This window comes from Persicitalea jodogahamensis (assembly GCF_014651615.1).
GTDB classification, from domain to species: domain Bacteria; phylum Bacteroidota; class Bacteroidia; order Cytophagales; family Spirosomataceae; genus Persicitalea; species Persicitalea jodogahamensis.
Genome location: NZ_BMXF01000003.1, coordinates 692,059 through 749,729, shown reverse-complemented (window position 1 = coordinate 749,729; position 57,671 = coordinate 692,059). Strand labels below are relative to the sequence as shown.

51 protein-coding genes, 3 tRNA genes and 1 other RNA gene are annotated in these 57,671 nt (G+C 50.3%); 33 read left to right on the top strand and 22 right to left on the bottom strand.

Annotated features, from left to right (window positions below; all coding sequences use genetic code 11):
• Positions 1-46: 46 nt before the first annotated feature.
• The 3 genes from IE117_RS18430 to IE117_RS18420 all read right to left on the bottom strand — a co-directional run bounded on the left by IE117_RS18430 (position 47) and on the right by IE117_RS18420 (position 465).
• A tRNA-Arg gene (locus IE117_RS18430) sits at positions 47-120 on the bottom strand.
• A gap of 137 nt (positions 121-257) precedes the next feature.
• Positions 258-331, bottom strand: a tRNA-Pro gene (locus tag IE117_RS18425).
• 46 nt (positions 332-377) lie between these two features.
• Positions 378-465 (bottom strand) — tRNA-Ser (locus IE117_RS18420).
• A gap of 124 nt (positions 466-589) precedes the next feature.
• On the opposite strand from IE117_RS18420, the gene IE117_RS18415 reads away from it, so the two are divergent.
• From IE117_RS18415 to IE117_RS18375, 9 genes are all read left to right on the top strand, one after another.
• Positions 590-1,552 (top strand): VWA domain-containing protein, encoded by a 963-nt coding sequence (locus IE117_RS18415; RefSeq protein ID WP_189565934.1) that lies wholly within the window; start codon positions 590-592, stop codon positions 1,550-1,552.
• A 69-nt stretch (positions 1,553-1,621) separates the two neighbouring features.
• Positions 1,622-2,293 carry a hypothetical protein gene (locus IE117_RS18410; RefSeq protein WP_229581114.1) on the top strand — a complete coding sequence of 224 codons (672 nt, stop codon included), beginning with the start codon at positions 1,622-1,624 and terminating at the stop codon, positions 2,291-2,293.
• Between the two features lie 39 nt (positions 2,294-2,332).
• Positions 2,333-3,271 carry a phosphoribosylaminoimidazolesuccinocarboxamide synthase gene (locus IE117_RS18405; protein ID WP_189565932.1) on the top strand — a complete coding sequence of 313 codons (939 nt, stop codon included), beginning with the start codon at positions 2,333-2,335 and terminating at the stop codon, positions 3,269-3,271.
• Between the two features lie 76 nt (positions 3,272-3,347).
• Positions 3,348-3,776: an STAS domain-containing protein gene (locus IE117_RS18400; RefSeq protein WP_189565931.1), complete on the top strand. Its 429-nt coding sequence runs from the start codon at positions 3,348-3,350 to the stop codon at positions 3,774-3,776.
• Positions 3,777-3,790: 14 nt separating this feature from the next.
• Entirely contained in the window at positions 3,791-3,994 is a 204-nt protein-coding gene (locus IE117_RS18395) for a hypothetical protein (protein ID WP_189565930.1), read from the top strand.
• A gap of 239 nt (positions 3,995-4,233) precedes the next feature.
• Positions 4,234-4,602, top strand: a transfer-messenger RNA (tmRNA) gene (gene ssrA, locus IE117_RS18390).
• A 143-nt stretch (positions 4,603-4,745) separates the two neighbouring features.
• Positions 4,746-5,123 carry a nuclear transport factor 2 family protein gene (locus IE117_RS18385; protein WP_189565929.1) on the top strand — a complete coding sequence of 126 codons (378 nt, stop codon included), beginning with the start codon at positions 4,746-4,748 and terminating at the stop codon, positions 5,121-5,123.
• A 6-nt stretch (positions 5,124-5,129) separates the two neighbouring features.
• Entirely contained in the window at positions 5,130-5,672 is a 543-nt protein-coding gene (locus IE117_RS18380; protein WP_189565928.1) for a GNAT family N-acetyltransferase, read from the top strand.
• Positions 5,673-5,721: 49 nt separating this feature from the next.
• On the top strand, positions 5,722-6,915 hold the full coding sequence (locus tag IE117_RS18375; protein ID WP_189565927.1) for a CehA/McbA family metallohydrolase domain-containing protein: 1,194 nt from the start codon (positions 5,722-5,724) through the stop codon (positions 6,913-6,915).
• Between the two features lie 138 nt (positions 6,916-7,053).
• Here IE117_RS18375 and IE117_RS18370 read toward each other — a convergent pair whose 3' ends face one another.
• The 4 genes from IE117_RS18370 to IE117_RS18355 form a co-directional block, all read right to left on the bottom strand.
• Positions 7,054-10,188: an efflux RND transporter permease subunit gene (locus tag IE117_RS18370; RefSeq protein WP_189565926.1), complete on the bottom strand. Its 3,135-nt coding sequence runs from the start codon at positions 10,186-10,188 to the stop codon at positions 7,054-7,056.
• A 178-nt stretch (positions 10,189-10,366) separates the two neighbouring features.
• Positions 10,367-11,461: an efflux RND transporter periplasmic adaptor subunit gene (locus IE117_RS18365; protein ID WP_189565925.1), complete on the bottom strand. Its 1,095-nt coding sequence runs from the start codon at positions 11,459-11,461 to the stop codon at positions 10,367-10,369.
• 36 nt (positions 11,462-11,497) lie between these two features.
• Positions 11,498-12,853, bottom strand: coding sequence for a TolC family protein (locus IE117_RS18360; RefSeq protein WP_189565924.1), 1,356 nt, complete (start codon positions 12,851-12,853; stop codon positions 11,498-11,500).
• Between the two features lie 63 nt (positions 12,854-12,916).
• Complete coding sequence (locus tag IE117_RS18355) at positions 12,917-13,393, bottom strand: GbsR/MarR family transcriptional regulator (RefSeq protein WP_189565923.1); 477 nt, start codon at positions 13,391-13,393, stop codon at positions 12,917-12,919.
• A 186-nt stretch (positions 13,394-13,579) separates the two neighbouring features.
• Between IE117_RS18355 and IE117_RS18350 the strand changes: the two genes are divergently transcribed.
• The gene (locus IE117_RS18350; RefSeq protein ID WP_189565922.1) at positions 13,580-15,286 is read left to right on the top strand and encodes a GH39 family glycosyl hydrolase; all 1,707 of its coding nucleotides are present in this window, start codon (positions 13,580-13,582) and stop codon (positions 15,284-15,286) included.
• Between the two features lie 31 nt (positions 15,287-15,317).
• Here IE117_RS18350 and IE117_RS18345 read toward each other — a convergent pair whose 3' ends face one another.
• Positions 15,318-16,544: a DUF6786 family protein gene (locus IE117_RS18345; RefSeq protein ID WP_189565921.1), complete on the bottom strand. Its 1,227-nt coding sequence runs from the start codon at positions 16,542-16,544 to the stop codon at positions 15,318-15,320.
• Between the two features lie 22 nt (positions 16,545-16,566).
• On the bottom strand, positions 16,567-18,351 hold the full coding sequence (locus IE117_RS18340) for a DUF885 family protein (protein ID WP_189565920.1): 1,785 nt from the start codon (positions 18,349-18,351) through the stop codon (positions 16,567-16,569).
• A gap of 112 nt (positions 18,352-18,463) precedes the next feature.
• Here IE117_RS18340 and IE117_RS18335 point away from each other — a divergent pair, with 112 nt between their 5' ends.
• Positions 18,464-19,210, top strand: a complete 747-nt coding sequence (locus IE117_RS18335) for a hypothetical protein (RefSeq protein ID WP_189565919.1) — start codon at positions 18,464-18,466, stop codon at positions 19,208-19,210.
• A gap of 3 nt (positions 19,211-19,213) precedes the next feature.
• Here the strand turns inward: IE117_RS18335 and IE117_RS18330 are convergent, their stop codons facing one another.
• Together IE117_RS18330 and IE117_RS18325 are read right to left on the bottom strand one after the other, a co-directional pair.
• The gene (locus IE117_RS18330; RefSeq protein WP_189565918.1) at positions 19,214-20,455 is read right to left on the bottom strand and encodes a M20/M25/M40 family metallo-hydrolase; all 1,242 of its coding nucleotides are present in this window, start codon (positions 20,453-20,455) and stop codon (positions 19,214-19,216) included.
• A complete protein-coding gene (locus IE117_RS18325; RefSeq protein ID WP_229581112.1) occupies positions 20,452-20,796 on the bottom strand; it encodes a MerR family transcriptional regulator in 345 nt (114 codons plus the stop codon). The genes IE117_RS18330 and IE117_RS18325 overlap by 4 nt, the downstream gene beginning before the upstream one ends.
• A gap of 217 nt (positions 20,797-21,013) precedes the next feature.
• Between IE117_RS18325 and alaS the strand changes: the two genes are divergently transcribed.
• The 10 genes from alaS (at position 21,014) to IE117_RS18275 (ending at position 34,119) form a co-directional block, all read left to right on the top strand.
• Complete coding sequence (gene alaS, locus IE117_RS18320; RefSeq protein ID WP_189565917.1) at positions 21,014-23,674, top strand: alanine--tRNA ligase; 2,661 nt, start codon at positions 21,014-21,016, stop codon at positions 23,672-23,674.
• A gap of 10 nt (positions 23,675-23,684) precedes the next feature.
• Complete coding sequence (locus IE117_RS18315) at positions 23,685-24,911, top strand: glycosyltransferase (RefSeq protein WP_189565916.1); 1,227 nt, start codon at positions 23,685-23,687, stop codon at positions 24,909-24,911.
• A 75-nt stretch (positions 24,912-24,986) separates the two neighbouring features.
• Complete coding sequence (locus IE117_RS18310) at positions 24,987-26,594, top strand: glycoside hydrolase family 140 protein (protein ID WP_189565915.1); 1,608 nt, start codon at positions 24,987-24,989, stop codon at positions 26,592-26,594.
• Between the two features lie 225 nt (positions 26,595-26,819).
• Complete coding sequence (locus tag IE117_RS18305; protein WP_229581110.1) at positions 26,820-27,431, top strand: hypothetical protein; 612 nt, start codon at positions 26,820-26,822, stop codon at positions 27,429-27,431.
• A 140-nt stretch (positions 27,432-27,571) separates the two neighbouring features.
• Positions 27,572-29,305, top strand: coding sequence for a cellulase family glycosylhydrolase (locus IE117_RS18300; RefSeq protein ID WP_189565913.1), 1,734 nt, complete (start codon positions 27,572-27,574; stop codon positions 29,303-29,305).
• Between the two features lie 81 nt (positions 29,306-29,386).
• Positions 29,387-30,664, top strand: coding sequence for an exo-beta-N-acetylmuramidase NamZ family protein (locus IE117_RS18295; protein ID WP_229581108.1), 1,278 nt, complete (start codon positions 29,387-29,389; stop codon positions 30,662-30,664).
• A gap of 141 nt (positions 30,665-30,805) precedes the next feature.
• Positions 30,806-31,081: a hypothetical protein gene (locus IE117_RS18290; protein WP_189565912.1), complete on the top strand. Its 276-nt coding sequence runs from the start codon at positions 30,806-30,808 to the stop codon at positions 31,079-31,081.
• A gap of 112 nt (positions 31,082-31,193) precedes the next feature.
• Positions 31,194-32,666 (top strand): META domain-containing protein, encoded by a 1,473-nt coding sequence (locus IE117_RS18285; protein ID WP_189565911.1) that lies wholly within the window; start codon positions 31,194-31,196, stop codon positions 32,664-32,666.
• Positions 32,667-32,670: 4 nt separating this feature from the next.
• Entirely contained in the window at positions 32,671-33,132 is a 462-nt protein-coding gene (locus IE117_RS18280) for a hypothetical protein (RefSeq protein WP_189565910.1), read from the top strand.
• A gap of 87 nt (positions 33,133-33,219) precedes the next feature.
• Positions 33,220-34,119 carry a sugar phosphate isomerase/epimerase family protein gene (locus IE117_RS18275; RefSeq protein WP_189565909.1) on the top strand — a complete coding sequence of 300 codons (900 nt, stop codon included), beginning with the start codon at positions 33,220-33,222 and terminating at the stop codon, positions 34,117-34,119.
• 12 nt (positions 34,120-34,131) lie between these two features.
• On the opposite strand, the gene kynU is transcribed toward IE117_RS18275, so the two are convergent.
• Positions 34,132-35,403 carry a kynureninase gene (gene kynU, locus IE117_RS18270; protein ID WP_189565908.1) on the bottom strand — a complete coding sequence of 424 codons (1,272 nt, stop codon included), beginning with the start codon at positions 35,401-35,403 and terminating at the stop codon, positions 34,132-34,134.
• Between the two features lie 50 nt (positions 35,404-35,453).
• On the opposite strand from kynU, the gene IE117_RS18265 reads away from it, so the two are divergent.
• The 5 genes from IE117_RS18265 (at position 35,454) to IE117_RS18245 (ending at position 39,490) form a co-directional block, all read left to right on the top strand.
• A complete protein-coding gene (locus tag IE117_RS18265) occupies positions 35,454-35,717 on the top strand; it encodes a hypothetical protein (RefSeq protein ID WP_189565993.1) in 264 nt (87 codons plus the stop codon).
• Positions 35,707-36,036: a type II toxin-antitoxin system RelE/ParE family toxin gene (locus tag IE117_RS18260; protein ID WP_189565907.1), complete on the top strand. Its 330-nt coding sequence runs from the start codon at positions 35,707-35,709 to the stop codon at positions 36,034-36,036. The genes IE117_RS18265 and IE117_RS18260 overlap by 11 nt, the downstream gene beginning before the upstream one ends.
• 77 nt (positions 36,037-36,113) lie before the next feature.
• Positions 36,114-36,866: a glycerophosphodiester phosphodiesterase gene (locus IE117_RS18255; protein WP_229581106.1), complete on the top strand. Its 753-nt coding sequence runs from the start codon at positions 36,114-36,116 to the stop codon at positions 36,864-36,866.
• Between the two features lie 63 nt (positions 36,867-36,929).
• The gene (locus tag IE117_RS18250; protein ID WP_374757974.1) at positions 36,930-38,513 is read left to right on the top strand and encodes a sulfatase family protein; all 1,584 of its coding nucleotides are present in this window, start codon (positions 36,930-36,932) and stop codon (positions 38,511-38,513) included.
• A complete protein-coding gene (locus IE117_RS18245; protein WP_189565904.1) occupies positions 38,513-39,490 on the top strand; it encodes a nucleoside hydrolase in 978 nt (325 codons plus the stop codon). The genes IE117_RS18250 and IE117_RS18245 overlap by 1 nt, the downstream gene beginning before the upstream one ends.
• 8 nt (positions 39,491-39,498) lie before the next feature.
• Here the strand turns inward: IE117_RS18245 and IE117_RS18240 are convergent, their stop codons facing one another.
• From IE117_RS18240 to IE117_RS18215, 6 genes are all read right to left on the bottom strand, one after another.
• A complete protein-coding gene (locus IE117_RS18240; protein WP_189565903.1) occupies positions 39,499-40,440 on the bottom strand; it encodes an NAD(P)-dependent alcohol dehydrogenase in 942 nt (313 codons plus the stop codon).
• Positions 40,441-40,561: 121 nt separating this feature from the next.
• On the bottom strand, positions 40,562-40,909 hold the full coding sequence (locus IE117_RS18235) for a heavy-metal-associated domain-containing protein (protein ID WP_189565902.1): 348 nt from the start codon (positions 40,907-40,909) through the stop codon (positions 40,562-40,564).
• 125 nt (positions 40,910-41,034) lie between these two features.
• Entirely contained in the window at positions 41,035-41,601 is a 567-nt protein-coding gene (locus tag IE117_RS18230; RefSeq protein ID WP_189565901.1) for a helix-turn-helix domain-containing protein, read from the bottom strand.
• 6 nt (positions 41,602-41,607) lie between these two features.
• Positions 41,608-43,860, bottom strand: coding sequence for a TonB-dependent receptor (locus IE117_RS18225; RefSeq protein ID WP_189565900.1), 2,253 nt, complete (start codon positions 43,858-43,860; stop codon positions 41,608-41,610).
• A gap of 77 nt (positions 43,861-43,937) precedes the next feature.
• Positions 43,938-44,399, bottom strand: a complete 462-nt coding sequence (locus IE117_RS18220) for an HYC_CC_PP family protein (protein ID WP_189565899.1) — start codon at positions 44,397-44,399, stop codon at positions 43,938-43,940.
• A gap of 51 nt (positions 44,400-44,450) precedes the next feature.
• Positions 44,451-44,657, bottom strand: coding sequence for a heavy-metal-associated domain-containing protein (locus tag IE117_RS18215; RefSeq protein WP_189565898.1), 207 nt, complete (start codon positions 44,655-44,657; stop codon positions 44,451-44,453).
• Positions 44,658-44,925: 268 nt separating this feature from the next.
• On the opposite strand from IE117_RS18215, the gene IE117_RS18210 reads away from it, so the two are divergent.
• Together IE117_RS18210 and IE117_RS18205 are read left to right on the top strand one after the other, a co-directional pair.
• Complete coding sequence (locus IE117_RS18210; RefSeq protein WP_189565897.1) at positions 44,926-45,786, top strand: TIGR02587 family membrane protein; 861 nt, start codon at positions 44,926-44,928, stop codon at positions 45,784-45,786.
• 57 nt (positions 45,787-45,843) lie between these two features.
• Positions 45,844-46,254: a hypothetical protein gene (locus IE117_RS18205; RefSeq protein WP_189565896.1), complete on the top strand. Its 411-nt coding sequence runs from the start codon at positions 45,844-45,846 to the stop codon at positions 46,252-46,254.
• Between the two features lie 10 nt (positions 46,255-46,264).
• On the opposite strand, the gene IE117_RS18200 is transcribed toward IE117_RS18205, so the two are convergent.
• A complete protein-coding gene (locus IE117_RS18200; protein WP_189565895.1) occupies positions 46,265-48,481 on the bottom strand; it encodes a heavy metal translocating P-type ATPase in 2,217 nt (738 codons plus the stop codon).
• Positions 48,482-48,726: 245 nt separating this feature from the next.
• Between IE117_RS18200 and IE117_RS18195 the strand changes: the two genes are divergently transcribed.
• The 3 genes from IE117_RS18195 to IE117_RS18185 all read left to right on the top strand — a co-directional run bounded on the left by IE117_RS18195 (position 48,727) and on the right by IE117_RS18185 (position 52,271).
• Positions 48,727-49,821 (top strand): lactonase family protein, encoded by a 1,095-nt coding sequence (locus IE117_RS18195; RefSeq protein ID WP_229581104.1) that lies wholly within the window; start codon positions 48,727-48,729, stop codon positions 49,819-49,821.
• 101 nt (positions 49,822-49,922) lie between these two features.
• Positions 49,923-51,224, top strand: coding sequence for an aminotransferase class V-fold PLP-dependent enzyme (locus IE117_RS18190; protein ID WP_189565894.1), 1,302 nt, complete (start codon positions 49,923-49,925; stop codon positions 51,222-51,224).
• A gap of 168 nt (positions 51,225-51,392) precedes the next feature.
• Positions 51,393-52,271 carry a sensor histidine kinase gene (locus IE117_RS18185; RefSeq protein ID WP_189565893.1) on the top strand — a complete coding sequence of 293 codons (879 nt, stop codon included), beginning with the start codon at positions 51,393-51,395 and terminating at the stop codon, positions 52,269-52,271.
• Here IE117_RS18185 and radA read toward each other — a convergent pair.
• Complete coding sequence (gene radA, locus IE117_RS18180; protein WP_189565892.1) at positions 52,263-53,630, bottom strand: DNA repair protein RadA; 1,368 nt, start codon at positions 53,628-53,630, stop codon at positions 52,263-52,265. The two genes, IE117_RS18185 and radA, sit on opposite strands and share 9 nt — an antisense overlap.
• A gap of 262 nt (positions 53,631-53,892) precedes the next feature.
• Here radA and IE117_RS18175 point away from each other — a divergent pair, with 262 nt between their 5' ends.
• Positions 53,893-54,621 carry a porin family protein gene (locus tag IE117_RS18175; RefSeq protein WP_189565891.1) on the top strand — a complete coding sequence of 243 codons (729 nt, stop codon included), beginning with the start codon at positions 53,893-53,895 and terminating at the stop codon, positions 54,619-54,621.
• 192 nt (positions 54,622-54,813) lie between these two features.
• Here IE117_RS18175 and IE117_RS18170 read toward each other — a convergent pair whose 3' ends face one another.
• Positions 54,814-55,215: a LytR/AlgR family response regulator transcription factor gene (locus tag IE117_RS18170; RefSeq protein WP_189565890.1), complete on the bottom strand. Its 402-nt coding sequence runs from the start codon at positions 55,213-55,215 to the stop codon at positions 54,814-54,816.
• A gap of 371 nt (positions 55,216-55,586) precedes the next feature.
• Here IE117_RS18170 and pheS point away from each other — a divergent pair, with 371 nt between their 5' ends.
• Positions 55,587-56,627, top strand: coding sequence for a phenylalanine--tRNA ligase subunit alpha (gene pheS / locus IE117_RS18165; RefSeq protein ID WP_189565889.1), 1,041 nt, complete (start codon positions 55,587-55,589; stop codon positions 56,625-56,627).
• 81 nt (positions 56,628-56,708) lie between these two features.
• Here pheS and IE117_RS18160 read toward each other — a convergent pair whose 3' ends face one another.
• The gene (locus IE117_RS18160) at positions 56,709-57,440 is read right to left on the bottom strand and encodes an esterase family protein (RefSeq protein ID WP_189565888.1); all 732 of its coding nucleotides are present in this window, start codon (positions 57,438-57,440) and stop codon (positions 56,709-56,711) included.
• Positions 57,441-57,671: the final 231 nt, after the last annotated feature.

Genomic DNA, 57,671 nt, shown 5'->3' with positions numbered 1-57,671 from the left:
AGGCAGATGCTCTATCCAGCTGGCAACTGGCTTAGGAGCCAAAATGTGATCCCGACAGGATTCGAACCTGTGACCGTCTGCTTAGAAGGCAGATGCTCTATCCAGCTGAGCTACGAGACCAGAAAAAAAAAGACAGCTTTCTATAGCTGTCTGATTCATTGTCGGGGAGACAGGATTCGAACGGCAGCGGCCGACCGTCTGCGACCCTCTGGCCCCAAACCAGATGCGCTACCTATTTTCCTTTTTCTTAATTCTTGTCGGGGAGACAGGATTCGAACCTGCGACCCTCTGGTCCCAAACCAGATGCGCTACCGGGCTGCGCCACTCCCCGAATTCTATTCTATTTTTGAAACAATTCTATTTTTGAAACAATAATGCGGAGAGAGCGGGATTCGAACCCGCGGTACCCTTTAGAGGTACGGCAGTTTAGCAAACTACTGGTTTCAGCCACTCACCCATCTCTCCGGCTATTGAGCCACAAAGATAGCTGGATCGAATTGACTAAAACAAACAATCCTAAAAAAAAACTTTGTCTGAAAGCCGGATTGCCTAATTTTGGCCACTGAACAGCGCCTGTGACCTCCCTGCCATGAACTGGAATTACCCTTTCGGATTGACCGAATTTCTTTTTGTGATCTTTTTCGTAGTGGCATATGCGGCGTTCTTTGTGCGCACCATCCGGGTGGCTCGCCGACTTAACACCACCTCCCGGTCCCTGATTATTAAGTTCTTCCTGCGCAGTATTGCTTTCATATTGCTTCTCATATCGCTTTTAGGTCCCTCTTTCGGCGAGTCTGAACGCGAACTCGAAGCAAGAGGCAAAGACATTTACCTACTGGTCGACCTTTCCAAGTCGATGGATGCAGCCGATGTTTCCCCTACCCGCCTGGAAAAAATAAAATTTGAGATCAATCGTCTCCTGGATGCTCTTCCTTCGAGCCGGATGGGACTAATTGTATTTTCAAACGAAGCATTCACGCAGTCGCCACTTACCTACGACCACGCCGCGCTCAATCTCTACGTGCAATCATTGCAAACGGACCTGCTTCCAGGCAGCGGCAGCAACCCCTGCGCCTCTCTTGAACTGGCTTATACGAAGCTATCGCAGGACGCCGCTGCCTCGGACAAAGCCAAAATAATGCTGCTGTTTACCGATGGTGAAAGGCGGGCGGACTGCGCATCGTCGCTTTTCAATAATATCCGTCGCTTTGGTTTCAGGCTCTTCGTTGTGGCAGTGGGTACGGTTACGGGAAGCGCTCTGGTAACCAACAATGAAATTCTGAAGGATGAGGACGGCGAAACCGTTATAAGCAAAGTCGACGAGTCGGCCGTTCGCGACCTGGTGGAAGCCACGAATGGTAGTTACTACCGGGTAACGAACGAAACCAACCAGCTTCCCAAAGTTCTCGAAGACATGAATGCCATTCAAGGGCAGCTTGTGGACAGCCGGCAGGTTGCTGTTGTTTCCAATAAGTACTATTACTTCCTGGCCGCTGCCCTCGGCCTTTTATTGTTGGATGTTCTGATAACCGTGAGGACTTTCCGACTCTGAGGATATATTCGTATCATTGCTTTTTTGCTAATTGTAGGCTGGAAGATGACTTCGCTACTGCTTTATTTAATGCTTTGGATTTGGGACAACCGTTCGTTCAATACGGTCGATCAATCCAACCGTGATAAGATGGAAGCAGAGAGGGCTTACGAGGCGAAAAACTACCCGGAAGCGGCATCGCTTTACAGGAAAATCACCTACGGGTCTATTTTTTCTGAGCCCGCCAGCCGTCTGTATCTTGCACACACCTATTTCCATCTCGACAGCCTGGATCTGGCTGAGCGAGAGTACAAACTACTGACGCATGTTTCCAATGCATCCATTGCATCTGTGGCTGAAACCCAGCTAGGCTTACTGGCCTGTCGGGCCGGGGATTCGGTTTCTGCGCTCAATCACTTAAAAACCGCCCTTCGGCTAGACCCGCTCAATCAAACGGCAAGGTATGATTACCAGATTCTGAAGACAGTCTTTTCCGGGAAAGTACCGGACGCCCCCACAGCTCCTCCACCAGCTGTGCCGTCCCCGAGCCCTCCCCCCTCAACAACCATTGAGCAGCAGACCGTTGAACTCGCTGAAAAAAGGGAAGAACTTCTCGAGCGGCTGAGGCGGCTGAATATGTCCGAGGAACAGGCCCGCTCAATTCTCGATGCTATGAAATCAAACGAAGCCCAGTACATCTACCAACTTCGCAGAAGACAATACTACGACCAATCCGAGCGCAGTAAGGTTGTCGAATGGTAGCTGTAGAATTATACAATAGGTTATTATTTATTCAAAAAGATGAACGCAATTCAGGAAACCAATTTCCAATTTCCCGGCCAAAAAAGTTTTTACCGGGGCAAGGTGCGTGACGTGTATGCCTTTGACGACAAGCTTGTGATGGTGGCCACCGATCGCATCTCGGCCTTCGATGTCGTACTCACCCGCGCCATTCCTTTCAAAGGCCAGGTGCTTAACCAAATCGCCGCGCATTTCCTGAAGGCCACCTCCGATCTGGTTCCCAACTGGCTGCTGGCCGTTCCCGATCCGAATGTAAGCGTTGGCCTTCGCTGCGAACCTTATCCCGTAGAAATGGTCGTGCGCGGCTACCTAGCAGGCCATGCCTGGCGTGAATACCGTTCCGGAAAGCGCTTGGTTTGTGGAGTACCGTTACCCGACGGTCTGCGGGAGAACGATAAGCTGCCACAGCCTGTCATCACACCAACTACCAAAGCCCATGAAGGACACGATGAGGACATATCCCGCGAAGAAATTCTGCGGCAGGGGATCGTGACTTCCGGTGAATATGAACAGTTGGAAAACTATTCCCTTGCGCTTTTCGAGCGAGGAACTCAGATGGCCGCCGAACAGGGGCTGATTCTGGTTGACACTAAATACGAGTTCGGGAAGCTGGACGACACTATTTATCTGATCGACGAAATCCACACGCCTGATTCATCCCGGTATTTTTACCGGGAAGGTTACGAATCAAATCAAGCACAAGGGCTTCCTCAGAAGCAGTTATCCAAGGAGTTTGTGCGGGAATGGCTGATAGAGAACGGCTTTCAGGGAAAAGAGGGGCAGAAAGTCCCGGAGATGAGTGATGCGTGGGTAATCCAGATCAGTAACCGATACATCGAGCTTTACGAAAAGGTTACTGGAATGGTTTTTGAGAAAAGCGATGAACCAAATATCCTTAAACGGCTCGAATTAAACATTGGGCGTTCATTAGACTCCTGAATTATTTTCAGTCAGTAAATTTATACTTTCAAAAAAAACTCACTTAAACCACTCAGTCACCTATTTCCTAAACAAGATGGATCATAAGATAGACCGGAAAGAAAAATACGCGGTAATTACCCTGATGGAAGCTCAGTTCGATGAAGAGATTTCGGCTGAGTTTGAAGAAACGGCTCGCGGGCTGCTTCGGGAAGATTATAATAATCTGATCGTGGTCATGGACCAGACCCAAAGTATAGACAACAGCGGAATAATGACCCTGCGTAAGTTGGTAAGGCTTTGTACCACTAAACTGGGTATCCTGGTAGCGGCTACGGAGAATGACGACTTTGCCGAACTTCTCGAAGATTCCAGCATTGCCGATTTGCTGGTCCTACCTACATTGGAAGAGGCTGTCGATGCGGTCTTCATGCATGATCTGGAAAATGAATTCGGTGCCGGCGATGACGACGACGATTACGATGATGATGATTATCAAGGTATTAGCGAATTCAAAGAACCATAATTTTTCATTGATTCATGGCCGAACAGAATAAGAATCGCCGGATATTCATTGTGGTATTTATCGTCTTTACGCTCATCGTGGCTATTCTGGCACTCGATATGGCCAGCCGAACAACTGGTCCCTGGAATCGGCCCAAACAGCTAAACCGCGTTCTGCCGCTTGGCGACTCACTTCTGGTTGATTCTCTGTTGCTGGATACAACCCGGCTTGATAACTGATTAACCTTCTACTTATAATTCGTAGCTGAAGTACATTGAGGAGTCATGACTGAAGAGTGTGTGCAAATTGGTTGATTAGAGTATTGGACATTGTGGGAAATTTTCAGACACGGCATTCCGCCTATAATTGTATATGAAAATAAATCGGTACTGGAATTGAACTAAATTTTGTTAAAGTTTGTAAGATTACTCCGGAAGCGACTGTTTTTAAAACTGCCGCTTTTCGTTCCAAACAACCTGGGGGCGACTGGTATTGACAGCGGGTTGAAGGTCTGTGTAAGCATGTCGGGAGTTGGGGGTATCTTCCGTAACAAATGCCTTCCAAATAATACACGGCGAGTCTAACTACGCCATGGCTGCCTAATCTAGGATTACGCAAATGCCATCATCCCTCCTCCCCACGTGCTGCCGGGAGGATCAAGGGGTGTCGAAACGCAGCGCTGGTTGGAATAGTGATACGGAAAACCAACGAGACACCAGTATCTAAGGTCGCGGTGAAGGTCTGATTTGAACCTTGCCCGGCACGAAAACCGAATCAAAGCTAAACATGTAGAAGGCGCAGGGTTTCCCTGTTCTGGACGAGGGTTCGAATCCCTCCGTCTCCACAAACATCCCGAAAGTTTCTAACTTTCGGGATGTTTTTTTTTGAAAAAGTAGTATCATGATGCTATGATTTGCACTAACTTACAGATAATACATTTCCGTGTTTGTTAAAAGTTAACTATTTGATTTCAGCTGAAATCGCCTCCCTATGAGCCTCTCCCAAAACAAACAAAACGCCATTGCCTTCTATAAAACTGCGTATGATGGTAAGCCACGGCAAGCCGTCGAGCAATATGTAGGGTCTGAATATATTCAGCACAACCCTATGGTCGAAAATGGAGTAGAAGGGTTCATTGACTATTTTGAACGGATGGTGAAGGAGTATCCTGACAAAAGCATTGAGTTTGTCAGGGCCGTGGCCGAGGGCGATTTAGTAGCTTTGCACACTCACCAAGTATGGCCGGGAAACGACCAATACGTTACCATGGATTTTTTCAGATTCGATGAAAACGGTAAAATCGTCGAACATTGGGACTCCATCCAACAAATTCCTCAGGAATCCGCAAGCGGGAATACCATGTACTGATGCGTCATGAACAGATCAAGTTACTACGCTGACAACCATGAAACGGAACGCCTTCGCACCCGCTTCCTCACTAGTGACGATGCTGAAGTATGGAAGGAATTTTTCATGGATCAAGAGGCCGTTAAGTTTTTCCCGATGGCCATTTTCGATTCGCACGAGGAGAGTTCCCGCCATTGGATCGAACGGCAATTGACGCGCTATGCCAAACAGCAGTATGGGATGCAAGCGCTGATCGACAAGCAGAGTAATGCATTCGTTGGCATGTGTGGTTTAATGACCCAAACCGTAGATGACATTGTGGAGCTGGAAGTTGGCTACCACATTCTCAAGAAATACTGGGGCAAAGGCTACGCGCCGGAAGCCGCCCGGCTTTTCATCGGTTATGCTTTTGCGCACAACCTGTCTGGTTCGGTAGTTTCAATTATCGACATTGAAAATAGTAATTCCCAACGGGTGGCCGAAAAAAACGGCCTTACACGCGAAAAGCAGACTCAATATATGGGACTCGATGTTTACCTATACCGAATTTTCGATAAAGCATTTAACTAATCGATTCTTACTGGATTTACTGTACCCCTCCATCTATTTACAAAATAAAATGCGCAACATTCTCTTCCTGATTTTAATCGGATCTATCTCGGTCCAGGCTCAGTCAACCACCCGCTGGTACAAAGGCAACACCCACACGCATACCTTATGGAGCGATGGCGACGACTTTCCCGAGTTGGTGGTGGACTGGTACAAAAGCCGGGATTATGATTTTTTAGCTCTTTCCGATCATAATACTCTGGCGGATAAAGAATTTTGGAAAGAAGTACCTGAGCACCCTTTTCGGCAGCAACGCTTTCGGGACTACCTGAAAAAGTACGGGGAGGATTGGGTGGACTATAAAACTGACTCTGCCGGGAAGATCAGCGTAAGGCTAAAAACGCTAAAGGAATTTCGTCCGCTCTTTGAGGAAAAAGAAAAATTCCTGCTTATTCAGGCCGAGGAAGTATCGGACAAATTTGGCGACAAGCCTATTCACATGAATGCGGTCAATGTGAAGGAATTGCTCCATCCGATGGGTGGCAACAGCGTGATGGAGGTAATGCAGAATAATCTGGATGCCATGTACGAACAACGGCAGCGGACCGGGCAACCGATGTTCACTCACGTCAACCACCCCAACTTCATATGGGCCATCAAGGCCGACGATATGCGCGGACTTCGCGGTGAACGCTTTTTCGAAGTGTATAACGGTCACCCGCTGGTGCATAACTACGGCGATAGCACGACTTTCGGCATGGATGAACTATGGGATGATTTGCTCGTGAGCTACCTCACTGATAACAAACCACCATTGTATGGCCTGGCTACTGATGACTCGCACAACTACCTGGAAAGCAAAGTCGGACTGAGTAACCCGGGACGCGGCTGGATCATGGTCAAAGCTGCGGAGCTAACGCCCGAAGCTTTGATCGGCGCTATGGAAAGCGGGGATTTTTACGCCACGACTGGGGTTCTGCTGAGCGATGTAAAAACTAGCCAGGAGACTCTTTCGGTGGTAATTGATACCAAACCGGAGACCAACTACACCATCCAGTTTTGGGGCGGCCGAGTTAAGGGGAAAGAAAATCAGGAGAGGGTTCGGGTACTTTTGAAAGAGGTGAAAGGCACGAGTGCCAGCTATAAACTGAATCCTGACGACCTGTATGTTCGGGCCAAGATCCTATCCGACACACCGCAAAAAAACCCTTATCAGGAGGGCGACGTTGAAACCGCCTGGACGCAGCCATTGGTCAGAAAATAAACTAATCTTTCAAGGCCATTTTTGGGCTGAACCAGTTGGAAACTACCAGTTAAATCAAAAGCAGCCGACGGCGTACATGCCGCTGGCTGCTTTTGTTTAGGGTTCTCTTTTCCTTGCCCGATAGTGGAATGGGGGTTGTCAGGCAATCACCTCTTCCAATTCGAGCTTTTCCCCTTTTCTGGTTTTGCGGGCCGCCAACCGGTCCTTGATCGTGTCCACGGCCAGATATCCGACCGGAACGATGATCAGCGTCAGGAGCATGGAACTTGTCAAGCCACCGATCAGCACCCAGGCCAAACCGTTCTTCCATTCGGAACCCGCGCCGGAAGCGATGGCGATGGGAATCATGGCGATGACCATCGCGATGGTGGTCATCAGGATCGGGCGAAAGCGGGCCATGGTACCTTCGATCAATGCGTCGTAGGAGCTTTTTCCTTCGGTTTTGAGATGGTTTACAAAATCCACAATCAAAATGGCATTCTTGATCACCAGACCCACCAGCATAATCAATCCGAGCATCCCGAAAATACTCAGGTTGGTCATTGTCAAGGCCAGCGCCAGGAAGGCTCCCGTCATCGCCACCGGTACCGACAGCATCACCACCAGCGGGTAGATGTAGTTGTCGTACAGCGCCACCATGATCAGGTACACCAGCACAATCGAAGCCAGCAGGGCGGTCAACAAACTACCGAACGCTTCCGCCTGGTTTTTGATGTCGCCAGCGGCGGAAATATATACCCCCCTCGGTAGGGACATGGCATCAATCTGGGCCTGAATCTCCTGACCCACCGTACCCACCGGACGCCCTACCACCTGCGACTGCACCGTTACGGTAGGCACCTTGTCTTTCCGTTCCAGTTTGGAAGGGCCCGATGAGGATACCACGTTGGCAAACTGATTGAGTTTGATCAATTCACCCCGCGTATTCTGAAAGGTGAGGTTACGGATGTCGTTGATATTCTGACGGTCGAATTCGTCAAGTTGTACCTTGATTGGATATTCATCGTCACCCTGTAACAACTTGCTCTGGTCGTTGCCCGTGAAAGCGTTTTGCATGGTACTTCCCACCACATCCAGTGAGAGTCCCAGTTCGGCCAGTTTCTGCCGGTCAATCTGTACGGCAATCTCCGGATTACCTCCTTCTACGGAAGCTTTGACTTCCGACGTACCGGGGATGGATTTAACCACCTCTTTGAGCTGCTCACTAATGGCCAGAATCGTATCGAGGTCGGCCCCCTGAATCTGAAACTGGATGGGAGCCGCTCCGGCACCACTCACCATGCTCACGGGAGCTGCCGTAAACTTAGCACCCGGTAGCGTTTCCTGCAGATCACGCTTTACTTTGGCTGCGTACTCGTTGCTGGTCATGCCACGCTGCTCGGCCGGTACCAGTTTGACGTTCAGCGTTGAGAGGTACGGGTTGCCGCCTGTGGCGATATTGCCACCATCGGAAGCGCCTACCGTGGTGAAGACATTCGTGACCATCGGGTCGCTCAGCAGTTTTTGTTCTACCTGCTGGGTCAGAAAATTGGTTTGCTCCAGTGGAGTTTCTTTGGGTAGTTCTGCCTTGATTTGAAACTCGCCGTTATCGCCGCCCGACACGAACTCAAACCCGATAAAACCGCCACCAATCAGGCCAAAGGAAGCGATTACCAGCGCCATGATGGCTGTGAAGGTAATGCGCTTGTGATGCAATGACCAGTTCAGAATACCCCGGTAAAAATCCTGAAAGCCCTGAATCATGTTCTCAAACCAGATTAGCGGACGATCCAGTACGTTCTTTTCACTCAAATGGGAAAGTTTGGTAAAACGGCTCGACAACCAGGGCGTCAGTGTGAACGATACCAGCCAGCTGATCAGCGTGGCCGCCACCACCGTGATGGAAAATTGAAAAAGCAGGTCGGATACTACGCCGGTGACGAAAGTAATCGGCAGGAACACCGCCACGATTACCAGCGTGATGGACGTCACCGAGATTCCGATTTCTTTCCAGGTATCGATAGCAGCCTGCCGGGCGGTTTTGCCCTGCTCCATGTACATATGGATGTTTTCAAGTACCACGATGCTGTCATCCACCAGAATCCCAACCACCAGCGACAGCGCCAGCAAAGTCATCAGGTTCAGCGAGAAACCCAGCAGCGCCATCACCGCAAAAGTCGCGACGATGGAAACCGGAATGGCGACCATGACAATGACAGCGTTGCGGATGTTGTGCAAAAAGAATAACATGATGAATGCTACCAAAACAATGGCGATCATAAGGTCATGGATCACCGAGTTGGCCGCTTCCAGGGTAAAGTCCGCGCTGTCGTTCGCGATGGTAAAATTCAGATTTTCGGCCTCGTAGCGCTTTTCCAGATCAACCATGGTCTTTTTCACTTCTTCGCTGATTCCTACGGTGTTGCCATCGCTGGTTTTGGTAATCAGGACTCCAAGTGATGTTTTACCATTGATGCGGGTCAGGCTACTGGCCTCTTCTTTGGAATCAAATAGTTCGGCGACATCTTTGAGGTACACCTGGCTGCCGTCGGGGTTCGTCGTTACGACCAGATTCGACAGTTCTTCGATGCTGCTGAATTTTCCGCTTAACCTCACGAGTACATCCTGCTGGGTACTTTTAAGGCTACCCGTTGGGAAGTTCAGGTTGGCCCGGGCTATGGCATTCGAAATCTGCAGTATCGAGATATTGTAATAGCGGAGCTTGTCATTGTTGACGTTGATCTTTATCTCCCGGTTTTCTCCACCCACCACATTCACCTGGCCCACGCCTTCGATCCGGGCGAGTTCGGGCTGAATGGTTTTTTCAAACAGATTGGTAAACTGGGTTTCGTCCATGTCGGATGAGGCCCCGATCCGCATGATGGGTAGTTCGTCGATGGAGAATTTTCCCAGGCTGGGGTCTTTCACATCGTCGGGCAGGGTGGACTTGATGCTATTCACCTTCCGTTGGGCGTCCTGCAAGGCCATATCCACGTCCGTACCATAGACCAGGGTGGCGATGACGATGGAAACGCCTTCCTGCGAGATCGCCTGGGTACTTTCCAGATTTTCGAGGGTGGAGATGGCATTTTCCACTTTCTTCGACACGGCAGTTTCTACTTCGGAAGGAGCCGCGCCGGGATACACTGTGGTGATTGTAAGTACCGGTGAACTTATTTTTGGTAATAATTCGTAAGTCAGCAGGCTGTACCCCAGCATACCCAGCAGTACCAGGGCACTGAAAAGCACGACAACTAGGGTGGGCCTATTGACAGAGACTTTGGTGATACTCATGATTATTCAGTTGGTAGTGGCGAGTTGAAAGTGGGTAGTTTATTTACTACCACACTCACAACCGGCAATTGATGATTATTGAAAATGAATTTGGATCAGAATATGTAGGCTGAGTCATGATAATGAAAACTTCATCCCGCTGCGTACGAGCTATTAATTTCAATGATCAACCCTCAACTCAGTCTACTACCCGCACTGTCTGGCCTTCCTGTAAGTTGATTTGTCCTGTCGTGATTACTTTCTCATTGGGCGTCAGGCCATTCAGCACGATCACATTTTCACCGGAAGCATTCTGTACTTCCACCTTACGGAGTGCCACCTGATTGTTTGCGCCCAGCACAAATACCTGCGCATCCTTAATGCTGCCCACAATGGCTTTCCGCGGAATGAACAATTTTTCGCCCTGATCGCCCGTCTGAGCATCCAAAGCAGCGGTGCCAAACATCCCCGCTTTCAGGGAAAAGGCACTGGTGTTTTTTACCTCTACCTCTACATCGTACTTTCGACCGGCATCGGCCTGCACACTGATGAGCGTCACTTTTCCCTGAAAAGTATGGTCGGGATACACATCGGTCTGGATGCTGACGGGCTGGCCTTTCTTCAATTTGATCACATCTTCCTCCGGTACTTTCAGCACCATTTTCAGGCTCGAAATATCAACTACAGTGCCCAGCTGCATGCCCATGGTGGCAAAACTACCCTGCTCCACTTTCACTTCGCCGATGATACCCGACATGGGCGAGTGCACCACGGTGTATTTCATTTGCTGCTGAATGCTGGTCAGACTGGCCCGGGCATTTTCCACGTTTAGGGCAACGTCTTCGTACTGCTTCTGGCTGATGGCACCGGCTTCCACCAGTCTTTCGTAGCGTTCTTTATTTTTTACGGCATTGTTGTAGGAGGCCGTGGCCGTGGCCAGGTTGGATTGGACAGCCGTAGGATCGATGCGGGCTACCACCAGACCGCGGCTCACGGATTGCCCTTCCCTAATATTCAATTGGGTAATGGACCCCTGCGCCTCCGCGATGAGGGGCAGGGTTTTGCGGGCCTCGAACGATCCGGTAAAACGCAGACTCTTGTCAAGGGTCCTCAGTTCGGCGCTGGCTACTTTTACGGGCATGGCCGTGATACCCTTCGGCACTGCCTCCGACCGCTCGTTGATTTCTTTTTTGTTGGCGTACAGCCGGAAGGCAATGAAGCTTACCAGCAGCACGAGCGTACCAATAACTACCAGGTTCCGGGTTTGTGATTTTTTCTGTGATGGATTTTTCATGTCAATGCTTGTTTTTGATAAGGTACTTGATTGAATTTAGTTTTGGAAGGGAAGGGCCTGTTTGATAATCTGAGTGAGTTGTCCGCTGCTCTGCATCAGATCCAGTTCGGCCAGATTGATCTGCAGCATAGCGGTCAGGTACTGGTTTTGGGCTTCTTTCAACCCGTTCTCGGCGTTGATCAACTCCGATAGGGGCGATATACCTTCGGTATAGGACAGCTTGGCTACGTTGTAGAGTTGTTCGGCCAGTTTCATATTCTCCTGCTGGGCCAGAAGTACCCTCTGGTTCTGCTGTACATTGTTACGGGCGTTCACAAACTGGTTCTCAACGTTCCGCATCAGGTACTTCCGGTTGAGTTCCAGCTGGTGTACTTTGTATTGGCTTTGGGTGATTTTGCTTTTCTTAGCAAACCCGTCGAAAATCGGTATACTCAGCCGCAGGCCGTACAAGCCGGAAGCGAAACCCTGAGTGGCCGTTTTGTCCAGCAATTGGTTGGTCTGAGCCTGGTAGCCAAAGTTGGCAATCAGCGAAAGCGAGGGCAGGTACCCTGCCCGGATGCTGGCCGTGTTCAGGTCCTGCAATTTGCGCTGGTAATCTACCAGAGCCAAGTCGATGTTGGCATCCAGATTCAGCTCCTGCGAAACCGGAATGGGGTCGGTCCCCACATCCGTAATGGCAATGGCCTGCTCGCTGTCCACGTTCATCAGCGTTTTCAGATTATTGAGCAACTGCACGCGGCTGTTGGCTACATTGGATAGCTGAGTGGTCAGGTTGGTATAGCTTACCCTCAGTTGATCCACGTCCACTTTCTTGACAATTCCTTCCTTAAACTGCGCACCGGTAATATCGATCAGGCGCTGGGTGCGGTCCAGATTGCTTTCCACCAATTCGGTTTGTTTTTCGACCATCTGCAGTTGCATGTACAGGTTGATCACATTGTAGATCAAATCCTCCTTGCTTTTGAAGGTCTGCAATTCGTAAAGCCCCTGACTGGCCTTGGCGGCTTTCAAACCAATATTGAGGGCAGGATTATAAAGCGTTTGGGATATCTGAGCATTGGCCCCCATCTGATAGCGGGTACCAAACTTGACGGCAATCGACTCACCCGGCCTGCCAAATACCTCACCGGGCAGAATCTGCGAAGCCCGCAAAAAGTTATCTGTGTAGGAAGCATCGGCATTCACCTGAGGCAGCGCCGAAGCTTTCACTTTCTTCACTTTGGCCAGGTTGATTTCTTCGTCCAGCTGCACACTTTGCAATTGAGGATTCTGCCGGATTGCCAGGTTTACCGCTTCCACGAGCGATAGCCGAAGGGTGTCAGTTGTTTGCGCGAAGGCGGCGCTCGTAAGGAGCAGCAACACACCCACCATGCCTGTTTTTAGAATTTTCATATTCATTTTGTTTTTAAATAATTGGTTAGTTCTATTTTTAAAGAACCAAATAGGGCAAAAATTTTATCGGTACTTCTTCTCAAACTTTTTGTGCAGATCGGGCATTTCTTCGATCATGAAATTGAGAAAGGCAATAATTTTTTCCAGATTCGCATTGAACTCCACCGTTTCGGCCGGCCGCTGATCTCTGATCTGTTGTAGAATATCCACGGCAATTTTCAGGCCCTGATTTTGCTCCTCCATATCCTCCTGCCAGCTCTTGATCCGGCTTCTGAAATACCGCTTCCGGTCCCCGAGTCTGGTTATGTACTCAATTTTCTTTGAGCTGAGAAGTTGGTTAATTGCCACGCTGGCGGCACTCTTGCTGATTTCCAGTGTTTCCCGGATTTCATCGAATGAAAGTTCGGGGTTGTCGCTCACCAGCAATAAAGCCAGAATTTTCGCAACTGCTGGCTGCATGTTCCCTTTCTCAAACAGGACGGCCGCTTTCTCCAGCAATTCGACCTGACTTTTCCGGAGATCTATTTTGTTTTCGCTCATGATTCTTCTGCTTTGGTGGGACAAAGGTAGTTTAGTTCTTTTAGTTCTGCAAATAAAGAACTGAAAATTTTATTGAAATTCGTCCCGGGTACTTTGCTCATACCTTTTCCTAGTAAATCCACACCACTACTGCGCTTTACTACCTGACGGCCACGGCTCAGCCTTACATCCCAGACCATCCATCCTATGAAATCAGCACTGCGTCTTTCCCTTCTGGTTTGCATTATCCTAATTTCTTATCGTCCTACTTTCGGACAAAGTAGCCCAAAGGCAGCCTCCCCTGTACACATCGAAGTGGATCTTGCCAGAGAGAAAGGCGTGGCCAAGCCCATCTGGGCGTGGTTTGGCTATGACGAACCCAACTACACCTACATGAAGGACGGGAAGAAGTTGTTGACCGAAATCGCGCAGGCCAACCGGGTTCCGGTGTACGTGCGGGCGCACAGTCTGCTCGTTACGGGCGACGGGGAAGCTGCCTTAAAATGGGGTTCGACCAATGCCTACACCGAAGATGCAAACGGAAATCCGGTTTATGATTGGACAATCATTGATAAAATTTTCGATACATACATCGAACGAGGCATGAAGCCAATGGCACAAATCGGCTTCATGCCGGAGGTACTTTCCACTAAGCCAGAACCCTACCGACATTACTGGAAACCGGACAACAGCTACGGTGATATTTTTACGGGTTGGGCCTATCCGCCGAATGACTATAACAAGTTTGCGGAACTGGTATTTCAGTGGGTCAAGCACTCGGTAGCGCGCTACGGCAAAAAGGAAGTGGAAAGCTGGTATTGGGAACTATGGAATGAACCCGACATTCCCTATTGGAAGGGCACGACGGAGGAATATATCAAATTGTACGATTATACCGCCGACGCCGTCAAGCGCGCGCTACCCACCGCCCGCATGGGTGGCCCCGAGGTGACGGGTCCCAGCTCGGAAAACGCCGCCAGGTTTTTCCGAGCCTTTATGGACCACGTGGTAAACGGAAAGAACTACGTGACGGGCAAAAAAGGCTCACCCATCGACTTCATTACTTTCCACGCCAAAGGCGCGCCGAAGGTAGTAGACGGTCATGTGCAGATGAACATGGGAGCACAGCTGCGAAATATCGACAAAGGTTTTGAAATCGTGGCCTCCTACCCTACCCTGAAAAACCTGCCGATCGTCATCGGCGAGTCCGATCCGGAGGGTTGTGCCGCCTGTTCGGAGGATTTTCACCCTTCCAATGCCTATCGCAACGGCACGATGTACAGCAGCTACACGGCGGCGTCCTACGCCCGCAAGCAGGACATGGCCGAAGCGCGGGGCGTCAATCTGCTCGGAGCCGTGACCTGGGCCTTTGAGTTTGAGGATCAGCCCTGGTTCCGGGGATTCCGCGACCTGGCAACCAATGGTGTGGACAAACCCGTGCTAAACACCTTCCGGATGTTTGGCATGATGCCCGAGCGGCGGGTGGAAGTGAGTCAACAGAATCTGGCTTATTCGTTTCAGAAAGTCACGAAAGAAAGCGTCCGCGGCGAAGCCGATATCAACGGCTTCGCTACCAAGGGTTCACGCGAAGCGGCCGTAATGGTCTGGAACTACCACGATGACAACGTCCCGGGCCCCGATGCCCCGGTTTCCGTCCAGATAAAAGGCCTGACCGCGTCGCGCGTTTTGGTGCAGCACTACCGCATTGACCAGCAGCACAGCAATTCGTACGAGGCCTGGAAAAGGATGGGGTCACCCCAGAAGCCCACGCCGGAGCAAATTGACGCACTCGAAGCCGCCGGACAACTACAAATGCTTACTTCTCCGGAATGGATGAACGTAGAGAAAAGTACCCTTAAACTACCCTTTGATTTGCCCAGGCAGGGCGTTTCATTGATAAAGGTATCGTGGTAGGTGCTCAGGAATGAACACGTACTCATGCCCCTTATTCACCAAATGCGTTTTGAATTTCCTCCAAAGATACGCCTAGTGTCCGGCGGGCTATCCGGTCGAGCTCCGACGTACTTCCTGTGAGGTGGATCACGGTGTGATGATGCGTCAGCTTCTCTCCTGGTCTCAGGAACGCAGCGGGCGACACGCTCTCCAACTCGTAGAAAGGCCCCATCTGGCTGCCATCGTCCAAAGGACCGTCATTGTAAGCGTTCACGGCATCGCCTATCAACGGTTCGTCTACCAGTTTCCACTCCTGATTGAGGTAAGTACCTTCCCGATCGACGTTGAATACCGTCAGCGTCAAAACCTTATTTGCAGCATCGTAACTTCCGGCGATTTCTCTGGCACGCTGCGGCGGAATCCCCAGTTTACCCCGGCTTTTGCCATCAGCTTTGAAGTATAGTGTTCCTTCCTTGTAGGTAACGCGGTCGGGAGGAATTTGCCCAAAGTAATCGGTCGTCGCTACTTTGCCTTTGGCATCTTTCTCGTAAGGGATCACAATGGTAGTTTGCGAAGACGGGGCAAACATATCCAGCAACCATAAACAGGGCGCTCCCGTTTGCTCATTCCAGGCTTCTGGTCCGGTATTGATCAGAGTGTTCTCCGTGCTATACGCAACCGAATTCGATTGCTGTAAGTCAGCACCCAGCAGTTCATTGATTTGGTCTTTATTCATTAGCCGGACCGCCCGCTCCACTTTGAGATTCAGGTTGGTTCCGGCATAGTTGATCAGGTTCATGGCTTTCTCCATGACCACTTCATTCCTGTTTTTCGAGACGATATTCCAGGCTTCGCTATCGAAGGCGGCGGGAGTATGCCAGTTTTCGAACTCCATGGAGGCCCCCGGTTTGAAAAAGAGCGAAAACTGTGCGCCCTCCGGCCCCAACCAAAGCCGGTTCTCACCGCCATAACCGTTCATGTGCTCATCCTTTTCGGCGCTGAATGCTTTGTAATTGACCCAGCCGAAGCTACGGCCGCTGAGCCCGTCGGCCGTAGACGTAAAAACCTTTCCCTGATATTTGGCTGAAACGATTATCTGCGCGGTGCGGTCGAGATTGGCCAGTACGACCAGGTTGCTATCTTGTTTTTGTAAAAATCCCAGGTCGTAGCCAAAAGTACCCTGAGGGTGTTCCTCCACGCTTGTTTCAGTTGCTTTGTCGTCGGTCGAGCAGGCCATTAATACGAGTAAGTTTATAAGTACCAGGATTATTTTTTTCATATGATGACAAGGTAGTTTGCCTTTACTTAAAATCGTAAAACTTCCATTTTGTCTGATAATCAGGCGTCATCGGTTGGTCGGTAAGTGTGGCGCGTACCATCTCGATGGGCATGCTGTTTTCGTGCATCACGGCTTCATGAAACTGCTTGAAGGTCATTTTCCCGCTATCCACCAATTCCTTTTTCAGACTGAAAATCTGCAAGCCGCCGATCAGGTAAGCCACCTGATAAAGCGGGCTGTATCCGCCCTCAAATGACCGACGGACTTCCCCCTCGGCGTTAGCGCGCTCATGACCCACGCGATCCACCAGAAAATCGATGCACTCCTGAGGTGTCCATTTTCCCAGATGGTAGTTGAGTGAGAAGATAATGCGGGCGCAGCGGTGCATCCGCCAGAACAGCATCCCGATCCGCTCCTCGGGGGTTTGGGCAAATCCTTTGTCGTAGAGCAGCAATTCCCAGTATAGCGCCCAGCCTTCGGTCCAGAAAGGCGTGCGGAATTCGTTGCGGTAGGGTTTGTACCGGCTGCTGACGTAGTACTGCAGGTGATGACCCGGCACGAGTTCGTGCTGCACCGTGGGGCGTGAGAAGTAGGGATTGTTTCCGCGCATACTCATCAACTTATCCTCGTGCTCCATGATGTTGGTCGGGTAAGAAATGATGATGTCGCGCCCTCCCAGAAAAAACGGATTGACCAGCTGCCGCTCGGGGGTCATCATCTGCATACCCCAGGTTTCGTCGGCGATTTCGGGATAGTCGATCAGGTCGTTTTTTTGAATAAATTCTTTGGCATCATTATAAAGCTTCATGATAAGCTCAGGCTGGGTTCCCGCCGGCACGTAGCTGTTCTTGACTTTTTCCTGCGCTTTTTTCCATTCATCTCCGAAGCCCATTTCCTGCGAAGCCTTCAACAATTCCTTATCACACCAGGCAAACTCTTTATTGGCCAAGGCGATCAATTCTTCGGGCGTGTAGGGAATCATTTCGACCCGCAGCTGGCGAATCAACTCCTGCCGACCGATGGGTACGCCCCGAATCCCGCTCTTGTCTTCCTTCTGGGTAGTGACCAGCTTGCCCTTGCTTTTCATCGATTTGGCATAAGCCAGCAAAGTACTATCGAGCGTTTGGAAAGGCCGGGGCACCCACCAGCTGAATAGCGGATCGTAGCCAACGTAAAAATCGTAGGTACTTCGCAACCGCGCGCGGAGGCCAAGCAGGGCTTGTTCACCCTGATCGGCCAGGGTTTTATCCATTGATCCTATTTTTTTGAGCGATTCGGTGGCAGCAACTACCTCTTTATTTAAACTATTCAACGTGGCTGCAACCTGCTGCCCGTTGACCGTGGCACCCCGGCGGCGCTCTTTTTCAAGTTGGTAAATTGGCGCAGCAAAAGGAAGGTACTTTGTTATCTGTTCATACTCCCGATCTTCCTGAAAAAGCCCGAGCTTATGATCCTCAATATTTCTTTTCAACAAAATATAATCCACTTGACCATGCTTGCTCATGGCCTTAAAATCCAGGGCAGCTAGCTTTTGGAGGTAGTTTTCGTCCACATCGAGGAGCCGCCGCCGTTGCTCCGGCGAATTCAGCACGTTGGCGGCTTCGCCGTAATAGCGGTTTTTTACGGTGGGAGAATAAAAATAACGAATGGCCCGAATGTCCTGCGAATACTGAAGAATCAGCCCGGCGATTTCGCTGGTTTGGGCGTAGAGATCGAAGGGTGGTGGAGTAGTTTGAGCCTGAGAGGAATTTCCTGATAAGAATAAAAGGCAAACACAGCCAACCAAAACCGGGTTAAGTCTTTTCATTGAAAATGATTTAGGGATAAGGAAGTACGTAACGGCCCTGCAAAACTCCGCTTTCCGGAAGGGAAGCGATGAATGTACAATTTTATACTTTTACAAAAAACTACCCCCACCTATGAAAACCCTCTTCCGAGTACTTGGCGTGCTCGTCGCCATTCTTATCCTGCTCTTCGTCGGCGCTTACCTGATTTATAACAAACCTCTACCAGAAGGAAACAGCGGTCCCGAAGCGGACCGATTGGCCAATAAAATGATGAGCGCCGTCGGTGCCGAAAACATGGATCAAACGAACATCCTGACCTGGACATTCAACGGTACTCACCACTACCTGTGGGACAAAAAACGAAACCTGGTTGAGGTGAAATGGCGTGACAATCAGGTGCTGCTCAATCTGGATGAATGGGAGAAAGGAAAAGCTTACGAGGAGGGAAATGAAGTCACAGGAAATGAACTAGATAAAAAGCGCGGCAAGGCCTGGGAGATATTCTGCAATGACTCGTTCTGGTTTATTGCCCCGACCAAAGTTTTCGACGAAGGCGTTGAGCGGTCGGTCGTGAAGGATGAAGACGGTAACGACGCCCTGCTGGTGACTTACACCAGCGGTGGTGTCACGCCGGGCGATTCGTATTTGTGGATACTGGACGACTCGGGCTTGCCCAAAGCCTTCCGGCTGTGGGTATCGATCATCCCCATTGGCGGTATTAAGGCTACCTGGGAAGAATGGGAGTCGCTAAGTACCGGACTGAAAGTTGCGACCAATCACCGGCTGGGGCCCGTGAAGCTGCCGATTACTGGTACCAAAGCGGGGGGTACTTTTGCCGAATTAAGTATTCCGAATGATCCTTTTGCAGTGATTCTGTAAAGGTCAGAATTTCACGCGAAGGGTTTTGTTTTCCTGTTTCCTGCGCACTTCGACCTCCACGCTTTGGCCCATTTCAAACTGCCCCAGCGAATCCATGTAGTCGTAGATGTCCTTGATCACAAAATCGCCCATCTTGACAATGATATCGCCATTTTCCATTCCGGCTTCGGCCGCCGGACGGTTCTTGGAAACGGCATCGACCCGCAAGCCGCGCCCGTTGAAGGAATAGTCGGGAATTATTCCCAGCGTGACTTTGAACCCTGTGGGGTTGTTCGATGAGTGCGGACTTCCTGCTTCTGTGAAGACAATCGCCTGCTGCGAATTTCCCAAGGCGTCCACCAGGTCGACAATGAGTTGCAGGATTTTCCGTTCTCCGGCAGCATTGATTCGGTCCGAATCGTCGCTGGGTTTGTGGTAGTCGGAATGTACCCCAGTAAAGAAGAAAAGTACTGGCTTTTCCTTCAAATAGAACGACGTATGATCTGACGGACCTACACCGGAAGAATCCACGTTGTAATTCAGCCCGTTTTTTTGAGATAAACCAGGAAGGATTTTTCCCCACTCAGGGCTGGTACCCCAGCCGCCGATGGTCACGCCCTTGCTGTCGTCCAGCCGCCCCACCATGTCCATATTCACCATCATAGCCACCGATTCCATAGGGATGGTCGGGTGATCCACGAAAAACTTTGATCCCAGTAGACCAAGTTCCTCCCCGGAGAAAGCGATGAATAAGAGATTGTACTTTTCCTTAACCGTATTGCCCGCGAAATGTCGGGCTAATTCGATCAGACCCGCCACGCCGGAGGCATTATCGTCGGCACCGTTATGGATTAGATTCTGGCTATCGGGCGTCAGAGAACCCGACTGATATCCCTTGCCAAGGTGATCGTAATGGGCCCCGATAACGATGGTTTGCTCGGCCTCATTATCCAGATACCCCACCACATTTCGGGCCGTTACCTGATGCGGCACCCCCTCGAAATGAATGACTACGCCGAAAGGCTCAAAAAAACTATCGTTCCCTCCTTTGGGTGCCAAACCAGCTCGCTTGAACCAATCGGCGATGTAGTTGGCAGCCTTAATTTCGCCCAAAGTACCCGTGCCCCGCCCTTCCAGCGAATCCGCAGCCAACACCGATATATGGGCGGCAATGTCTGTGGGAGCAAGATTTTGCGACCAAACACTACCGGCCAGTAGCAGGAGCGCACCACATGTCACAGCGGCTCTTTTATTGAAATATCTCATTGTTCGGAGTTCTTTTTTTCATTCCCGTCCAGGGCGCCCTTGATCTCTTCCAGAAAAGAGCGCACCCTTTTTAAGCGATGAATGAGATTTTCTGCCGTTTCGCGGTGATTAAGCTGGTGCCTTGCCCCCTCGACCGTTCGCATCTGGTCCCGTCGCTGGTAAATAATTTTCTTGATTACTTCGATGTCTTCCTGCGTGTATCGCCGGCGATTGCGGGAGTCGCGCTTAGGCTGCAGGTGCGGAAATTTCTTTTCCCAAAAACGCAATGCAGAGGCCTGCACTCCCAGCATATCGGCCACCTCATTTGTGTCGTAGTAGCGTCTTTCCCTTTCTTCCATCATTCTTTATTTCTTTATCCAAAAGTACAACCCATTTCCCACGCATTCCAAACATAGGGCATTATCGTTAACTTTGTGGCACGAAATAGCAAAGGCCCAACAGTGACGGAGGGGCATTGCAACAAAGGAACTTTGTATCTCGATGGAAAACACAACTTAAAACTTTGTCGCTCGGTCGCCCAAAATTTATCATTCATCACTCATAATTCATCACTCCAAAGTGACTTCCCAGCAAATACGTCAATCGTTTCTAGATTTTTTCAAAGGCAAACAACACCTAATCGTCCCCTCTGCCCCGTTGGTGGCCAAAAGCGACCCTACCCTGATGTTCAACAACTCGGGCATGGCGCAGTTTAAGGATTATTTTCTGGGCAACGGCACGCCTCCATCGCGCCGGATCGCCGATACCCAGAAGTGCTTGCGCGTCAGCGGCAAACACAACGACCTTGAAGATGTGGGCTTCGACACCTACCACCACACCATGTTTGAGATGTTGGGAAACTGGTCGTTTGGGGATTACTTCAAGAAAGAGGCCATTCAGTGGGCCTGGGAATTGCTCACCGATGTCTATAAACTACCCAAGGACCGGCTGTATGTCTCGGTCTTCGAGGGAGATCAAAAGGACGGTGTTCCCTTCGACCAGGAAGCCTGGGATTTGTGGAAACCCATCGTAGGTGAGGATCGCATTATTTTGGGCAATAAAAAGGATAATTTCTGGGAAATGGGGGATACGGGTCCCTGTGGACCGTGTTCGGAAATCCACATCGACCTGCGTTCCGCCGACGAAGTATCCGCAGTCTCCGGCAAATCGCTCGTTAACGCCGATCATCCGCAGGTAGTTGAGATTTGGAACCTGGTATTCATGCAGTTTGAGCGCAAAGCCGATGGCTCGCTGCTGCCTCTGCCCGCCACCCATGTCGACACGGGCATGGGCTTTGAGCGGCTGTGCATGGCTATTCAGGGTAAAACCTCCAACTACGACACGGACGTTTTTCAGCCGACGATTCAGGTCCTGGAAAAATTATCCGGCATAAAGTACGGCGCCGAGTCCGAAGACCGCATGTCCGACATCGCCATGCGGGTCATTGCGGACCACCTGCGGGCTGTGGCTTTCGCTATTTCCGATGGGCAGTTGCCATCCAACGTGCGGGCCGGCTACGTTATTCGGCGCATTTTGCGCCGCGCCATTCGGTATGGCTATTCGTATCTCAATTTGACCGAACCGTTTATCAATAAGCTGGTCGCTGGTCTTTCTGACCAGTTCGCTGACGTTTTTCCCGAATTGAAATCGCAGGAAGATTTTGTCACGAAGGTGATTTTGGAAGAAGAACGCTCCTTCCTCCGAACGCTGGAATCAGGCTTGAAGCGCCTTGATTTGATTACGGGCCAGTTACAGGAAAAGAATGAAAATACGATTTCCGGCGAGGCCGTATTTGAGCTTAGCGACACCTTTGGCTTTCCCATGGACCTCACCGCGCTGATCGCCCGCGAAAAAGGTCTGCAGATTGACGAAGAAGGTTTTCAGGCGGCCCTGGCCGAGCAGAAAAACCGCTCCCGCTCCGACGCCGCCAAAGAAGCAACCGACTGGGTGGACGTACAGGACAACGAAGGCCAGCCCGTAGAATTCCTGGGTTACGATTTTCACGAAACCCACAGCCACATCGTCAAGTACCGTAAAGTTAAGACCAAGGGCGGCGAGCAATACCACATCGTGCTGGACCGTACGCCTTTCTACGCCGAAATGGGCGGACAGGTGGGCGATACGGGGTCGCTTGAATTGCGCGTAGATGGCAAGCCCTTTATGGTTACCATTGCTGATACGAAGAAGGAAAACGACCTTTTCGTGCATATTTCGCATGATAAAAACCTGGATGAAGTCCTGCAAAATACCGATACCGTGACGGCCCGCATCGATACCGACCGCCGCCACAAAATCATGGCCAACCATACCGCCACGCACCTGATGCTGTCAGCCATGCGCCGCGTGCTGGGCGACCACGTGAGCCAGAAAGGCTCTTATCTGGACGACAGTTTCCTTCGCTTCGACTTTGCCCACTTCTCCAAGGTGACCGATGAAGAACTGCACCAAATCGAGGAAATGGTCAATGAGAAAATCCGAGGTAACGTCGCCCTCGATGTACAGACCAATGTACCCATTCAGGAGGCGCTGGCGATGGGCGTTACAGCGACTTTTGGCGAAAAATACGGCGATTTTGTGCGTGTAGTGGCTTTCGACCCGACTTATTCGCTGGAACTCTGTGGCGGCACCCACATTCCCGCCACGGGCGAAATCGGCCTGTTCAAGTTTACCTCCGAAGGTTCCGTTTCGGCGGGCGTCCGCCGGGTAGAGGCCATCACGGGCCAGGCCGCACTGGCACGGATGCGCGAACAGGAGGACACGCTGGATCAAATCAAGGAGCTGCTGAAAGGACCGAAGGACCTGGTGAAAGCCCTGGAAGGCCTGCTTGAAGAGCGCAGTACTTTGCAAAAGAAAGTGGAGACTCTTGAAAATGAAAAAGTGCAGCAATTAAAGGCTGATTTGCTGGAAAAAGTACGGGTGCTGGATGGTTCTAATTTGCTCATCGAGCGTGTGGAAGTACCCAACGCCGAAGCCCTCAAACAATTGGCCTACGAACTTCGCGATCAGGTAGAAAACCTGATCGCCGTTTTGGCCACTGAACTCAACGGCAAACCACAATTGGCCGTGTACATCGCCGAAAACCTTGTGAAGGAGAAAAGTCTGAACGCCGGACAAATCGTGAAAGAACTCGCGAAAGAAATTCGCGGCGGCGGCGGTGGGCAGCCCCACTTCGCTACCGCCGGCGGTTCGGATAGCAGTGGTTTGGATAAAGCGCTGTCAAAGGCGGAGGAGATGTTTTAAGTAGAAAACCATGAAAATCGCCATCCTCACTCTTGGCACTCGAGGCGACGTGCAGCCCTACGCAGTCCTTGGTCAGGCTTTGCAGCGGCGCGGCCACGAGGTTACCCTGTCAACGGGGAAGAATTTTGAGGGTTTGGTAAAATCGTATGGCATTGGTTTTGCGCCGGTGCAGGCTGACTATCAGGCGGTCCTGGACTCCGACGAGGGCAAGAAAATCATGAAGGCCAATCCCTTCGCCATCCGTCGTAATCTTGATACCTGGGTCTATCCGCTGGTGGAGCAGTCTTTAACAGAATTTTTCCGCCTGGCGCAAGAAAGTGACCGGGTAGTGTATCACGTCAAGACCCTGGCAGATTGTTTCGTCGATCAGTTTCCCGAAAAAATGGCTTGCGCCATGGTAGTTCCGGCCGTTCAACCCACGGTGGAATTTCCCAATCCTGCTTTCAGCGGAGTTCCGATCCCTGCTTTTTTGAATAAGCTTAGTCATAGGTTGACTAGCCTGGGCATGAAAATGATGGCGAAACCCATCGCCGTGTTTCGAAATAAGCTTGGGTTATCCAAGCATTATCCAAGTCCCGATACGCCGTTTTTGTACGGGATCAGCCCTTTCCTGCTCAAAAAACCAGATGACTACCCCGACAACGCTACGTTTACCGGATTTTGGTTTGGTGCCTCTTCGGAAGAACTACCCGCCGATCTGCTTGAATTCATCCAGTCGGGTACTCCACCCCTGCTCCTGACCTTCGGGAGTATGCCTTTCAATACCCGGTTCGATTTACAGGAAGCGATCTTGAAATTGACCCGAACATATCAGGTCAGAGTCATCGTAATGAAAGGCTGGGGGCTGAAGGAGACAGAAAAATTGGCGCAAAACTCCGCTGTCATGGTACTTGAGTCGGCGCCCTTCGATAAACTTTTTCCACTGGTCCGGGCGGTCATCCACCACGGTGGTGCGGGAACTACCTCCGAGTGCCTTCGGGCCGGAAAACCCATGTTCATTTGTCCGATCCTATACCCTGTGGGCGATCAGATGTTCTGGGGAAAAAGCGTCTTTGAGAAAGGTGTGGCAGTCTCCCCCATTGCTCTAAAGAAGTTGACAGAAAGGCAGTTTTTGGATAGCGTCAAGGAATTGCTGGAAACGGAACACTTGTACGCAAATGCACGGATTTTGAGCCAGCAGATCAAGCAGGAAGATGGCGTTGGGAAGGCGGCAGAACTCATCGAACGATTGTCGTAGGTCATGTAGAAGCCTTCATAAGAGTAAGCAGGAAAGCTGAAACCCTTTTTACAAGAAACCAGCTCCCCGAAAACCATGCGACTAGTTCCTGCCTTTGTCTTGATTTTGTTCATGACGCTCACGTCCCTTGCCCAAACGGGCCGGTGGATGAAGTACGAACAGACTTTCCAGAGTCAGAAGACCTACGAAAATCCTCTTTACAATTTAAAATCATTTACCGTAAAATTCACCTCTCCGGCGGGCAAGGTTCATCCTATTGCCGGTTTCTGGGACGGGGGCACTACCTGGCGCGTCCGCTTCGCCCCGGATGAAGCCGGCACCTGGACCTACGTCACGGAATGTTCGGATAAACAAAATACGGGGTTAGATAATCAGAAAGGTACTTTCCAGGTAATTGATAAGGCCAGTCCGCACGATATATATACCAAAGGCGCCATCATTCGGCCCAAAGCTTCGTATTACCTCAGCCACGCCGACGGAACACCATTCTTTTACACAGCCTGCACAGCCTGGAATGGAGCTTTGAAATCCACTGATGCTGAGTGGGACACTTACCTCAAAGATCGCGTGGCTAACCATTACAATGTGATCCAGCTTGTAACCACGCAGTGGCGTGGCGGCTCCAAAAACAGCAAGGGGCAGGTAGCCTTTACCGGAAGCGGTCGCATTTCAATCAACCCTGACTTCTTCCAGCATCTTGACAAAAAAATAGATGAAGTCAACGCTCAGGGGCTGGTGGCCGCCCCCGTGCTGCTTTGGGCGCTGCAAAGCGGCAGCGGGCGCGAACTCAGCCCCGGCTATCATCTGCCTGACCAGGAAGCTATTATGTTGGCCAGGTACATGGTGGCGCGGTATGGTGGCAATCACGTAATCTGGTTCCTGGGGGGTGACGGGAAGTACATCGACGAGTATGAGCAGCGCTGGAAAAATATCGGACGGGGCGTATTCGGGGACGATCATCCGGGTATCGTGGCGATGCACCCGCAGGGCCGGAGCTGGATAGGCAAGCAGTACGCCCATGAGGACTGGATTGATATTCTGGGCTTTCAAACGGGACACAACGCCCGTCCCGACACCCAGAAGTGGATTACGGATGGCCCCGTAGCGAACGAATGGTCCTATCTTCCTCCCAAGGCTTTTATCAACCTCGAACCCGTGTACGAGGATATTGATAAAAACGCCAAGGCAGCTGATATCCGTAATGCCAGCTATTGGAGCGTCTTCACGACACCTGTGGCCGGAATCACCTACGGAGCCAACGGGATCTGGCCGTGGATACGGGCCGGTGAAGAAATCGAAAACCATAGCAAACCGCACATCCTGCGCACCTGGGACGAAAGCATAAAGCAGCCGGGTAGTTTGCAGATCGGTTATCTGGCGGAATTTATGCGAAAATACGACTGGTGGCTGCTCAAACCTGCCCCTGAATTGCTGGTCGAGAATAAGGAAGCCGGCGAGTTTGTCTCCGTAGTACGATCCGACGATCGAAACACGATAATGGCCTACGTCCCCCGGCCTTCTACGGTTAAGCTTTATAATCCATCCGGCATTCAGTATGAGGGACAGTGGTTCAATCCTGTCAGCAATAAATTTTCGGCGGCCAGGCTTCAAACAAAGTCGGGTATCCTGGAAGCGACTTCGCCGGGATCGGAGGATAATGTGTTGGTTTTGATTAAAAAGTAATAAAAATCGAAGCACTGTCATCCATTTACAATGCGCCTACCCCAGGAAGCTGCCGGAAAGCATTGCCCCTAAGAATCAATACCCATTCCAGCGTATTCGTCAGGCACAGTCTTTTTCATCATTCACTGATCCTATTGTGGTATCAATATGCATGATCGGTAGGCCGTCTAAGGTCAATTTGATGCAGCATTGTTTTGTAGGTACAGACTTTAACCTGGACAAATGATGGAGAGCAATAACCTTACGGGCATTATTCCTGAAAACTACACGGGCCGAATTATTGACACCGATCACACAATTGAGTTCGAGACAATCGAGGAAGCCACGTCCTTTTTCGAGGTGGTCAAGACGCGTCTTCTGAATGTCAATTCGTGGAGTAAGATAGCGGGAGTGCTGACAGCCGAATTTCAGGTAGTCGACAATGCAGGAAATGAGGTAAACAGATCAGTCAGGAAAGGCGATTTCTTCAAAATCGATGTACCTGGTCCTGGATCGATTGATGGTGAAGGGTATGATTGGGTGAGAGTGGAAGAAATAAAATCCGTTTCCGAGGCCGGTATGGAAAGTTTGGGCATCCGGGTGAGGCCCAGCACCAATCCGCTAAATAATGACGAGCATATATCTCACTTTTACTCCGAGCAATCCACCAGCAACTTCGTGGTGACCCGCGACAAGAGAAAAATTACGGCAGGGGTTTATGACCGGAATACCAAACCCAACCTGGATGCCGATACCCCGCTAAACAAGGCGCGCCACTGGATTGTAGGGCTTTCAGCCGTAGTCTGGTTTTCGAAATATCAGTGGCATCGGTTGGTGGAAGGGTTGCTCAGCCGGTAGCATTCTGCGGGTTGAGCTCAGGGGTAGTTTGCCATCCCGGAGCGCCCCAAAAATCATCTTCGATGGTGAAAAGTACCCTTTCCCGCGGAGTACAAACCGGCCTCCCCACCCTTTATGGATAAAACGAGGCACAATCTAAAATGAAACTACCCTTTATCGTAGTTCTGGCGGTAATCAGCCTGGGCTGGCAGGCCAAAGGTCAGGATACTTCGGGCATATTTGCTCTGAACTCCCAACTGGGACGGGGCATCAACATGGGCAACATGTTCGAGGCACCCACCGAAACCGAATGGGGCAATCCCTACCGCGACGATTATTTCCGGCGCATCGCTTCCCTGGGATTTCAGCACGTCCGGATTCCCATACGGTGGGATACGCCACAACGTGCGCAGCAGGTGCCCCCCTATACCCTCGACCCTACTTTTCTGAATCGTATGAAGCAGGTGGTGGACGAGGCGCATCGGCAGGGCTTGTACGTGATCATCAACATGCACCACCATGAGTCGTTGTTTACCAATCCTGAGCAAGCCAAATCTCGCTTCCTGGCGCAGTGGCAGCAGATTGCCACTTTTTTTAAAGATTACGATGACAAGCTGCTTTTCGAGGTACTTAACGAACCAAACGGCCAGCTAACGCCCGACCTGTGGAATACCTACTTTGCCGAAGCGTTGGGAAAAATCAGGCAAACCAATCCCACCCGGGCCGTGGTCATGGGTATGGCGCTATACGGTGGTTTGGCCGGCGTTCCCTACCTCAAGCTGCCGGACGATCCCCGGCTGATCGTTTCGGTGCACTACTACAATCCTTTCCGGTTCACGCACCAGGGTGCCGAATGGGTAGGCGGCGACGCAGCGGCGTGGCTGGGTACGAAGTGGCAGGATCTCGAATACGAGCGCGACGAAGTGAAGCAGGAGTTTGACGTGCTCATCCAGTTTGGCAAAAAAAACAACGTGCCTCTCAACGTTGGGGAGTTTGGGGCGTACAGCAAAGCCGATTTGGCCAGTCGGCGGCGGTGGACGACATTTCTGGCGCGCTGGTTCGAAGAACAGGGGTTCAGCTGGGCCTACTGGGAATTCAGCGCGGGCTTTGGCATTTTTAATCCTACTACCAACCAGTATCTCCAACCTTTGGTGGATGCGCTGCTGCACGATTCCCTGCCCCCGCCCGCTCCCGTTGCCAGCGTTAGTCTGTACGAAAGTACCTTTGAAAGTACCCTGTCCGGCTGGAATCTTTACACACAAGCCGGCGCGCAGGCCCAAATGCAACAGAACAATGGCGCCCTCCGCGTCGAAGTTCAAAAAATCGCTGCTCAGGACTGGCAGGTCCAGCTCGTGCGAAATAACTTTTCCCTGGTCAAAGGCCAACTTTACCGGGTAGTTATGCGCGGGTCAGCATCGGCCTCGCTGCCCTTTTCCTGTAGCATGGGAAAAGCAAGCGACCCGTACACAGGCTATTCGGATTACAAGAGCCTAAGCTTCAACGAGCAAGAGAAAGAGTTGTCTTTCGTTTTTCGCATGAGTGCCCCATCTGATCCGGCGGCCCGGCTGGTCCTCAATCTGGGAACGGGTGTAGGTACTTTTTCACTGCGCTCGGTCAGGGTGGAGCAGTTGATCGATCAGATAACCGCCATTGAACCGGCCGCTCAAGCCAGCTACCTCAGCCCCAATCCTGCCAATCACCTGATAACGCTTCATAACATCGAGAACTACACCTCTCTGAAAGTAATTACCCCCGGTGGGGCAGTGCTTGCCACGCACGTGTTGTCTGGTCTACCTACCTATGATTTACGCACCGATATGCTCCCCCCCGGATTGTACCTGATACAGCTAGAAGGGCATAATCAAAAGGTGACACTGAAATTGGTTAAGAAGTGAGTGGCTGGTCCTAAATTTACCATCAGAATGCGATAATAGATTTCTCCCTATCTTCGGCCATTTAGCAAAATGTAGTATCCCATGAAAGCCTTGAACGCCATCCGAACTTTCACTACTACCGATGCCGTCGGCAAACTCACCATACAACTGTTACTGCTCATCATGCTACTGGGATACCTTCCCCCACTGAGGGGGCAATCGCAAGAGAAGGGTCTCACAGCCCATTCATTCAGTCCCGTTATGACTGGTGCCGAACAAACGGAGCGGTACTTGCCGCTGCTCAAAGGAAAGAGAGTAGCCTTGATGGCCAATCCTACCACGATTATCAAGGAGCAGCATTTGGTGGACAGTCTTTTGAGCCTTGGGGTCAATATTGTCAAGATATTTGGCCCTGAACACGGTTTTCGGGGATCGACCAGTGCCGGTGACATGGTGCACGACGAAACCGACCCGGCCACCGGCATCCCCATTATTTCCTTATACGGAAAAAAGCGAAAACCCAGCCGGGAGGACCTGGCCACGGTGGACATTGTGATCTACGATCTGCAGGATGTAGGCGTCCGGTTTTACACCAATATCAACGCCCTGGTCCGTCTGATGGAAGCCTGTCACGAAAACGGGAAGAAATTAATCATTCTGGATCGGCCTAACCCTAACGGTTATTTGATCGATGGCCCGATCCTGGACATGAAATACAAATCCGGAATCGGTATGTTTCCTTTACCAATGTCGCATGGCCTGACGGTGGGGGAGTTTGCCAGGATGGCCAACGGCGAGGGATGGCTTACCGATGGCGTCCAGTGCGATATCGAAGTAATTCCGGTGGCGAACTACCACCACGATAGGCCCTACATCCTGCCCGTCAGTCCGTCACCTAACCTGAACACGCCGCAATCCATACTGCTGTATCCTTCCACGTGCATGTTTGAAGGCACGTACCTGAACCACGGACGAGGCACCTACTTCCCATTTACCGTATTGGGCAGTCCCGAGTTAAAGGGTAAGTACGATTTTAGCTTCGTACCCGAGGGCATCGCGGGCATGGCCGAAAATCCGCTATTCAAAGGGCAAAGGTGCTATGGTCTGGATCTGCGGGAAGTTGACATCGAGAAGCTTCGAAAAAGCAAGCAAATCAACCTTTCCTGGATCATTGAACTCTACCGGACGCACCCCCACAAGGAAAAGTTCTTCGATTCCGAGTTAAACAACCAAATGGGCGTCATAGAGTACCTCATTGGCTCTGGGCAGTTCCGGGATCAGATCATCCAAGGGGTCTCGGAGGAGGAAATTCGGAAAAGCTGGGAACCCGGATTGTCAAACTACAAAGCGATGAGGAAACGGTATTTGTTGTACCCTTAGATTGCTATTTGAACCTGGGTCTTATCAGTCCTGTTGAAAATGAAATAATTACCCTCTATGACAGATATATTGTTGTACGGCGCGGAGTAAAGAGAACTTCTTGAAGTGGCTGGATTTGCCTTATGACAGAAGATTGATGAAATGAAAAATCCCAAACTCTGGTTTGTTATCGGAATTCTACTAACCATCCTTGTTGTAGTGGATTTTGTGTTGTGGTGGTATCTTTCAACCTTTTCATTGTCATTTGAAAAAACCAAAACGCTTTACCTAAGCTTCTCCCCCCCTTTCTTTAGGAATTCCCGCTACCTGACCGGATTGTTCCTCGCATTAAATACCCTGGCGCTGTATCTGACTGGCAAAGCCATCACCACCTCAGCAAGAATCTTTATAAGGCAGGTACTTTCATCAAGGTCATGAATGCGCTGATGATCGCTATGAGCCTTTGGAGCCTCATATAAAGCTGGTAAAACATTTAGTAACTTTCGGAGTGTTGCAATGGTTTTCAAACCCTAACTCTCGTCCCGAACTCATGAAAAAATGGATAGTCGGCGGCTTGTGGCTCGTTATCTTCGCCACCAGCCGCCTTGCCGCCCAGGGTCTGCACCCTGGCTTCGATAAAGCCGAGTACATCGAGATGCTCAAACTATCGGCGGCATTTGGCGATTCGGCCTACGTCGCCACTTTTCCCAAGCCCGAACGCTACGATTTCATTTATCGCTCGCCCGTCGTGGGGCTGGACAACCTGTGGGATTTATGGATAAGTAAAGACAAAAATCAGCCGTTGGCGGTCATCAGTCTGCGCGGTACCACGGCCAACAGCGTGAGTTGGCTGGGTAATTTCTACGCCGCGATGGTACCTGCCAAAGGGGGACTCGATTTAGGCGAAAAGGAGAAATTCCCCTACCAGTTGGCGGATAATCCAGCGGCGGCCGTTCACGTGGGCTGGCTGGTGAGCATGGCGATTTTGTCCAAAGACATTCGGCCCAAGATCGATTCATGTTACAAGGCGGGCATCAAGGACATGATTATCATGGGCCACAGTCAGGGTGGAGCTATCGCGTATTTGCTGACGGCCTACCTGTTCGACTTGCAGAGGAAAGGAGATATTCCGACTGATATTCGCTTCAAGACTTATTGCAGCGCGGCCCCCAAGCCAGGCAACCTATACTTTGCTTACGAGTATGAGGCCGCCACACAGGCGGGTTGGGCCTACAACGTGGTCAACTCCGCCGACTGGGTGCCCGAAGTACCGCTTTCCATCCAGACGCTGGATGATTTCAATGTGACGAATCCATTTGTAGGCGCGAAGGGTATCATAAAAAAACAAAAACTTCCCAAGCGGGTGGCGCTAAACTATGTGTACAATCGCCTGAGCAAGCCTTCCCGCCGCGCTCAGAAAAACTACCAAAAGTACCTTGGCAACATAGCAGCCGGAATGGTGCAGAAAAATATTGAAGGCTACACGCCCTCAGAGTACGTTAACACTAACAACTACGTCCTCACGGGCAACATGATTGTGCTGCTGGCCGACGAGGAATATTACGAGAAATTTCCCGACAGCAAGGAAAAAATCTTCGCCCACCATTTTCATCCACCTTATTTGTATTTGGCCCAAAAACTGGATTTGAACGCTTCGAAAACTACCGCTTCCCCTACTTCTCTTTCAGGAAGCTGGGAGGCCAATACCGTAACGGGCGGTCCCGCTCCGTTCGACCAACTTTATCCTGACAAAAAACCAACTCTGAATTTTGATTTGACGGCCAACCGGGTAAGTGGCACCACGGGCTGCAACCAGTTCAGCGGTCCAATAAAAATCGACGGAAAGCAAATCCAGTTCTCCGACCAAATGGTCATGACCCGCATGATGTGTCCCGGTGAGGGTGAGGCGACGTTTCTGAAAACCTTGAAATCCGTCAATCGCTTCGCTTTAAGTCCAGATGTAAAAACGCTTACTTTGCTGAATGGCGATATCGCCGTGATGCGTTTTACCAGAAAAGACTGAACCCATGAAAACAAAATTCTTGCTCCCCCTCTTCCTGCTGGCAGTAGGCTGTACTTCCGAAAAAACGGAACAGACCGACGACCAGCTCCAAACGACCGAGGTAGTCGAAACTTCGGCTTGCTACGCCTCCGTGACTGGTGGAGACAGTACTTTGCTGCGTATCGTGAATGAAAATGGAGAGGTCACAGGCGAACTAACCTACAACCATCTGGAAAAAGACGACAACGTCGGCACCATCATGGGAGAAATGCACGGCGACACGCTGCTGGCCGATTATACTTTCATGTCCGAAGGCATCGAGTCGGTGCGGCAGGTGGCTTTTCTGAAAAAGGGCGAGGGTTTCGTGGAAGGCTACGGCGATGCGGAAGAACGGGACGGTAAGATGGTATTCAAAAGTACCTCAACGCTGGATTTCGGATCGGGAACGACTTTCGAGAAAGTACCCTGTAAAAGATTTCGTGGCTAGCGACCTTGCCAAGAAGGAGAAATGCAAATCACTTTTCTTTTGCGTGAAGGCTCACCCATTACTTGAAATTATTATTTTAACTCCTACATGAAAAAGCTAATCACCCTGACCCTTTTGCTGGCGCTTGGCACCGCAAGTACCTTCGCCCAGAAGGGTAAATCGCTGTTTCCTACTACCGATCAGGACAAACTCGGCATGGTGTCTTATACCTACCGCAACAGTTTTTCGAAAGACGTCGGCGCTACGCTGGATACAATCAAAGCGCTGGGCATTACCAACATCGAGTTCTCGAATCTTTTTAAGCGGACCGCTAGAGAAATCAGGGCTTTGCTGGACGAGCGTGGCATGAAGTGTACTTCGTTCGGAGTCGGCTATCCCGATCTGGAAAACAAAATTGCGGAGGTAGGCACCAACGCCAAAACCCTGGGTGCGGAGTTCGTTCGGGTCGCGTGGGTACCTCATCAGGGCGATTTCACACTGGACATGGCCAAAAAGACCGTGGACGATTTTAATAAATTTGGCAAGACGCTGAAAGAAAATTATGGCCTCACCTTCTGCTATCATAACCACGGCTACGAGTTTCAGCCCGTACCCGCCGAAGTCGGGTCGGAAGTAAAGGGCGGCAGCGAAAAAACGCTGTTCGACTACATCGTCCAGAAAACCGACCAAAAGTACGTCAGCTTTGAAATGGATATTCTCTGGACGTTCTTCCCCGGTCAGAACCCGGCCGAAATCCTGAAAAGATACCCTAACCGCTTCAAGCTCATGCACGTAAAGGACCTGCGCAAAGGCGTAGAAGGGAACCTGTCGGGTGGCACCCCCGTCCAGAACGACGTAGCGCTGGGTACCGGACAACTGAACCTGCCCGAAATTCTGAGAGCGGCCGACAAGAGCAGCATTAAATACTACTACATCGAGGACGAAAGCCCAAGCATTTCAACTCAAGTACCCATTAGTATCGCCTTTTTGCGGGGAGTGAAAAGGTAGTTGATTTTCAACTTATTGATAAAATTCTCTGATCACCTCTCCTACCTGCCAGACTTCCTCAAACGTATTGTACAGCGGCGTCGGGGCCAGGCGGATGCAATTCGGTTCGCGCCAGTCGCCGATGATTTGATTTTGGGTCAAATCATCGAAGAGTTTTTTTCCGTCTTTCCTGACTAGCAAGGACAATTGGCAGCCTCGCGCTTCGGGTTCGGTGGGCGTCATGATCGTGATGGGATTGTCAAACTCTCCGTTGATTCCTTTTAGCAGGAATTCCAGGTAGCCCGTTAGCTTAACACTTTTATTCCGCAGATTTCTCATGCCCGCCTCGGCAAAAATCGCCAGCGATGCCCGGTGGACAGCCAGCGCCAGAATGGTGGGTGTGCTGAGTTGCCAGCCGTCGGCTCCGGGCATGGGAACAAAGCCAGGAGTCATCTCGAAGCGGCGGTCTTCGTCGTAGCCCCACCACCCCGCCAATCTTGGCAAATTGGCATCGTGGTTTTTCTCGTGGACGAAGCTACCCGACACGCCGCCCGGCCCGGAATTGAGGTACTTGTAGCTGCACCAAACCGCAAAATCCACGCCCCAATCGTGCAAGTGCAGCGGCGCATTGCCTGCGGCGTGAGCCAGATCAAACCCTACCCTGATTCCCCATTTTTGGGCCTCGGCGGCGATGGCTTTCATGTTGAACACCTGACCGGTGTAGTAATGAAGGCCGCTCATCATCACCAACGCAAGCGATCTTTCATTCTCCCGAATCGCATTGAGAATGGCCTCCGTTTGCAGCGTGTATTCGCCTTCCTGAGGTTTCACCGCTAAGATAACTTCCGATGGGTCGAGGCCCCGACTTCTGACGTGCGTTTCAAGCGCGTACTGATCCGAAGGAAAATCACCGGCTACCGTCAGGATTCTCGTGCGATCTCCTTTCGGCTGATAAAAACTCGTCAACATCAGGTGCAGATTCACCGTCAGATTATTCATCGGGCAGACTTCCGATGGCTTTGCTCCCACAATTTCGGCTAAGGTTTCCTTGCAGTACTTGTGGTAATAGAGCCAGGGTTGGTCACCTTCAAACCAGCCTTCTACGCCGTGGTTTTGCCACACATTCATTTCTCGCTCGATGGCCTCCCGCGCTGATTTGGGCTGCAGACCCAATGAATTACCGCAGAAATAAAGTTGTGGTTGTCCATCTTTTTCCGGAATCAAAAATTGCTCGCGAAACGTACGGAGCGGGTCCGTTTGGTCCTGCTGTTGGGCGTAGGTACGGGTAGACTGATGAATATTCATACAAAGGGAAAAGTTGCGCGGAAATTGTATTTTTGTAAAAACGACAAATTATGGAAGCTACTTTGAATTTCAATATTCCGCTATCGATTCACGAACTGGCCGAGTTGATTCGGGAACAACTACCCGAGCAAGATCGTACGACGCTGGCCAACCTTTTGCTCAGGGATAATGCAGAAGACGAACAAGACGTGGAGGGCGAACCCACACAGGAACAGCTCGTGGCAGAAATGAAACAGGCAGTTAGGGAGGTCAACCTAGCGAAAAAAGGAAAGCTGAAGCTACCTACCTTAGATGAGTTTTTGAATGAGTTATAATATCCGACCTACACCAACCTTTCAAAAGCAGTTTAGAAAATTGCTAAAAAAATACCGGTCCTTAACGGACGATATTTTGATACTGCGAAGGACTCTTTTAGAAAAACCAACCCAAGGTACACCTCTCGGCAAAAATTGTTTTAAAGTCCGTCTTGCCATTTCCAGCAAAAATAAAGGAAAGTCTGGTGGGGCCAGGATAATTACCCATGTCCAAATAGTGGACGACACGGTGTTTCTGCTGTCCATTTATGATAAAAGTACCAAGTCCAATCTCAACGAAGGCGAACTTGATACCCTCCTGTTGGAAATTGACGATTAATGGTTTCTAGAAATTCGATCCCCTATTCTATGCGCTGGCTTACTTTCCTACTTCTATTGATGATTTCCACTTCATGTATGGTTTCTCGCCGTGGTGACTCTTTTGCCGACAATGTGGTAGTAGCCCACCGCGGTGCCTGGAAAATGAATAATCTTCCGGAAAACTCCATCGCCGCCCTGCGGCAGGCCATCGCCCTGGGCTGTACCGGGGCTGAATTCGACGTATGGATGACGGCTGACGATTCGCTGGTTGTCAATCACGACGCCCACTTCAACAAACTGGCCATTGAGCAAACCAACTACGCCGACCTTCTGACCTTCAAACTCTCCAACGGTGAGAAACTACCCACACTGCGGGAGTACATTCAAGCGGGAATGCGTGACAATTCATCGACACGACTGGTTTGTGAAATCAAGCCATCGACGGTAAGCAAGGAGCGAGGAAAAGCTGTCGCCGGGCGAGCCGTAAAGCTTATTCAGGAGTTGGGAGCGCAAGACAGAGTCGTTTACATCACGTTCGATTATGACATGATCCTGCACATCCATTCCCTGGTCCCGGAAGTACCCGCCCAGTACCTCAACGGCGATAAATCACCCGAAGAACTGCGTGCGGCAGGCATTCAGGGCGCGGACTACCACTTCTCAGTGTTCAAAAAGCATCCCGAATGGGTTGCTCAAGCCAAAGAAAACGGGATTGTGCTAAATGCCTGGACCGTCAATGAGGTCGCCGATATGGATCGGTTGTTGGCCCAGGGATTTGAGTACATCACTACCAACGAGCCTGAACTGCTGCTGGAACGGATCAGAATACATAAAAACACAACCCGCTAAGTTTAGGCTATGAAGAAAAAAGCCCTGTTTATCCTGGCAGTTCCGGCGCTGCTGGTGTCGCTGATGCTTTCCTGCAACCGGCAAGGAAACAGCCACTCCGGCACGCCAAGTCGAACATCCGGCAGGCCCAACATCCTTTTCATCATGTCGGACGACCATGCCTACCAGGCCATCAGCGCGTACAACGACAAGCTGATTCAGACGCCCAATATCGACCGCATTGCCCATGAGGGTATGAAGTTCACTAATGCCAGCGTAACCAATTCCATTTGCGCGCCTTCCCGCGCCGTGATCCTGACGGGGAAGCACAGCCACCTGAATGGCAAAATCGACAACCTTGCGCCCTTTGATACGACACAAATGACTTTTCCGCAGTTGTTGCAAAATGCGGGCTACCAAACGGCCATGTTCGGCAAACTGCACTTTGGCAACAATCCCAAGGGCTTTGATGAATTCAAGATTTTGCCGGGACAGGGCGAGTACTACAACCCCGATTTTATCAGCAAAAAAGAGGGTAAAATTAACCTGAAAGGCTACGTGACTGACCTGATTACGGATATGACGCTGAACTGGCTGAAGACAGAGCGGGAAGAGGGAAAGCCCTTCATGGTCATGTACCTGCACAAGGCACCGCACCGCGCCTGGATGCCCGCCCTGCGGCACCTGCCCGAGTACACCGCCCGCACTTTCCCCGAACCCGAGACGCTTTTCGACGATTACGAGGGCCGGGGCACCGCCGCCAAAACCGCCGAAATGAATATCATGAAGCATATGTACTGGTCGTACGATTCCAAGCTTTTTCCGGAAACGGCCAAGGCAACCGGGTTGGATAAAACGCCAGTCGAGCTACCGAACGCCTACAAGAGTTATATGGGTCGATTGGATGCCAGCCAGCGGGCCGAATGGGATAAATACTACCAACCCATCAGTACTGACTTCGAGAAAGATTATCCCAAAATGTCGGATAAAGCCCTCATGCGCTGGCGCTACCAACGCTATATGCAGGATTATCTGGGTACTATCGCCGCCGTGGACGAGGGCGTCGGACGGGTACTGGATTACTTGAAAGAGAGCGGCCTTGACAAAAATACCATCGTCGTTTATACCTCCGATCAGGGATTCTACCTCGGTGAGCATGGCTGGTTCGACAAGCGATTCGTGTACGAAGAATCCTTTCGCACGCCTTTGCTGATCAAGTGGCCGGGCGTTATCGAGCCGGGCAGTGTCAACTCTCAAATGGTGCAAAACCTCGACTTTGCGCCTACCTTTCTTAACGCGGCAGGCGTGAAAGTACCCGCCGACATGCAGGGCGAGAGTTTGATTCCGCTTTTCCGGGGAAAAACTGCCAATTTCCGAGACGCAGCTTACTATCATTACTACGAATATCCCGCTGAACATGCGGTGAAGCGACACTACGCCATAGTGACCGAACAGTACAAACTCATTCACTTTTATTACGACATAGACGAGCGGGAACTGTATGACCGCCAAAAGGACCCGCAGGAAATGAAAAATGTCTATGACGACCCTGCCTACGCCGACGTGCGGGCCAGGCTGCATAAAGACTTGGAAGCCCTGAGGGTGAAGTATAAAGATTCAAGGGAGTTGGACGATTTCTACATCCAGCGGTCGAAAGCCAGGAAATAATGGCAGGAAAGTACCTGATTCTATTCTGGGCATTGCTTTGTTCTGTTTGTAGTTTTGCTCAAACGCGTGTTATCCTCGACGCCGATATTGATTCCGATGTGGATGACGTGCAGGCCCTGGCCATGCTCCATGCCTACCAACGGACGGGACTGGTGAACCTGCTGGGGGTAGTGGTAACCAGCGACGACAGCGCCTCTTTTTCCTGTACAGATGCCATCAACACCTTCTACGGTCAAGAGAATCTGCCGATTGGTTTTTTGAAGAGCCAGGAAAAACTCCGAAATTTTTCCAAATACACCAGACAGGTCTCCGATAAATTCCCGCACGACCTGACCCACCTCGAACAAACGACCGAATCGGCCACGCTCTATCGTAAATTGCTGGCCGACAGCCCCGATGGTTCGGTGACAATCGTTACCATTGGTCACCTGACCAGCCTGATGAATTTGCTGCGGTCGGCTGGCGACGCAGTTTCTCCATTAAGTGGTCAGGAATTAGTACAGAGAAAAGTGGCGAAATGGATTTGCATGGGTGGCCAATACCCCGAAGGCAAGGAGGCGAATTTTTACCGCCCCGACCCCGCATCCACCGTGTATTGTCTGGATCACTGGACAAAAGAGGTAGTTTTCTGTGGCTGGGAGGTCGGAAATAAAATCCTGACAGGTGGCGGGTACCTGAAAGCCCACCTACTGCAAAACAATCCGGTGTACCTGGCCTACCAGCTTTATAATAATTTCGCTGGCCGACCTGCCTGGGATCAGGTGGCAGTCCTGCTGCTGGATAATGCAACTTCCGGGAGGTACTTTGATTTTGTCAGCGATGGGTACGTAAGTGTGGCCGCTGATGGCAGCAATGTCTGGAACGCAGGAAAAAGGCCCATCGGCAAAAATCACACTTTTGTCAAAATCAAAGAGAGCGCCGACCCCGACGCTCTCGCAAAAATTATGGATGATTTGGTAATATCCCTGAGCAAATGACCAACTCCTCAGTCAATGTGGATTGTAATTTTGCCCTTAAAGCTTTCGTCCTCCAGCATACGGTGTGCGGCCGCAATTTGTTCCAGCGGAAATGATTGGGCGATGTGCGTTGTAAGCTTCCCACTGTTCACCAGTTCGGCCAGTTTTTCCAGATCGTGAGCATTGGGGTTCATTTTCACTATTTTCATCCGCTTTTGAAAAAGCAGGTCGGTAGCAGCATCCAACGCTCCTTTGAAGCCATCGGCACCACCTTTCGTGGAAACAAACATGGCGTCGTCCGTCAGGTTTTCTTTCATATCGCTGATCGTATAGTGACCGCTGGCATCGAAAATCAAATCAAATTTCCGGTCCTTGGGAATCTCGGCCTGATCATAGGCAATCAACTCATCTGTCCCCAGCGACTTGGCGAATTCCAGATGTTTGGCGCTGCAGGTACCTGTCACATGCGCCCCCAATGCCTTGGCAATCTGAACAGCCACATACCCTACGCCACCCGTGCAGCCGGTTATAAGTACCCTGTCGCCTGATTTCATCTTGCCATCCTTGACCATGCCCTGCCAGGCCGTCAGACCCACCAATGGCAGTGAGGCCGCTTCGGCAAAACTCAATCCAGCAGGTTTGATCGCTGCCTGCTGTGCATCAGCTACGATTTCCTGGGCGTAAGAGCCGCCTTTCAGTGCGCTGTTTAAGCCGAACACTTCATCGCCTACTTTGAACCTTTCGCTTTTGGAAGCCAGTACGGTGCCACTGAAATCACTACCCAAAAGCTGGTCTCCGATGAGCCCGGAAACGAGTTTCACCGTTCCCTTTCGTACAATCGTATCAATAGGATTAACCGATGAAGCCCGGTTGCGTATCAGGATTTCCCCCTCATCTATCTTCGGCGTGGGAAGTTCCTTTATTTTAAATTCTTCGGGTGAGCCATAATGCTCGATGATCGCTGCTTTCATAGTTGGTTTTTAGATTCGTTTTTATGCAAAATGCTTTTTACCCAAAAAGCAGGCCAGTTATAAAAGCAAACGGGCAGGTGAAATCTGCCCGTTTGCTTGATCTCCATTAAGTTATTTTAGTTTACATGTCGCTGTGCGGTGCGGCCGTTTTCTGGCAGCAATCGGGCAATTTGTCGTGCGCCTTCTGGTCGGCAACAGCTTCGTCTGCGTCATAACCCGTATTTACGATAGTCTCCTTAATAGAGGCAACATTGGTTTTCTTTGGGTTGTACTTTATGGTCATCACCTTGTCGGTCAGGTCAAGATTGGCATACTTTACGCCTTTCGACAAACCCAGGTTACGTTCCAGCCTTTCCTTGCACATTTCACAGATTGCCGATGTTTTGATCTTCACCTCCTTGTCACCCGTCTGGGCAAAACCAAATGATAAAGTGAAGGCGAAGAGAATGGAAAAAAGAGTCGTTTTCATTTTTTGTTTGCGTGTTTAATTGTTGGATTTAATTTAAGTTGATTTTTTTCGTAAAAGTTAACAGCTGCATTTGCTTAGTCAATAGGTAAAAATACTTTGTCAAATTGGTACTTTGCTGTCCTCGTCTACACCCTGTCCAGCGCTTTCCTTGCCAATGCAGCTCCTTTTTTAAACTGCCCGGGCGTTTGTCCGGTTTCTTTTTTAAACTGATTGCCCAGATGCGCGGCACTGCTATAATCGAGCCGCCAGGCAATTTCACTAAGGGTCAGTTCGCCGTATGAAAGCCATTCTTTTACCTTTTCTATCTTCTGGCTGATGACATACCGCTCAATCGTTTGCCCGGTCACGGCTGAGAACAGATGGCTGAGGTAGGAATATTCGTAGCCGCATTTTTCCGACAAATAATCCGAAAAGTTCATGCTCTTCATTTTCTTGCCTTTCAAATGCTGTACCTCATCGATCACCAGTTTTTTGATGTGTTCCACCAGCACCGAACGCAAGTCTTCCAGTAGTTCGAAGCCGTTAGCCTGAAGCCGCTCCTTGACTAATTTCGCCTCCCGGACCGAAAGTTCACCTTCGATTTCCGCCGAGCCCAGTTCAATTTGCTTCACCACCAATCCCAGCGCCTCCATCTCGTCTCGGACGACTTTAATGCAACGATCGCAGACCATGTTTTTTATCGCTAGTTTCATGGCGGCTCAGCGTTTGATTTTGTAACGAACCCCGGCATATATGGTCCTGCCCACCACGGGTGCCCACACCACACCAGCGTCGAAACGCTGACCAAATGGGTCACTGGCTCCAATAATCGGGTTGGCCTGGCGGTAATTGCCCAGGTTCTCGCCGCCTACGTAAACATCCCACTGCACGAATGTCCGCGTGACCTGGGCGTTGAGGTTAAAGAACGCCGGAGCGATGTCGGTCGGCATGTCCAGGTAGGACGTGTGGTCGTAACCCGGGTCGAGGTTCGGGATACGGCGTTTCCCGTTCCACTGCGTCGTAAAGTCAAACTTCCATTTATCGTAGGGCAGCGCGTAGCCTACATTGAACAGCACCCGGTCGCGGTTGACCATCATGCGGGGCAGCAGCACACTTTCACCGAAGGGCTCTCCCATCGTCTGCTTCACATCAAAAAGACGATAGGCCAGCTTGAATTCCAGACGCTCGACGGGCGTGAGGTTAACCTCGGCCTGAAAGCTGTTGGCGAAGGCCCGGTCCTGCAAATTGTAGAAGTACAAAAATCCGGGGTGCTCCACATCGGCAATGAGTTGGTTCTGAAAGTTGGTACGGTAGTAATCCAATACCAAAGTACCAGGCCAGCCCGCCAGGTCGAAATCCCGCGTCAAACTAGCTCCGTAATTCCATGAAACCTCAGGCTGGATTTTCTCGCGAAACACCACGGTCCGCGAGCTTACCAGATTACCAAAGTACTCAGCCAGTGGATTGGCTACCCGGAAGCCGCGACCCGCCGACAGCCGCAGGGCAGTGTTGTCGTCAAGCTGGTACTTCAGATGGAGCCGGGGTGTAAACTGAGAACCGTACAGATTATGAAAATCCACCCTGGAACCGGCCACCAGGATGAATTTGTCAAGGTTGTTATAAGTGTATTCAAAAAAAGCGCCTGGTACCGACTCCGTCCTCAGCATGGTCGTATCCCTGTATCGCTCATTGTAGTCATCCAGCATATAGCTCACCCCCGTTTTGTAGGAGTGGTTGGTATTGCCGATGATGGACTGATAGATCAGGTTGCCGTATAGCGTCTGCTGCCTGCCATCATAGGGGGTAAAACCAAAGTACGACTGCTGGTCGTGCACCGATGCGTTCAGAACCAATCCCAGACCTTTGTAAGGCTGATCAGGAAACAGCTTGGCGGTTTTGGTAAATAATTCCAGGCGATTGATTTTTGCCCCAAATCCATAAAGCGGCGAGCCGTTCGGGCCGGGTTTGGTGCGTTGCTCAGGATCAAAATTGACCTGGCCGCCCGTGCGATCTTCATGAAGTACCTTCACGCCAAACTGGGTCATCAACTTTTCGCTCTGGTATTTCCAGCGCTGCACGCCGTTGAACTGAGTGTAAAGTGGTAGATCCAGAAAACCGTCACCGTTGTTGTCCACCCGATTGCGGAGCGTGCTGGCATGAGTCAGCAGTCCGGCGCTCCATTTATCGTTGAGTTTGTGGGCAAGATTCAAATTGATTTCAGCGCGGCCGAAATTATTGACATACGCATTGGCATATAGCTTCTCGCGGCTGTCGGGCTTCTGGAGTTCGACGTTTATTTGTCCGGTCATCGACTCGTAGCCATTCACGACCGAGCCAGCCCCCTTACCCACATCGATGGATTGAATCCAGGTGCCGGGTACGAAATTTAGCCCGAAAGTGGTTGCCAATCCCCGGATGCTGGGGATATCTTCGACATTAGTCTTGATATAAGTACCATTCAGGCCTAACATCTGTAACTGCTTGGCACCCGTCACGGCATCACTATACGACACCGATACGGAAGCGTTGGTCTCGAAGCTTTCAGAAAGGTTGCAGCAGGCAGCCTTGGCCAGCGAGCGGCTGGTGATCACTTCTGTCTGAATAGGCGACAGGCGATCAATGGTTGTGGAATTGGCCTGAATCACCACTTCATCCAGTGATTGCGCCGTGCGTAGCACAAACTCAACCTCGCTCACAGCTGACATCCTGAGCGTATCGTTTCGATACCCCACAAAACTCACCACCAGCTTGTTAGATTGCGCTGAGCGGGGAACAGCAAACTTGCCTTCCGCGTCAGTGGTGGTTCCAAGCGAAGTACCTGCCCAAAAGACATTGGCACCGGGCAGTGGTACTTTTTTGGTGGCGGCGTCCGCAAGTTCGTACACCGTTCCGGTCACGCCCTGCCCGGCGGCAGTACCAGCCGCAAACATCGCGAAAAGAATACTTAGTAAATTTTTAAAAGAAAAACGCATGAAATAGATTAGTTAGTTGAATGACAGGATTGAGTCCGATATTCAATATCGGACTCATTATCAAACAGATAACTATTCTAAATCAGGTAAGACTGAACGAACGAGAGCATAGTTCGCCCGTAAAACTTGGATGAGAAAGAGGGAAATGCGGAAAGTACACCTCTGACGCCAAGTAGATCTACGGCGTAGCTGGCAAAATTTATCGATCTGCTTTTGGTGATTGCAGGCGTGAACGGTAACACTTTAATAAGTTTCACCGTTGGTGAGGAAGCACTAAGTGCCTCTAATTTCTGGTACTTGTGGTTCTCTTCGCAGCAAGCCTTTTTCTTGAATTGCAAGGGGGGATTGGTCCGGGTTTCTGAAGCCACTGCCGGCTTGCACGCCTGACAGCTGGCATCCTCTTTTTTTAAAGCTGCTAACTCCACCGATTTACCGCGCACCATACAACTATGCTCCACCAAGCCAAAGCCTGTGCTGCTTATTAGCACCAGGATGGCCATAAAAATGGCGAAGAATCGGTATGGTTTGCTTTTAATCATAAGTTGGATGCAAAAATAACAACTTCATTCTGAATTGGTTCAATGCAACTTTTATACCAGATTGGCATCATAGCCGGCTTCCTGCACCAATTGTGTTATCTCATCAGGAGATTTGTCGGTCGTGACGGTCAGCGTTCGGTTGGGATCTTGCAGATCCACCTGCCAACTCTCGATGCCGACGGCCTTTGTGAGGTGAGGTGTAACGGTGGCTACACAAGCACCGCACTTTATATTGGTCTTAAATTTTAAGGTGTTCATGGTTGGTACTTTTAATAGTTTGCAAAGATCGGAAATTTTGGGTGAAAGGGCTTTACAAAATTCCCCGACAGCGTTACAGGATTTCAACTTGACCGGCTTTATGAAGATCTATATCTTTCGGGGGAGTCAAAGCATAGAACGCTAAAGATTTGTTTGGCTGTCTATTTTTCAATTCAATGGCGATTGATTCCTGCCAATTTATCTACTCTGGCATTGATTTTAACAGGTGAGTTAAGGCTGTTTATACTTGCTAATTAAAACAAAACACATGCCTTCTAATTCCGACCAGCGTCCCATTGTGCAATCTTTGCAAGAATATGGACGCGGTATTGCCGGGGGGCTGCTTTTCAGCTTTCCATTGCTTTACACCATGGAAGTCTGGTGGACAGGCTTCATCGCCTCACCGTTTCAATTGATTCTGGTGATTGTTTTTACGTTTGGATTGCTGCTGGGCTACAACCGTTTTGCGGGCATGCACCCCGAAGCCTCCTGGCAGGATGTCGTGGTGGATTCGGTGGAAGAACTCGGCATCGGTTTTTTGCTTTCCTTAGCGCTGTTGATCATGCTGCGGCGGGTTGATTTTCATGAAATGTCCATCCAGGAAATCATGGGCAAAGTAGTACTTGAGGCAATGGTTATTTCTATTGGCGTTTCGGTGGGTACTGCCCAGTTGGGGATGGACAACACCGGCACATCCGAAGCGGGTGATGGTAAAGCATTGAAAAAAGAGCGGCAAGCGGGACTGGCCTCTCTTCTTGTTTTGGGTTTGTGTGGCAGCGTACTGATTGGAGGCAACGTTGCACCTACCGAAGAAGTATTGGTTATTGGTGTGGAGTCTAATCCCGGCCATATTCTGGCAATGGCACTGGTTTCGCTGGCGCTGAGCGTACTGATTCTTTTTTATTCTGATTTTGAAGGATCTAGAACAAAAAACTATCAAGCAAATTTCTTCACCATCGCGCAACAGACCTGTGTTTGTTATTTGGTAGCACTGAGTTCGTCGGCACTCTTATTGTGGTTTTTTGGCCGTCTCGATGGCGCGAGTTTATGGACAGGATTTGCCCAAACCGTAACTTTAGGGGTACTTTGTTCATTGGGTACCTCGGCAGGCAGGTTAATAATTAATTAATTGGGCCGAAGGCAGCTTGCTTATGCAAGTAAAGAACAAAAAATACTGCTGATCCGTATGAAGGAAAATAGCCATGGTGAGTCCTACAAAAATAAAAAAAATTGGCTGGAATGGACCGTATTTGGGGGCGGGTTAGGGCTTACTGTGGCGATTATAAGCTATTTGGTTTATAAAACCGCTACCTATAACTCCGGCCCTCCGGAACTGTACGTTAAGTACTATCCAGAGCCGGGGCGCTACGAGCCGCACCGTTACCACGTCATTCTGAAAAATGAAGGTAACGAAACTGCTGAGTCCGTGACGGTCGAGATTTCCTTATTGAAAGGAAAAAAGGTACTGGAGAAGGCTGAATTAAGCGTGGACTATTGCCCTAAAGAATCATCGCGTGAGGGCTGGGTATCGTTCAACAATAACCCTAAGCTGGCAGATACGGTAGTGGCCCGGGTGATGAGCTATGAAAAGCCCTAAGCGGTATCCCTCACAGCCGCAGCCCCCGCAGCCTCAGACTATTCGTCACCACCGAAACCGAGCTAAGGGCCATCGCCGCCCCGGCAATCATAGGATTGAGCAAAAAACCATTCAGCGGATAAAGTACGCCCGCCGCCAGCGGAATTCCGATTAGATTATAGATAAACGCCCAGAAAAGATTCTGGCGGATGGTCGCTACCGTGCGACGGGAAAGTTTCAGCGCTTTGGGCAGCGCCAACAGATCGGAGGTGATGAGGGTCATCTTCGCTACATCCATCGCCACGTCGGAGCCATGTCCCATTGCCACGCTGAGGTTGGCCTGAGCCAGTGCCTGGGAATCGTTGATTCCATCGCCTACCATCGCCACGGTTTTACCCTCGGCCTGCAGCTTTTCCACAAAATCCATCTTATCCTGCGGCTTCACTTCGGCCATGTAGTGTTCCAAGCCCACTTCCTTCGCGACTTGGGCGGCAGTTTCCGCATTGTCACCTGTGAGCATATATACTTCGATATCCTGCTTTTTAAGTTGTGCCACCGCTTCGGCGGAAGTCGATTTCAATTGGTCAGCCAGAGCGATCAGGGCAATTTGTGTTCCCTCCCACCCTACGGCAATCACCGTTTGAGCCTTTCCACGCAGTTGAGTACCGAGTTCTGCTAGTTTCGAATCGACCTCTATTCCCTCATTTTCGAGAAAATCAGATGTACCTATCACGTACTTTTTGCCATCAACTACCCCCATCACCCCGCTACCCGTAACCGATTGAAAACTTGCAACGTGAACGGAATCGCCTTCTTGTCCGGAAGCCGCGATAGCCTGCCCTAAGGGATGTTCTGACCGACGCTCAATGGCGCGCACCGCCGCCATGTGCCGGGATTTAAATTCTCCTTCCTTCTCTGACCAATACCACCCGCTTACTTCCGGGCGCCCCTGGGTGAGCGTTCCGGTTTTATCCAGTATCACGGCATCCACCTTATGGGCCGTTTCCAGACTCTCGGCGTCCTTAATCAAAATGTGGTTCTCAGCCCCTTTTCCCACTCCTACCATGATGGCCGTGGGGGTAGCCAATCCCAAGGCACACGGACAGGCAATCACCAGTACCGATACCGAAGTAAGCAGGGCGTGGGTCAGGGCATTTTCTCCGCCAACTACCAACCACACTACGAAAGTGAGCAGGGCGATCCCAAGCACCACGGGCACGAAAATTCCGGCGATTTTATCCACCAGCCGTTGCACCGGGGCTTTGCTGCCTTGCGCATCCTGCACGGTGCGGATGATTTGGGCTAGTACGGTTTGTTTCCCAACCTTCTCAGCCCGAAAGCTAAAACTACCCTGCTGGTTGATGGTCCCGGCAAAAACCTCTGCACCAGCACGTTTCTCGGCAGGTAGTGGTTCGCCCGTCATCAGGCTCTCATCCACGAATGAGCTGCCGGAAAGTACCTTCCCATCCACGGGAATCTTTTCCCCCGAGCGAATGATGACCTCATCACCGATCTGAACCTCCTTCACATCTACCTCAGTTTCCTGCCCCCCGCGCTTCACCCTCACCAGTTTGGGTTGCAGATTCATCAGTTTGCGCAGTGCGTCAGAAGTTTTCCCCTTGGCACGTTCTTCCAGGAGTTTTCCAAGCAATATGAAAAAGATAATGATGGTCGCCGCTTCAAAATAAACGTGCGGTTCGAGACCACGGGCGTACCAGTATTGGGGGTAGAAAGTATTGAAAGTACTGAACAGAAATGCAACTCCCGTGCTCAGGGCGACAAGCGTATCCATATTGGTTTTGCCATGCCGCGCCTGTTTCCAGGCGTTGGTAAAGAAGCTTTTCCCAAAAAACACGAGCACGGGAATGGACAGCCCGAGCATGATAAAATTGACGTAGGGTAGATCCATGAAAAACATCCCCAGCACCATGACGGGTAGTGCGAGCGCTCCGGCTCCGATGGTCCGTCTTTTAAGCTGTCGGTAGTATTCGTCCTGAATTTCCTGTTGTTTCGCCTGCGTATCGTCGTCTTCGGTTTCCAACAGCAAACCGTATCCGATGCCCTGCAACACCTCATCAAGGTCGTTCAGGCTGACCCTGTCGGGGTCAAAATTTAAGTGGACGGACTGGTTGGCGTAGTTCACTGCTGCGTCATTGACCCCCGCCGTATTTTTCAGCATGGATTCAACACTTGTGGCGCAGGCTGCACAAGACATTCCGGTGACGGGATAGGTTTCAATCGTTTTCATTTTATATATTTTTTTCAACGCCTGTTGGCAAAATCCAAATTTTCTGGTTTTGCCTGATTCCTGTTGCTCAGCTTTGGACATTTCATTATCCCAAGGGTGCGAATCTGTCTGTAGTATTAAACATTACAAATTTAGCCCTGATTCTGGGCTGCCTCCTTACACAATTCAGCCTGAGCATTGTAATTTTGGGTATATGGGTTTGCAAGCCTTCTTTAACAACTAACATTTATTCAAAATCAATTCCAATGAAGTACCTCCTGATTTTACTGGCCGTAGCTATGGGAACCCTATCACACGCCCAGGACAAAGCCCGCTTCTACGTGGGAACCGGCGCGCGCGGTGAAGGATCGTCCATTACGCTCTGTGAGCTGAATTTAACGAGTGGAGCAGTCACGGTTATCGATACGTTCAATAGCGTGGTAGGTCCGGGATATGTGGTACTTTCACCCGACAAGAAAAATCTCTACTCGGTAAACCAGGACAACACCATAGCCGCTTTTGCGGTGGGCGAAGGAGGCAAGCTCACGTTTTTGAATAGCCAGCCCGCCGAGGGACAAAACCCGTGTCATGTGTCGGTGCACCCCTCGGGTCGTATGGCCTTTCTGGCCAACTACGGTGGCGGGAGCTGGGCGGGATACCCACTTGTTAAAACCGGAAGGTTGCACGATGCTTCGGCCAAGTATCAGTTCAGCGGGTCGGGGCCGGACAAGTCACGACAGGAAAAACCTCACGCGCATTGCGTCGTGCCTTCTCCTGACGGCAAATATGTCTATGTCTCGGATCTTGGTACCGATCGCTTGATGAACTACCAGATCGACAAAAAAAGCGGCCAGGTTGTCCCCAATCCCGCGCAAGCGTATTTTTCTACCAAACCCGGCGCCGGGCCGAGGCATCTGGCGATTCACAGTTCAGGAAAGTACCTGTACCTTCTGAACGAAATGCATACGACGCTGACGGCTTGTGCTATCGATAGCAAAGGGGTAGTAAGTGAGCTGGAAACCGTGCCGACGATTCCGGCAGATTTTAAAGAAAAGAATACATCAGCGGCTGTACGCATTCACCCGAATGGCAAGTTCGTCTACGTCTCAAACCGGGGCTACAATTCCATACACGGGTTCGAAATTCTTAAAGATGGCAAACTGAAAAACGTGGGAGAGGTGCAGAAAGAGATCGGCACACCGCGCGACTTCAATTTTGATCCTTCGGGAAAATTCATGGTAGTGGGTAATCAGAAAACCAATGACTTGGTAGTCTACCGGGTTGATCCTGATACCGGAAAAATGACATTTCTTAGCAAAGGCATTGCCCTCAAAGACCCCATATGCTTTCAGTTTTTGTAGGAGAGATTGCTTATAAAATATTTATTGGCTAAAATTGGTGCGTGGCCGCCATCCATAACGATTGCTATTGATCCTTTCAGTGGCAATTAAACCAAATAGGAATGACTTCCCGTCGAAATTTTCTTGCCCAGGCTGGCACAGCCCTGGCCCTTCCTGCTTTCCTGAACCGCGCTCAGGCGGAAGGGCTCGAAACCGCCAACCGTACCCTTGCCGGCTTGACGCCACAACAAGCCGCTACCGACGAGGACTACTGGTCCTGGATAAAAAATGAGTACACTGTTTCACCCAACCTTTTGAATCTCAATAATGGCGGCGTTTCTCCGCAGCCAAAAGCAGTTCAGGATGCCCACATCCGGTTTTATCAGTATTGCAATGAGGCTCCCAGCTACTATATGTGGCGCATACTCGATCAGGGCCGTGAGGCGCTTCGGCAGAAACTGGCTGTTCTGGCAGGCTGCGAAGCGGACGAGCTGGCGATCAACCGCAATTCTACGGAGGGGCTGAACACGATTATTTTCGGCCTCAACCTCAAAGCAGGCGATGAGGTGATTCTGACCAAACAGGATTATCCCAACATGATCAACGCCTGGAAACAACGCGAAAAGCGGGAAGGCATCAAGCTGGTGTGGCTCAATCTGGAATTGCCGCAGGAAAACGACGATTATTTTGTCGAAAAATTTGTGAGTGCCTTTACCCCCCGTACCAAGGTTGTCCATATCACGCACATCATCAATTGGGTGGGCCAGGTGCAGCCAGCCCGCAAAATTGCCGACGCCGCTCATCAGCGGGGCATCGAGGTAGTTGTGGATGGTGCTCATTCATTTGCGCATCTGGCCTACAATATTCCGGATCTAGGCTGCGACTACTATGCCACCAGCTTACATAAGTGGCTGTGCGCACCGTTTGGCAGCGGTCTGATGTATGTTAAAAAGGATAAAATAAAAAACGTCTGGGCATTACTATCGAGCAATGAACCGGATGGCACCGATATTCGTAAGTTTGAAAGCCTGGGAACTCGCTCCTTTGCCTCAGAAATGGCCATTGGTACAGCCGTGGATTTCCATAACGGCATCGGTAGTGACCGGAAGTTTGCCCGATTACACTATTTACAGCGGTACTGGACAGACAAGGCCCGAGACATGCCGGGTGTGACCATTCACACTCCCAAAAGTCCTAAGTACGGTGGAGCGATCGCGTTGGTATCGGTGGCGGGCATGACACCCGCCGAGGTTGACCGCGAACTGTTTGCCAAATCAAAGATCCATACGACGAGCATCGTGTGGGAAAATATAAGCGGGGTTCGCATAACACCAAATGTGTATACTTCGCTAAAAGACCTCGACCGCCTGGTCGGCACACTAAGCGATATTGCCGGGGCAGCCCGGAAAAAGGAAAAAAGCTGATCTGAGTTTTTTTATTCCGATTAGCTTCAATAGTTATTTCACAGAGTGGGTTACCTTGGCTATGCGAGCATAGGTATCTGGTTTTTTCGCCCGTTTGTGAATTTAAGCTCGATCATGGCCCACGGGTCATGATCGGCCCTTATGTGTTTGGTTAAATCGGTAACCTTAATGACCACATCAAGAATTAAATGGAGCTTTGTCCTGCTGGGACTGGTAGCTTTCTTTTCAGCCATTGCACTGATAACAGGGGTGTCCTCCTGGGCGGGTGGGATTAACACTCAATTTTTTTACTCTGGAGCTTTCGCCGCAAGCTTGTTACTTTCCATTGTGGTCATGGCAGTCCTGGGTTGGCGGTTGACAGAATCGAAAGATTCTTCCCAAAGTCAGATGGACTTCATGTACAAAATGACCCACGAACTACAGACGCCCGTGTCGAGCATTACTCTGGCCGCCAACATGCTGGAAAATCCTTCGGTTTCGGGTACACCAGAACGTCTCGCCAAGTACGTCCGAATTGTTAAAGAAGAGAGCAATCGTATGCAGTGGCACATCGATAATGTACTGCATATAGCCAAAGCTGAAAATCGTACGCTTCTCCTGAAACCCGAAAAAACCGCAGTCGATAGCCTCGTCTCCAATCTGTTGAGCCGATATGACGGGCGTATATCCTCTGATCTGAAAGCCAGTGAAGCATCCGTAACGGTCGATCGTCAACATTTCTCAAACGTTCTCTTCAACCTTATCGACAATGCCCTGAAGTACACTCCTGTCAACCCCCAGATTTGGGTTTGTACACAGCAGGTGGCCGACAAAGTAGTCGTGTCAGTTCGGGACAACGGTATCGGCATTCCCCAGCACGAGCAGAAAAAAATCTTTAACAATTTCTACCGCATCCAAAACAACTCGGCAAATGTGAAGGGCTTTGGTTTGGGGCTGAGTTACGTCCAACAGATTGCACAAGCCCATCATTGGAATCTTGAATTGGAGAGTCAGGAAGGAGAAGGGAGCGACTTCCGGATCGTACTCCCAGTCTCATCCTCAGCGTAGCAATTGTTCAAAAATTTCATCCAGCCGCGCGACTGGTTTCACTTCGATGTCGTACTCGCTCACATCCAATCCCTTGGTATTGTACTTGGACACATAGATGGTCTTAAATCCTAGTTTTTGAGCTTCCGAAATGCGGCTCTCGATGCGATTTACCGCCCGAACCTCACCTCCCAGGCCTACCTCCGCCGAAAAGCAAACCGACCCGGGGAGCGGAATGTCCTCGTACGACGATACGATGGAAGTGACCACCGCCAGATCCAAGGCGGGATCGTCGACTTTCAGGCCTCCGGCGATATTCAGGAAAACATCCTGAATTCCCAGCCTGAATCCACCACGCTTTTCGAGTACTGCCAGCAACATTTGCAATCGCTTGGCATCAAACCCCGTACTACTGCGCTGCGGTGTGCCGTAATTCGCCACGCTCACCAGCGATTGAATCTCGATCATCAGCGGACGGTTCCCTTCCAGCATGGAACCAATGGCAATGCCACTAAGCGGCTCGTCGCGCTGCGAAATCAAAATCTCCGACGGATTGGTTACTTGCCGCAATCCGGTGCTTTGCATTTCGTAGATACCCAGCTCGGAGGTACTTCCGAAACGGTTCTTTGTAGTACGCAGAATCCGGTACGACGTATGGCGATCCCCCTCGAACTGCAGTACAGTATCCACCATGTGCTCTAACACTTTGGGGCCCGCCAAAGAGCCATCCTTAGTGATATGGCCAATCATGAAAGTCGGCGTGTCGGTTTCCTTGGCGTATTTCATGAATTCCGAGGTGCACTGCCGTACCTGTGAGACACTGCCTGCCCCGGTTTCAATCAACGGCGACTGCATGGTCTGGATAGAATCCACAATAATAATGTCAGGCTGCATTTCCTCGATTTGTCGGAAAATATTGGTAGTAGAGTTGTCGGTCAGGATAAAACACTGGTCGCTCTTGCTATCCATGCGCTCAGCCCTCATCTTTATCTGCTGTTCCGATTCCTCACCCGAAATGTAAAGTACCTTCTTGTCCGACAGCGTAAGGGCGATCTGTAGCATCAGGGTTGATTTACCGATACCGGGCTCGCCGCCGATGAGCACCAGCGACCCGCCTACGATGCCCCCACCCAAAACGCGGTTCAATTCAACGTCCGTGGTACGGACGCGGGGCTCCTGCTCATATTTAATCTCGGTAATAGCCTTAGGCTTGCTTGTTAGCGATAACGACTTCCAAACTACCGGTCCATTTTTGTCTTCTTTCTCGATCAACTCTTCGACAAACGTATTCCATTCACCGCAGGAAGGGCATTTGCCCAACCACTTGGGTGAGTTGTGTCCACAATTCTGACAGAAATACGCCGTTTTTATTTTGGCCATAGGGGTGTTTTTAAACTGGGGTGTCTTTGGAGTACTTTGTTGGCATTTCAGCTTTTCATACAAAAAATCGCTTTTCGCCTGTTTGCCTAACCATCAAGATGCTTCTACAAATCGGAAAATTTATGGCATTCTTCTTGCGACCAGAAAAACGCGACTCGCTGTACAGTCGTTCCCTTTGGTTCGTTCTTGAATAGCCAGGTTTCTTTTCTTATTTAAATGCGGCCTTAAAAAACAAACCAACGTATCAACAAAAACCCCAGCCATGAAAATAAAAAAAACCATTATCATCTTACTTGTTTGTTGCCTGTGCGGCACCGTTTCTATCGCCCAAAACCGTCAGGGGGGTGGATTCGCTTTTGGGGTAAAGGGAGGCATGAACCTTTCGCAGCTTACGATGGGTAATTTTCTGACGACCCGATACGACGCCAATGGCAATCCCTTTCTCAAATACAACGGTCAGGAAGTTCGCGATAACATCCAGGAAAGTCTGGATAGCCGAACGGGCTTTGCCGGAGGAGTATACATGCGCTTCGGTCGCCATCTTTATGTGCAACCGGAGGTTTTGCTTTCCACCAAAGGGGGAACGTTCGATATTATCCAGAATGACGGCGACGTTCCGGTTAGGCAACAGGTCGATGTTCGTTTCAGCAGCATAGATGTACCTATTCTGATCGGCCTGAAAGGAGGGCCATTCCGAATCAATGCCGGGCCGATGGCCTCGTTTAGGGTTGGCGATAATCAGAAGCTGCGGGATGCCTTCCAGCAATATACCTCAGGGGGATTGAACGATGCGCTTTCTCAGGCCGTGTACGGTTATCAGGTCGGAGCAGGACTGGATATATTTGGCCTCAGCATCGACGTCCGTCGGGAGGGTACTTTTACCGATCTGGCAAGCTTTAAAGTCAATAATCAGCCAATTGGCGGGGCCAGTACCACAGTCAAGCAGAAACTCAGTTCCTGGCAGGTGACGCTGGGAATCAAGTTAATATAGCAAGTTAATATAGTTGGAGCGACAGAGCCACAAAGTTGGGTTTTAGCCTTCCCTTTGTGGCTCTGTCGCTTTGGTACTTTATCGCTCATCACGTTCAAAAACAAAACAAGCAGCCGTCGTACAAGCGATGGCTGCTGTTTGCGATTTAACCCACTAAAAATGAAGATCTCTGATTTTTGTAATCGGGATTAATCAGGCCGAAATCCGGCTTTCCCTCTTGTCCAGTATCTCAATTATCTCTTTCATCTTCCGACGCGACACGAGAGCTTTCTTCCCACAGGACATCGTGATGACTCTGTCTTCGTCCATACGCTCAACAATGAAGTTCGTGTTGATGATATATGATTTGTGAACTCTCAGAAAATTTCCGTCGAGATGTTCCGTCAGGCTTTTGAGTGTCCTGGACACCAAGTACCTCTTTCCCCGGCAGGTGTGGATAAATGTATAATTGCCTTCACCTTCCAGACAGGTGATGTCTTCAGGCTTTAATAGCATCGTCTTTCCCGTCAGATGTACAGCAATTTCCCGGGTGATAGTGGATCTTTTTACGAATGGAGCGGGGACAGGAAGTGTATAATTGGAGAAGTTATTCATAACGTTAAGGGCGTTTGAGTTTGTAGAATTGAATAGGTCAAATTTAATGGATGAATTCACCCAAAAAAACTGCGTAGAACTACGCACCGATATATAAAACACTGATATTCAATTTGTTAAATTTTATTTACTTTTGAAAAGGGGTAGCGCCACTTAGTAAATCAGGTATTTCTACGTGTTGTGTATTTCAAAACAAATTGTTCATTTTAGTGAGTAAGTAGAGGTGTTTTTTAAAAAGGCGTGATGATTTGCAATCACTGAGCGCTCAATATTTGGTTACCTTTGTACCTGCGGTCCCTCAAACATCCGGATCAGGGAGCTCTCGAATTAAAAAGTAGGTCAACTCGAAGCACTAATTCATTCACTCTACCATGCTTGCAGAAAAGGTAAACGAACTGCTAACTGAGGTAAATCAAACTCAGGTCAACACGAAGGAAGCACTTGAAACCTACCGACTTCGGTTTCTGAGTAAGAAAGGTGTAGTTTCAGATTTATTCAGTAGCCTCAAAGAGGCCGCACCCGAAGACCGCCGCGCACTGGGTCAGATCCTGAATAATTTAAAAAACCGAATTCAGGAACGCTTCGAGGAATTCAGTGCTGACCTAGAAGGAAACCAATCGGGTGATGCAGGACCTTCAATTGATTTTACTCTGCCCGTGGTTCCCGATCAGATGGGCAGCCTGCACCCGTTGACCATCGTAAGACGACGTATAATCGAGATCTTCGAGCGAATGGGATTTAACGTGGCTGATGGGCCCGAAATCGAGACAGACTGGTACAACTTCGGAGCGCTCAACTTTCCGGACAACCATCCGGCTCGTGAAATGCAGGACACTTTTTTTATCGAGAAAAGCCAAACGCACGTTAGTGAGGACGTGCTGCTGCGCACGCATACGTCCAATGTTCAGGTGCGGCTGATGGAGCACAAAAAACCGCCCATCCGCTCGATCATGCCTGGCCGTGTATTTCGGAACGAAGCCATTTCGGCCCGTGCTCACTGTATTTTCCACCAGGTAGAGGGACTTTACGTGGATACGAACGTCAGCTTTAAGGATTTGAAGGATACTTTGTTTCATTTCGCCAAAGAAATGTTCAGTAAAGACTCCCAGATAAGGCTGCGTCCCTCCTATTTCCCTTTCACCGAACCCAGCGCCGAGATAGATGTCTCCTGCTTTATTTGCAAAGGCGCAGGCTGTAACGTTTGTAAGTACTCCGGTTGGGTGGAGATTGCCGGATCCGGCATGGTAGACCCCAACGTACTTTCCAACTGTGGCATCGACCCGGAAGAATACACCGGCTTTGCTTTTGGGATGGGCATCGAACGCATCGCCATGTTACGCTATGGAATCAAGGACCTGCGTTTCTTTACAGAGAATGATGTCAGATTCCTGGGGCAATTCAAGGGGGCTTAGCACACTCTTACTACCAAGACGGAGTGGTCACTGGAAATCTGCCGGCGTAAGCCCTGCCCGCTTTGTAGCATTGTGCCTCTTTCAGAACTTCGTCTCCAGATAGTGGGCCATCATCCGGTGCCAAACCCACCATTCATGCGGCATATCGTGCCCCCAGATATCCAGTTCATGATAGACATTTTTTGAATTCAGAATCGCCGAAATATGACGGGAGGAATCCGGATTTTCGTAATCACCTGACCCCGAAACGAAGTAGATATGGCGGCTCTTGCGATATAAGTCCAGGTGCCACTGCGCATTGAGGTTCCTGAGATAATGCGTGGGCGAATTAAAATATACGTTGTCGTCGTAGTAGCCATTCGTGTAGACACTCAGATCGTAACATCCGCTGAGCGCCAATACCCCCTGTATCAGGTCAGGATGCTTGAAAAACAGATTAGCGGCCTGAAGTGCGCCCATTGATATCCCACAACCGATAACCGGAGTTTCGGGGCTGGTACTGGCTGAAATAAAAGGAATAACTTCACGAATAATGTAGTCGTTGTAATCCTGATACCTGGCGGCCTGCTCGCAACCTGACATGAAAGGATTGAGCCAGCTTTCACCATTGATGCTTTCCACACAGAATAGCTTCACCTTTCCTGAATCCATGTGGGGACGTATCGAATCAATAAGGCCAAAATTTTCGTATTCCAAGTGATCAGAAGCCGCGGTAGGTACCATCAACAGCGCTGTACCATAATGACCGTACACCGCAATCCTCATTTTCTTATTGAGTGATGGGCTGTGCCACTCGACAATTTCTCGCTGCATAAGGGTGTGTTAAAAAGGTAGAGGGAGTTGAAAATTGCAAAGAATGAATATTGCGATTGATAGATTAGATGGTAATATTCGTACCAAACGGTATTTCCTCAACCTATTTCTGTCGGTAGCTGATAAAACATCGACCTACTTACAACATCAGCACGATACAAAGGTTGACCGATTATCTACGCTCTCCAAATAATACAATTTTATTCCTTGTAATTCTTCCTTTTATTCAAT

Bases quoted from the DNA above. Each gene is read 5' to 3' on its own strand.
- IE117_RS18205 (WP_189565896.1), top strand. From the start codon at position 45,844: ATGAAGGAAAATAGCCATGGTGAGTCCTACAAAAATAAAAAAAATTGG.
- IE117_RS18290 (WP_189565912.1), top strand. From the start codon at position 30,806: ATGAAAAATCCCAAACTCTGGTTTGTTATCGGAATTCTACTAACCATC.
- IE117_RS18315 (WP_189565916.1), top strand. From the start codon at position 23,685: ATGAAAATCGCCATCCTCACTCTTGGCACTCGAGGCGACGTGCAGCCC.
- IE117_RS18340 (WP_189565920.1), bottom strand. From the start codon at position 18,351: ATGAAAAGACTTAACCCGGTTTTGGTTGGCTGTGTTTGCCTTTTATTC.
- IE117_RS18235 (WP_189565902.1), bottom strand. From the start codon at position 40,909: ATGAAAACGACTCTTTTTTCCATTCTCTTCGCCTTCACTTTATCATTT.
- IE117_RS18385 (WP_189565929.1), top strand. From the start codon at position 4,746: ATGAGCCTCTCCCAAAACAAACAAAACGCCATTGCCTTCTATAAAACT.
- IE117_RS18300 (WP_189565913.1), top strand. From the start codon at position 27,572: ATGAAACTACCCTTTATCGTAGTTCTGGCGGTAATCAGCCTGGGCTGG.
- IE117_RS18405 (WP_189565932.1), top strand. From the start codon at position 2,333: ATGAACGCAATTCAGGAAACCAATTTCCAATTTCCCGGCCAAAAAAGT.
- IE117_RS18360 (WP_189565924.1), bottom strand. From the start codon at position 12,853: ATGAAAATTCTAAAAACAGGCATGGTGGGTGTGTTGCTGCTCCTTACG.
- IE117_RS18375 (WP_189565927.1), top strand. From the start codon at position 5,722: ATGCGCAACATTCTCTTCCTGATTTTAATCGGATCTATCTCGGTCCAG.
- IE117_RS18355 (WP_189565923.1), bottom strand. From the start codon at position 13,393: ATGAGCGAAAACAAAATAGATCTCCGGAAAAGTCAGGTCGAATTGCTG.
- IE117_RS18275 (WP_189565909.1), top strand. From the start codon at position 33,220: ATGAAAAAGCTAATCACCCTGACCCTTTTGCTGGCGCTTGGCACCGCA.
- IE117_RS18245 (WP_189565904.1), top strand. From the start codon at position 38,513: ATGGCAGGAAAGTACCTGATTCTATTCTGGGCATTGCTTTGTTCTGTT.
- IE117_RS18200 (WP_189565895.1), bottom strand. From the start codon at position 48,481: ATGAAAACGATTGAAACCTATCCCGTCACCGGAATGTCTTGTGCAGCC.
- IE117_RS18255 (WP_229581106.1), top strand. From the start codon at position 36,114: ATGGTTTCTCGCCGTGGTGACTCTTTTGCCGACAATGTGGTAGTAGCC.
- IE117_RS18410 (WP_229581114.1), top strand. From the start codon at position 1,622: ATGCTTTGGATTTGGGACAACCGTTCGTTCAATACGGTCGATCAATCC.
- IE117_RS18190 (WP_189565894.1), top strand. From the start codon at position 49,923: ATGACTTCCCGTCGAAATTTTCTTGCCCAGGCTGGCACAGCCCTGGCC.
- IE117_RS18395 (WP_189565930.1), top strand. From the start codon at position 3,791: ATGGCCGAACAGAATAAGAATCGCCGGATATTCATTGTGGTATTTATC.
- IE117_RS18230 (WP_189565901.1), bottom strand. From the start codon at position 41,601: ATGAAACTAGCGATAAAAAACATGGTCTGCGATCGTTGCATTAAAGTC.
- IE117_RS18265 (WP_189565993.1), top strand. From the start codon at position 35,454: ATGGAAGCTACTTTGAATTTCAATATTCCGCTATCGATTCACGAACTG.
- radA (WP_189565892.1), bottom strand. From the start codon at position 53,630: ATGGCCAAAATAAAAACGGCGTATTTCTGTCAGAATTGTGGACACAAC.
- IE117_RS18195 (WP_229581104.1), top strand. From the start codon at position 48,727: ATGAAGTACCTCCTGATTTTACTGGCCGTAGCTATGGGAACCCTATCA.
- IE117_RS18400 (WP_189565931.1), top strand. From the start codon at position 3,348: ATGGATCATAAGATAGACCGGAAAGAAAAATACGCGGTAATTACCCTG.
- IE117_RS18260 (WP_189565907.1), top strand. From the start codon at position 35,707: ATGAGTTATAATATCCGACCTACACCAACCTTTCAAAAGCAGTTTAGA.
- IE117_RS18240 (WP_189565903.1), bottom strand. From the start codon at position 40,440: ATGAAAGCAGCGATCATCGAGCATTATGGCTCACCCGAAGAATTTAAA.
- IE117_RS18215 (WP_189565898.1), bottom strand. From the start codon at position 44,657: ATGAACACCTTAAAATTTAAGACCAATATAAAGTGCGGTGCTTGTGTA.
- kynU (WP_189565908.1), bottom strand. From the start codon at position 35,403: ATGAATATTCATCAGTCTACCCGTACCTACGCCCAACAGCAGGACCAA.
- IE117_RS18345 (WP_189565921.1), bottom strand. From the start codon at position 16,544: ATGAAAAAAATAATCCTGGTACTTATAAACTTACTCGTATTAATGGCC.
- IE117_RS18225 (WP_189565900.1), bottom strand. From the start codon at position 43,860: ATGCGTTTTTCTTTTAAAAATTTACTAAGTATTCTTTTCGCGATGTTT.
- IE117_RS18415 (WP_189565934.1), top strand. From the start codon at position 590: ATGAACTGGAATTACCCTTTCGGATTGACCGAATTTCTTTTTGTGATC.
- IE117_RS18370 (WP_189565926.1), bottom strand. From the start codon at position 10,188: ATGAGTATCACCAAAGTCTCTGTCAATAGGCCCACCCTAGTTGTCGTG.
- IE117_RS18210 (WP_189565897.1), top strand. From the start codon at position 44,926: ATGCCTTCTAATTCCGACCAGCGTCCCATTGTGCAATCTTTGCAAGAA.
- IE117_RS18335 (WP_189565919.1), top strand. From the start codon at position 18,464: ATGAAAACCCTCTTCCGAGTACTTGGCGTGCTCGTCGCCATTCTTATC.
- IE117_RS18285 (WP_189565911.1), top strand. From the start codon at position 31,194: ATGAAAAAATGGATAGTCGGCGGCTTGTGGCTCGTTATCTTCGCCACC.
- IE117_RS18380 (WP_189565928.1), top strand. From the start codon at position 5,130: ATGAACAGATCAAGTTACTACGCTGACAACCATGAAACGGAACGCCTT.
- IE117_RS18280 (WP_189565910.1), top strand. From the start codon at position 32,671: ATGAAAACAAAATTCTTGCTCCCCCTCTTCCTGCTGGCAGTAGGCTGT.
- IE117_RS18160 (WP_189565888.1), bottom strand. From the start codon at position 57,440: ATGCAGCGAGAAATTGTCGAGTGGCACAGCCCATCACTCAATAAGAAA.
- pheS (WP_189565889.1), top strand. From the start codon at position 55,587: ATGCTTGCAGAAAAGGTAAACGAACTGCTAACTGAGGTAAATCAAACT.
- IE117_RS18185 (WP_189565893.1), top strand. From the start codon at position 51,393: ATGACCACATCAAGAATTAAATGGAGCTTTGTCCTGCTGGGACTGGTA.
- IE117_RS18365 (WP_189565925.1), bottom strand. From the start codon at position 11,461: ATGAAAAATCCATCACAGAAAAAATCACAAACCCGGAACCTGGTAGTT.
- IE117_RS18310 (WP_189565915.1), top strand. From the start codon at position 24,987: ATGCGACTAGTTCCTGCCTTTGTCTTGATTTTGTTCATGACGCTCACG.
- IE117_RS18170 (WP_189565890.1), bottom strand. From the start codon at position 55,215: ATGAATAACTTCTCCAATTATACACTTCCTGTCCCCGCTCCATTCGTA.
- IE117_RS18220 (WP_189565899.1), bottom strand. From the start codon at position 44,399: ATGATTAAAAGCAAACCATACCGATTCTTCGCCATTTTTATGGCCATC.
- IE117_RS18325 (WP_229581112.1), bottom strand. From the start codon at position 20,796: ATGATGGAAGAAAGGGAAAGACGCTACTACGACACAAATGAGGTGGCC.
- IE117_RS18295 (WP_229581108.1), top strand. From the start codon at position 29,387: ATGAAAGCCTTGAACGCCATCCGAACTTTCACTACTACCGATGCCGTC.
- IE117_RS18330 (WP_189565918.1), bottom strand. From the start codon at position 20,455: ATGAGATATTTCAATAAAAGAGCCGCTGTGACATGTGGTGCGCTCCTG.
- IE117_RS18350 (WP_189565922.1), top strand. From the start codon at position 13,580: ATGAAATCAGCACTGCGTCTTTCCCTTCTGGTTTGCATTATCCTAATT.
- IE117_RS18305 (WP_229581110.1), top strand. From the start codon at position 26,820: ATGGAGAGCAATAACCTTACGGGCATTATTCCTGAAAACTACACGGGC.
- IE117_RS18175 (WP_189565891.1), top strand. From the start codon at position 53,893: ATGAAAATAAAAAAAACCATTATCATCTTACTTGTTTGTTGCCTGTGC.
- IE117_RS18250 (WP_374757974.1), top strand. From the start codon at position 36,930: ATGCTTTCCTGCAACCGGCAAGGAAACAGCCACTCCGGCACGCCAAGT.